Source organism: Paenibacillus sp. cl130, from assembly GCF_900116035.1.
In the GTDB taxonomy this organism is placed as follows: domain Bacteria; phylum Bacillota; class Bacilli; order Paenibacillales; family Paenibacillaceae; genus Paenibacillus; species Paenibacillus polymyxa_B.
Genome location: NZ_FOYG01000010.1, coordinates 115343 through 173013 on the forward strand (window position 1 = coordinate 115343; position 57671 = coordinate 173013).

Genomic DNA, 57671 nt, shown 5'->3' on the forward strand with positions numbered 1-57671 from the left:
TGGGAACCTGGCAATGACCTATGGTTATCAACGATTCGATACTTCGGTCATGATTGTCACGATTGTTTTGCTGATCCTTTTTGTACAGGTCGCCCAATATGCGGGGAATTACTTGTCTCGTAAATTTCTACGGCGCTAATGGGAACAGAGTATTATACATAACGATTAAAGGGGAAATGAAAATGAAAAAAATATTTCGCTTGGGTTTACTGGCTATTCTTAGTGTAGCGGTTCTATCTGCTTGCTCAGCTAACGGTTCGGGCTCAAATGCAAATGAAAAAGTACATGTTAAAATCGGGGTTTCAGGATCTGAGGACACGTATTGGGATGTGCTCAAGAAGAAAGCAGAGGCCAAAAATATTGAAATTGAGCTGATCAGTTTCTCGGATTATACATTACCCAATAAGGCGCTCGCCAATAAAGAGGTAGATTTGAACTCCTTTCAACATTTGGCCTTTCTCAGTCAGTTTAATGTAGAAAATGATGTGAATATCGTCCCTATTGGTGCAACGATTATCGCTCCGATGGCACTGTACTCTGAAAAATTCAAAAACGTATCGGATATTCCTGACGGCTCCAAAATTGCTATACCGGATGATCCCTCCAATCAGGGACGGGCTTTAAAACTTCTCCAGTCTGCAGGGCTGATTAAGTTGAAGCAGGATGCGGGCCTGTATCCGACCACGGATGAAATCGAAGGGAATCCTAAAAAGCTGGAGATTGTCCCAGTTGTCGCCCAGCAGACGCCGCGCGTCTTGTCTGATGTAGCCGCCTCAGCTGTGAACAGCGGTGTTGCTACAGATGCCGGGCTCAAGCTGGATGGAGCCATCTACAAGGATGATGCAAGCAGCGAAGAAGCGAAGCCATATGTGAACGTGTTTGCTGCCCGGGCGGAGGATAAGGATAATGCGACTTACAAAACGATCGTGGATTTGTACCATGATGCTGATGTAGCCGAGGCGGTAAAACAGGATTCTAAAGGAGCTAACGTCGTGGTAGACCAGTCTGCCGAAGAGCTACAGGCCACATTGGATAAGCTGGTAGCAGATGTTAAAGCGCAAAAGAAATAAGAATGTTGAACAGAAGTAGGGTTGGAAGCATACTAATCTATTTTCGAAACGAGGAGAGATTGCGATGAGTACAACGAATACGGTCGATACACATAGACAGCGGATTATTAAGGAAATTGAGGAGTCTCGTCAGCTTTACACGGAAACGAGCCGGTTTATTCATGCTAATCCCGAAATCGGCAATCAAGAATTTCAGGCTTCCCAGGCACTGACGGGCATTTTGGAGCAAGCGGGGTTTGAGGTAACTCGTAATGTAGCGGGACACGAAACCGGATTTGTTGCGCGTAAGGCTTCTGCTAGACCAGGTCCGAAAATCGGATACTTGGCTGAATATGATGCATTGCCCGGTCTGGGCCATGCTTGTGGCCACAATATTATCGGAACCGCAAGCACGGCAGCAGCCATCGCCTTGGCGCAGGTGATCGACGAAACGGGAGGTGAGGTGTATGTGTTCGGTACACCAGCGGAAGAAGGCGGTCCTAATGGCAGTGCAAAAGGCAGCTTCGTGAAGCACGGGCTGTTCGAAGGGATTGATGCTGCACTGATGGTTCATCCATCCGGTGTGACCCGGCTGACCTCACCAAGTCTGGCAGTTGATCCGCTAGATTTTCATTTTTACGGCAAAGCGGCTCACGCCGCAGGATCACCAGAGCAGGGAATCAATGCGCTCGATGCGGTGCTGCAGTTGTTCAGCGGTATCAATGCTTTGCGTCAGCAACTGCCGACCGATGTGCGTATTCATGGCATCATTACGCATGGAGGAGACGCGCCCAATATCATTCCGGACTATGCGTCGGCACGCTTTTTCATTCGGGCAAGTACTTGGCAGCGCACAGAGGAGGTTTCCACGAAAGTTCGCCATATCGCAGATGCTGCTGCTTTGGCAACAGGAGCCACTGTGAAAATCGAACGTTTTCAAAATGAAGTGCGTGATTTCATTCTGAACGATACCCTGGATGAGGTAGTAGGTCGTGAACTGGAAGCGCTGGGAGAACAGCTGGATCGTGGCCCTCGTGCCGGACTGGGTTCGACGGATGCGGGAAATGTAAGCCATGTTATCCCGACTGCACATGCTTACATTAAGATCGGTCCGGATGATCTCATCGCTCATACGGTGGAATTCAGGGAAGCGGCTGGCTCTGAGAAGGGTGAGGAAGCCTTAGTGATTGGAGCCAAGGCGTTAGCCTTGTCAGGCTTGGAGCTACTGGTGAATGAAACACTACTGGTTGCGGTGAAGGAAGATTTTAAGCGTACGCATTCAGCGGCACAGTAAGCCAAGTCCACACATGGCATAGCAGAGCCGTCTAATATGAGTGTTATAGTTGAAGAGGATATCCTACAGTCTGTTTGACTGCATGGATATCCTTTTTCATTTTCTTATAAGCTGCTATCATTGCTCCTCAATCGCTAGGTCACTCATAACCTCATTTTTACAAAGTACTATATTTCCAAAAACAACGTATTAACATTTGATTGTTATGATTATAGTTATAACTTTTACATATTAACTGCAAAGAGGAGTGTACACATGTTTAAGAAGTTTCAAAAGTGGTCAGCAACATCTATGTCTGTTGCTCTTGCACTAGGTTTGATTACTGGCATGTCAGCCTTACCTGTCCATGCTGAGTCACCAGGGAACACAGATCAAGGGATTAGTAAAGTTACAGCTACATTTTATGGAGACACAAAAGTCTCCAAAGGATTTACTTGGTATACTTCAAAACTTTTCACGAACAGCACTGTTCAAGTAATCAAGAAAACGGCTTCTGAAGCTGATTATACGAGTGCTCTTACATTTGAAGGCACTTCCTCTCCATCGACCAATTCTGCAGAAGAGCTTGTCCATAAAGCTGTAGCTACAGGTCTTCAAGCGGACACAGCTTATTATTATCGTGTGGGTGATGCAGCGCGCGGGATATGGAGCGAAACAGGTACGTTTCAAACGGCTCCTAAGAGCGGTGAATTTACCTTCATTGATCTAGCTGATACACAAGCAAAAAGCGAAGATGAAGCCATATTGTCTTCACAGACGCTCGAAAAAGCACTTCAAACTGTAGGTAATGCTCAGTTTGTAGTCCACAACGGAGATATCGTAGATACGGGTACCAAAGAAGAGCAGTGGAACTGGCTGCTGGGGCATTCACAAAAAAGCCTTTTGAATACAACCATTGTTCCTTCAGCAGGTAATCACGAGGATGAGAACTACGCTTTTTATGATCACTTTAATATTAACGAACCTTCTGGTTCCGCTACTAAAACAGGAGCGTACTACTCTTATGATTACAGCAATGCTCACTTTATCGTACTGAACTCCAATGAGGACTCAGAGAAATATGCCAATTTTTCTGAAGCTCAAGTCGAATGGTTAAAGAAAGATGCGGCGGCAGCCAAAAGGGCAGGTGCAAAGTGGATCATTGTTAACATTCATAAAGGTCCTTACACTACCTCTAATCATGCAACAGATTCTGACATCATGGATAAGAATGGAGTTCGTAACCAAATCGCTCCACTAATGGCCGAACTTGATATCGACTTTGTCGTGCAAGGGCACGATCATATTTACGCTCGTACGAAACCAATCAACCAAGAGGGTAAAGCAACAACGCCAACAAAATTAAAAGATACATTAAATGATAAGACGATTGAATATAGTGTGAATCCAGATGGAAGTATCTATGTCATCCCAGCAACCGCTGGCCCCAAAGTCTACTACAAAAACCCAAGTGAAAAACTTGGAGATAAGTACTATAATCTCTTTGAACTAGCTGAAGAGAATCATGCGGCAGTATATGGCCCAGATCCGAGTGACAATCGTAGACCTACACGAGGACAGGTACAGAATTTTGTTGGCATCACCATAGACGGAAACAAACTTACAGCCGTAACGTATGAAATTGATCAAAACAAAAATGATGCCAAGCCTTTTATTGTGGATCAATTCGGAATCATCAAAAAAGATTAGTATAATTGATTTAATAGTTTCTAAATGATCATAAAAGGATATCCTACAGTCTGGTTGGCTGCATGGGTATCCTTTTTCATTTTCTTAGGGGATATCTACTATTGTACTTGTAATACTTACGCCCTGTTCGGAAGCTGGTAAAACGTACATAATGCAATTAACGACTTTACAAGTTTAAACATGGAGTGACTTACAGGAGGATGAAACGACGATGGCTTATCAAGAAATCAATGGAGTACGAGTATGGGGATCACCTGATCCAGGGGCATTATCTCAAGCTCGTACATGTGCCGAAAACGGTAATGTAATTCAAGCGCTGCTGATGGCAGATCATCATAAAGGCTACAGTCAGCCGATTGGCGGTGTGATGGTGTATGACGGACAAATTTCGCCTTCAGGTGTCGGGTATGATATCGGTTGCGGAAATAAGGCGGTAAGAACCAAGCTGTTTGCAGCAGATATTATGCCGCGTATTTCAGCCGTGATGGATGAGGTTGCATGTCATATTTCGTTTGGCGTAGGTCGTGTGAATGCAATTCAGATAGACCATGAGCTGTTCGATGACCCGGATTGGGCAGTATATGCGGCGATTGGGAAACAAGAACATGACAAACTGAAGTCCTTGGCGAGAGAACAGCTGGGTACAGTAGGGAGTGGTAATCATTTTGTTGATGTATTCGTCGAGGAAGCGACAGGACAGGTCTGGATTGCCAATCATTTCGGCAGCCGGGGCTTTGGACACAAAACAGCAAGTGGGTTTCTAAATTTGGCCGCTGGACGAGAGTTTCTCGGAAAGGCGCCGGGAGAGCATATGGATCAGCCGCCTGTGCTGCTGGATATGAACAGTGAGTTGGGGGATATGTACTACCGTGCGATGCGCCTTGCCGGACGCTATGCGTATGCGGGACGTGACTATGTGATAGAACAAGTGCTTGGTATTATGGGGACCGAAGCGGACTTTACTGTGCATAACCACCATAATTACGCATGGAAAGAACAGCATGATGGGCGTGACACCATTGTGGTCCGTAAAGGCGCTACTCCCTCGGCACCTGGCCAGATGGGCTTTATTGGAGGAAGCATGGGCGATATTTCGGTGATTGTACGCGGAAAAGATTCGGTAGAAAATCGGGATTCCTACTATAGTACAGTTCATGGGGCAGGTCGTATTATGAGTCGTACCCAGGCAGCTGGTAAAATGAATTGGAAAACCCGCACACGGAGTGGTGGACAAATCACGGACGTACAGATGAAGGAGGCCGTTCTGAACTATAGTGTCGAGCTGCGCGGAGCCGGTACAGATGAAAGCCCGTTCGTCTACCGTAAACTGCGCGAGGTACTGGACGCTCATTCCGAGACCGTGGAAGTTATGCATGAACTGAAGCCCATTGGGGTATGCATGGCTGGGGCTAATGAATTTGACCCTTATAAGGATTAATAAAAAGACTATGCCAGGCAGAAGTGTTCATTCGCCGAGCATAGTCTTTTGAGTACATAAATGAGTATATAATAGAAGGAATTCATTGCTTGATGCGTTTGTTAGTAGCTCTATGTTTACAGCTTGTCAGCAAAAAGCTGTTCTTTAATATAAGCGACTGGCATTTCTTGGCCTGTCCACAGTTCGAAGGCCAATGCACCCTGCCACAGCATCATGCCCAGACCGTTAATGGCAGTTGCACCTACGGATTCGGCTTGTTCCATCAACTTGGATTTAGCTGGGCTGTACACTACATCGGTTACGATCAGGTCGGAACGAAGCATGGACACATCTTCAATCACACTTTTGCCTTCCAGTGGTTTCATACCAACCCCTGTACCGTTAGCGAGAATGTGACTTGTGCGGATCTCTTCACGTAGCTGTTCTTGATTTTCCAATGGATAGATATTCGCCTTAACTTGGGTGTGTTTCATATCTTCATTAATAATACGGACATTCTCTTCTGCACGAGCAAAGAACTGATCGTTACGGGCAAAGATTGAAATTTCAGCCAGACCTGCTTGAGCCGCTTCAATAGCAATCGGTGTAGCTGCGCCGCCAGAGCCCACAAGTGTCATTTTCTTGCCTTTCAGGTCAATGCCGTGTTCACGCAAGTTACGAACATAACCAGATCCATCTGTACTGTAGCCTTTCAGTTTACCATCTGTGTTCACGACGGTGTTGACGGCACCTGTAAATTTAGCGCTGTCGTCCAGCTCGTCAAGATACTGTAGAATAGCTGTTTTATTAGGCATAGACACGTTATAACCGCGTATGTTCAGAGCGCGCATCCCCCGTACCACTTCTTCAAGTTGTTCATTTCCTACTTCAAAGGCCATATACGCATTATTCAGGCCCAGCTTTTCAAACGCAAGATTATGCATAGCCGGGGACAAAGAGTGTCCGATTGGTGTAGCAAGCAGTCCGATTAGTTGTGTTCTTCCGTCAATACGTCCAGCATTTTTCATGATATAAGCCTCCAAGTAATCTGTGTAGTTTAATGAAATACTTTTTTATATCGATAAGCAACAAACACGGCCAGCAAAATACTGACTACAGCAATCGCAATATCCAGAATGAATACCGAGGTAATTCCCAAACTTTTGGACATGCCCCCGGTAGCCAAAGGCATCAGGATGAACGAAAGACTGGCTGCTATGTTCACGAGAGAAGTCGTAGTGCCTTTGTTCTTGCGGAAAAATTCCGTCATAACCGTGAGGGCAATTTGGAATATGCCTGCGGTAGACAATCCGATCAAGAATGAACTGATCAAAGTAGCGACAGGATTGTGCCATGTAATTAAAGCCAACAAAGAAAGCAGGGCAATAAGCGGATATACAATCATGACAGTAATCGGTTTAATGAATTTACCAAGTACCACAGCTAACAAAATAACGGAAACCAATGAACCTATACTATAGTAGCTCAGCAGTTTAATGGCACTGGCTTTGTCCATGCCTAGGGCCTCTTGTCCAAAGGTAGGAAGCCATAGCTGTACGATCATGAACAATACAGTAGAAGTAAAACCGATAATAATCAGAGATAAACCTTCTTGCCAAAACTTAGGCTCGCTGCGGAAAATATCTGTGGATTGGGCAGCCTCGGTTGGAGCCTTTTGTTCCTCAGCTTTGTGGTTGGGGAAAGCTGTCATCGATAAGAAGATACCGTTCAGCAGATAAATCCCTGCTGGAATAAAGAAGGAATATCCATAGAACATATCGTGATTAATAAAGAATGCAATCATGAACGGAATCACAATAGCACCGATAGAGATGGATGCTTTGACCAGTACAGTTGCAGATCCAGCTTTTTTTCCAAAGCCTTCAATTAATGCAGGATACGTTCCTGAATCCATCATAGAGTTGCAAAGCCCTGCGATAATGGCAAACACGAATGCCAGCGAATAGTTAGGTGCAAGCGGAATGCCAATCAGAAAGATTAAATAAGCAAATGATGCAATAACAATGAGTGGTTTTCTTCCGTATTTGTCTGACATTTTTCCGGCTACCCCGAGAGCGAGCAGCTTACCGATCCCAATCGCGGACACCAGATAGCCGATGGCTGCTTTATCCGTGTTCAATTGGACGGTCAGGAAGCTCATATTCGACGAGAGAATAACATTGATCATACCCAGAAGAAAATAGTTGATGTAAAGCCCTGCTGCCATTCTGATATAAGGATTTTTCATAAGTGTAACTCCCAACTTAAATTTTAGATCAATGGCCTAGGTAGGCATCGTCCAGCGGTATTGCATTACGCCTACAGATAAGTGAAATTATTCACATTCTTTCTATGTCATTATTATATAAGGAGTGTTATTATAAATCCAATGCATATTTCTATCGTTTTTCATAGTTTGGGTCTATAATTTAAAATATGAATTAAAGAAGGAGATTACATAATTATGAACCTGAAGCACTTACAATATTTTCGTGTACTTGCGGAGATGGAGCATTTTACCCAGGCAGCTATGCGACTATGTATTACTCAGCCCAGTTTAAGTCATGCGATTTCAGAATTAGAAAAAGATTTGGGAGTTCATCTGTTCGAGAAGCAGGGGAGAAATATTCGGTTAAACAAATACGGACGATTTTTCCTGAAGTATGTGGAGCACGCGATGGATGAATTAGAAAAGGGAGAACACAATTTACGGGAGCTAGTGAGTCCAAGCCATGGAAATATAGATTTGGCGTTCATTTACACGTTAGGCTCACACTTCATTCCAGCGATCATTCAGGCCTTTTCAGCTCTAGATGCCCGTAAAGATATCTCCTTTTCGTTTCACCAAGGGAATACGAACGATATTATCAAGGGGCTGAAGCAGGAACATTATGATGTGGCGTTCTGCTCTCACATGGAAAATGAACCGGATGTGGAGTTTATTCCGTTGGCTCAGCAGGAACTGGTTGTCATTGTTTCGCCTGATCATCCACTGGCGACTCTAGACCAAATTGATCTCAAGGATACAGCGGATTATCCGGTGATCTTCTTCAACAAAAAGAGTGGGGTTCGGCCCATTATTGAGAATTTGTTTGTCAAAGCGGGCGTCACGCCACAGATTATTTGCGAGATTGAAGAGGATACAGCAATGGCAGGGCTGGTGTCTGTCAATTACGGAATTGGGGTTATGCCTCGAATTTCATCGTTAGATTATTTTAACGTCAAAACATTGCCTATTGTAAATCCAGAATACGAGCGTTTTATCTACCTGGCCAGCATCAAAAATAGATATTTATCCCCGGCAGTAGTGGACTTTCGGAACTTTGCACTAAGCTACGGCAAGGAGTTTTATCTGAAAACGCATCAGCGCGTCTAGGTTGGGGTCCCGCAATATTTAAACTTGATAAATCTTAAAATGTGTTCTATACTTCATCATCGACACAGGTAATGTGAAATGATTCACATTTTTAATACTACAAGACTTACTTACAAAAGCAGGTGAATTCATGATGAAACGTTCTTCTTTTCCAGTGGCGACAGGCCTTTATGTAAACTATCTTTTGTTCGGCATGTTTAATATTATGCTGGCGTCCCACATGTCCTTTTTAACAGAGCATTTGCATACAGATCAGGCGGGCATCAGTCTCTTGGTTTCTGCGATGGGATTTGGCAGGCTGTTTACCCTGTACATATCCGGGGTGCTCTCCGACCGTTATGGTCGTAAGCCGTTTATTGTGGTAGCAGGGCTACTAATGGCTGTATTCTTGGTCGGTATACCGCTGAGTCCCAGCTTTGAGATGGCGATCGTACTGGCAGTGCTGGCAGGCGTAGCGAATTCTTTTCTTGATTCAGGTACTTATCCAGCGCTGATCGAAGCTTTTCCCCAATCCTCTGGTTCGGCTACAGTGTTGGTAAGAGGTTTTATATCCATCGGGGCGGCATTTTTACCGTTAATGATTATCTTTTTTATGAATCACGACATTTTCTACGGATTCTCTTTCTTTTTACCAGCCTTCATATTTGCTTTGAATGCAATTTACCTGTTCAAGATGAAGTTCCCAGACATGCGGGTTCAGTCACCCAAGGAGCCAGTTGGTGATACTTCTGTATCGAGCGTTGAGCAAGCGGGAAAATTGGAGGCAAATGATCGGAGTAAGCCGCGGTTTTGGCAGGAAGGGGTATGCCTTATCTTGCTCGGATTTACCGGACCGACTTTGCTTTATATTGTGCAGTTATGGCTGCCTACTTTTGGACAACAGTTTATCGGTATGACCCAATCAGAGTCTCTCAGATTATTAGTTTATTACAATGTCGGTTCACTGATTTCCGTGTTTGTATTGGTAATTGTGTTAAGAAAATGGGTTAAACCTGTTCACATTATTCTTATTTATCCATGTATTTCTCTGTTGGCTTTTGGAGCGCTTCTCTTATTCAAGTCAGGGGCTGCGGCCATTATTTGTGCGAGCGTCATTGGGTTTTCAATATCAGGTGTACTTCAGCTGACATTAACCGTAATGAGTGAATTTTTTAGTCAACGAAAAGGACAGATTACCGGGTTTGTGTATACAGCAACCTCGCTGTCATACACGGTCATTCCCGTGTTTACAGGCTTTCTTTTGAAACATTCTCAGATATCGAGTGTTTTTATGCTAGCTATTATTGTGAATGTGCTAGGGATCGTACTGGCGGTGTTTGTTAATTTTCGGTACAGTTTAGTTTTTCCAGCAAGTCGCAAATTGTCCCCTAAAATCGTACTTGATACCAAATAAATGACGACTGGACCTAATCATCTGCATGCTTATTCAGAATGCGTTATACTATGAATTATTGTACATGTTCGACTTGAAACTGTAATTTGGGAGTGAGATAGAGATGGCTAAAATCGTAAAGGTGAAAGATGTTCTGATCGGTGAAGGAGCGCCAAAAATTTGTGTGCCCATGGTGGGAGAAACGTTGGAGCAGTTGAAGGAAGAGGCCACTTATTTACGTACGCTCGACCTGGATATCGTGGAGTGGAGAGTCGATTTTTTCGAGCATGTGGAGGATCTGGAAAAGGTTAAAGCTGCCTTACATGAAATTCGGTCTATTTTAGCAAATGTTCCGCTCGTATTTACGTTCCGTAGCGCTCGGGAAGGCGGAGAAAAGGAAATCAGTGCAGCGAGTTATGTGGAATTGAACCGTACAGTAGCCGAAACGGGGCAAGTCGAACTTATTGATGTAGAGCTTTTTAATGAGGAAGCTGATGTGAAGACGCTGGTAGAAGCAGCACATAAGCATAACGTATATGTGATTATATCTAATCATGATTTTCATAAGACGCCGTCGAAGGAGGAGATTGTGTCCCGGTTACGTAAGGCGCAGGAATTGGGAGGCGATCTGCCTAAGATAGCAGTGATGCCAACCAATACAGCCGATGTGCTCACTTTGCTGGATGCCACGCGTACCATGGCAGAAGAGCATGCAGATCGGCCGATTATTACGATGTCGATGGCGGGGAAAGGTGTCGTGAGCCGCCTGACCGGAGAACTGTTTGGTTCGGCTCTGACCTTTGGTGCTGCTAAGAAAGCTTCCGCACCGGGGCAGATTCCTGTCACTGAACTGAGAGAGATATTGACGGTGCTGCATAGCCATTCTTAAAAGATGGATAGGCATTACTCGCTAGTCAGTAATATATCCGCAGTGAACCAAAAAGGAAGGCCCTCATGCGGTAAGCATGCGAGCCCTCCTCTTTGTGTAACTCTTAATTCAATCCCCGAGTAGGTTCATACAACTCCCAACCTAGATTCAGCGTTTGAATAATATAGTCTGCGACTTCTTCCGCATCCAACTGATCCGTATCGATCTTGGAGTGATTCACCGCGTAAATGTCCTGTCTGGAACGGAAGAGATCCTCAATTTCCCCTAAAGTCTTGTTTTGTAGATTGGGACGGGTGTCAATCAGCATCTTGAGCCGATCTTTCCAGGAATCCCAATTTAAATCCAAGAAGAAAACAATCGATGAAGCCAAACAAGCTTGCTTCACCTCTTCCTGTAAAAATGCACCACCGCCAACGGAAATGATTTTGAGGCGTGTGTTGCTGCATAGCTTCAAAATATGCTCTTTTTCAATCTCACGGAAACGCTTCTCTCCATAAGTTTTGAAAATCTCTGTTGTTGGCATGTTGTATTCTCGTTCAATCTCCTGGTCAATATCCACGAAATCGCGATACAGCTTGCGCGCTAGATGGGAACCGATCGTTGTTTTGCCTACACCCATAAAGCCGATGAGCACAATATTTTGTTCTTTTAATGGAATCTCACTATTGTTTTGCACGATAACCACTCTTTTCTCACCAGTAATGTTGAGATGTGACGCTTCAAAGCACTAAATACATTATACGTTCATCAAACGTGTCATTCAATAGTATAGACTACATCAAAAATGAGGTATAGAACGAAATAAGGTTCTGATTACCATTGTAGTGACATAGAGCACGCATTAGAGACTAGATACTCAGTAATTTGATGCGTAAATTGTCAAAAAATAAACTTGTACAAGTATAAAAGAGGCAATATTGTGTACTTAATTGAAAAAAAGGACATATTTTGGCGGAAAATATATTGAAATTACTGGAAGTATGATTATAATAGAGTTATGCAAATTGTAAATGTAATCGCTCTATTTACAATTTGTGCTTTATATTAATTAGGAGACAAAATTGCTTTGAACCAAAAACCAAGTATACATATGCAAATAGTTAAATAACGACTTTTAGACGTGTATCGGTCAATGGGTTCATTGTACGAAGGTGGTGATACGGTCTACGCGCTCTAGTCAACGAAGAATTGACAAGAATAAAAAAATATCTACGAGAGGGATGAATTGAAATGAAAACAAACACAGCTAAAGTATTGAAAAAGGGAATCAGTATCGCTTTATCAGGAATGTTGGTCGCTTTATTTGTCGGCAATTATTCTGCACATGCAGCTCCAGAAGTCGTTCATAAGACCATACTTGTTAAAGCTGGAGAAGTATACGATGGTAAAGGCAAGACTGTAGTGGCTGATCCTGATACCTTGGGAGACGGAAGCCAGAAAGAGGCTCAAAAGCCTATTTTCAAGCTTGAAAATAATGCAACACTGAAAAATGTGACCATCGCTGCACCTGCTGCGGATGGTGTGCATGTATATGGCAATGGAACTATCTCCAACGTAACGTGGGAGGATGTAGGTGAAGATGCCTTGACGCTTAAAGAGCCAGGCACGGTAAACATTACGGGCGGTGGAGCGTTCCATGCGTACGATAAAGTATTCCAAATTAATGCCGAAGGCACGATTAACATTAAGAACTTTAGAGCCGATGATATCGGAAAACTGGTTCGCCAGCTGGGGGGCTCTACCTTCAGAGTGAATATGACTTTGGATAACTCGGATATTTCCAACGTGAAGGATTCGATCCTGAGATCGGACGGTCCTAACAGCAAAGCTAAAATTACGAACACTCGTTATCACAATGTGAAACAATTGTTCAAAGGCTTTAAATCCAGTAATACGAGCGAGTCCGGCAATACTCAATATTAATCGGAGTAAGATAGGAGTAGAGATATGATAAGGGGCTGTCCAACAGGTCTTGTGATCTGATTGGACAAGCCCCTTTTTTGGTACGGCGAGTTTCCCCAAGATGATCTGGACTTCGTTCGGAACGAGGACTGTGATATGATCGTGCTATTACATTTTATACAAAAAAGTTGGGTAGCTATGAATCCTTTTCATCAATATGTGAATGTTGACGGCACTTTGAATGATACGCTGGCGCGGAATCGTGAAATTTTATATACAGGTACGAATGGTCGGCATGTGGAACGTTTTTACGTGTCTTCCTCTGAAAGTTATATATTCAAACCTCTAACCAACGATGATCAGGAGGGGCGGGAGAGATGGGTGTACGAGCATGTGCTTCCTGCGTTATCACCAATCTATCCCCGATTGCTAGCCTGGTCTGACGCAGACGCGGATGGCGGAGGAGAATGGATGGTTTTTGAGGACCTTGGTCCGTTACATCATCTACACGCAGACGAAACCCTGTTACGGGCTATTGGACTTGTTGCATGGTGGCATGCTTTGCCGACGGATCGTTTTGCTGGAATGCCGCTGCGGGGACCGAAGCCACTCATTCAGGAGATGGTTTCCGAGCTATACACGCGCAAGCCGGATGTGTTAAAGCTTTGCAGCTCACTGGGATTATCTAAGCAACAGATGCAGCGTATGTATGTACAGCTGGAGCATTTATCTTTTTCACAGCAGCTAGTACTGTCTCATGGTGATCTTCATCCGGGGAACTATGCGCTGAGCGGGGAACGGCTTATGGTACTGGATTGGGAGCATGCTCATCTGAACACACCGCTGTGGGATGTATATCACCTGATCGACATGTCCCATCCGTTGTTTCCCCGACGGATGACGTCCGAATTGCGTATTCGTATACTGGACACATACGTGGAGCAGCTGGAGCTGTTGGGGATAAGAGTGGATCGAACGGCATTTATGCTGGAATATGGCATGTTTGCGGTGGTATTTTCGCTCTGGATGCTGTTGTTAATCACAAGTGATTTGCAAAGGATTGGAACGAACCTGCATAGAAACGGCGATAAATGGTCAAAAGAGCAATTAGAGTCCCAGTTGGATGAAACGTTAGCCTGTTTGAACCAATGTGCAACGATGATGGATTGGGGACAAGCCCAACAATGTAGATAGTAGCTTAAGTCATAGACTGTATTTAGTTAGCAAAAGAAGGTGGGAAAATAAATTCATGAAAAAAGTCGGTTTGGTTATGAGAAAAATACAATTTGCTGAAGCACAGGGTCCTCGTATTTTTGCAGAACGTCTGAAGCAGATCGGGTTGGAATTGGGGGTGGACATCGTATTTGTATCACCAGAGCGCCATGTGAGCAGCCATGACTGGCTTCCGGGCTATGAGCACGAAAAGGGCGACTTGGTCAACTATGACGTCGTACTGGACCAACTCCATGAGCAGCAGATTGAGCACGTTATTTATACGGTATCTGGCTTTACCTATTTGAACATGTTCTTTAAAAACAGCGTGCTTTTTCCGCATAGTTTTCCTGATCCGGCACTTACAGGCTATGAGATGATGAAGCCTTTTTATCAGATCGTGGACAAGGCTATTGTACAGACTGCCTTTCTCAAGCAGGAGATGGCTTCGAAGTTTGGCGTAACCGACGTGACAGTCATCCCGATCGGATTTAATGAGCGGCTGGTTGAAAAGCATTTTGATCCCTCGCAAGTGGTAGAGAACCGGGTGATGTGGATTGGTAGAGATGAGGAGAACCGACGTCCGGATTTGGTGCTGGAGTATGCGAGGCATAATCCTGACAAGGATGTCTATATGGTATTTGGCGGTGAACGCTACAAGGAAAGTATGAAGAAGTACGATATCCCGGACAATGTTAAACTTCAATTTGCGTTGACGCAAGATGAGGTGTTTGCACTGATGAACACGGCAAAGGTGTATTGGAGCTGCTCCAAATTCGATACGTTCGCGATGCCACTGACCGAAGCGCTGGCTATGGGTAAAATCGTCGTGAAGCCAGAGCATCCTTGCTATGGACATATCAGCTCTACGCATTCTTTTTCAGGGAATGAGAAAAACTGGTTCGAGCTGGTCAATATGGCTGCCGCCTCACCGCGCCGGGTTTCTACAGAAAATCAGGCATACGCTATGGAAAAGTTTTCAAGTCAGGTGATGAAGCAGGGCTATCGGGACTTTTTTGATCATTGGTTAAGCTGAACGGCGAGGCAAAACACTGTGGTTGCAACAAGCGTCTGAATGTCCAGAGTGAAATAAAAATAACCCGCAAGGTGGTCACTTTTTTTCAAATATCCATCATGCGGGTTACGGTTCTTTGACTTATCGTTTGGACTTTACTGGAACCGGGGTTCCTTTTTTAAAGCGAGCCGGTCTTCTCGGAATTCTGCGAATGCCGGAGTCCTCCGATTTAGAAGGTAATGCTTTATGAGTTGTCTTTGTTGACAGTTGGCTGGTTCTGCCGAACTCGACAGTGTAACTGTCTACAGATGAGTCAATGGAAAGTCTACGCATCCCCACTCGTCTGGATGATCCGCTGCTATAGTTCCAACACCAATGAAAATCACTGCTAGTGCTTCTCGGAAGCCGTGTGCGGTACGTACCACGCCACGAATTGGAGTGATCTTCAGCATAATAATAGAATGTGGTTCCCCCGACAGAACCGCTCCATACTTCTCTCGTATCACCAGGTTCTATCCGATACCAGCCCATTTTAGAATAATTGGTGGGATGACAGTCGGAACTAGGATAAGCATAGGCGGCATAGATGGTATTACTCGTGTTGTTTGTAAAAAAAAGGCTCATCATACACACTTCTTTCCTCATAAATTTGTATTACAATGTCATACTATGAGGAATTTAGAAGAAGAGAGTGGACAATATCTCTCAATCTATGAAAAATGAACCATTCGTTTACTTCCAACCTGCTGTTTTTAGAGATTTGCCGCCATTCATTGCTCTCCGGTTAATAGCTGACACTGTCCAACAAACTGAACGATTCTATGACTGTATCTCAGCTATCGCTTCAGTATGAGCCGTCTTGCGATCCTCAATGTAGCTAACTATCATGAGTAGCAGACCGCCGACAGTGATTAGCGATGCAACCCATGGAATAGCGGCTAGCCCCATTTGATTAATAACAACTCCCCCGATAAAAGCACCGCCTGCGTTGCCCAGATTTAATGCGGAATGGCTGGAGGTAGAGGCAAGTAAAGGAGCCTCATAGGCCAGATTCATGATGCGAACCTGAATACCCGGCATGATGCCGAACGCAGCAATGCCCCAGATAAAGACTGTGATGACGGCCAATACCTTGCTTTGAAGCGTAAATGTCAGAATGGCCAAAATAATAGCCAGCACAGCATAGTTTGCGATCAGGGATGGAAGTAGTTTCCAATCTGCGAGCTTGCCGCCAACGATGTTGCCGATCGTTACCCCTAGGCCAAACAGGACGAGAATCCAGGTAATGCTATGCTCGGCAAAGCCACTAATATCCGTAAGCAAAGGCGTAATGTACGTAAAGACAGTGAACAGGCTACCACAACCGACTGCACCTGTGAGCAGCATCAGCAGCACTTTTGGATTAAACAGGCTTTTGACTTCTTGTTTGAGACTGGAAGGCTTGTCCTGATGAATCACCGGAATGTAGCGAATGATACCAAAGAGAGAAATCAAGCCGATGACCACAATGGCTCCAAAGGAAGCACGCCAGCCGAGCTGTTGTCCGATAAAGGTACCAAAGGGCACGCCAATAATGTTCGCCACGGTCAAACCGGTCAGCACCATAGAAATAGCACCCGCGCGCTTGTCAGGACGAACCAGTCTGGCAGCGATCAGGGAACCGGCTCCCAAAAAGGTTCCGTGCGATAATGCAGTAGCCATACGAGCGGCAATCAGAAGTTCGTAATTGGGAGCAATGACGGAAAAAAGATTGCCTAAAATGAATATAGTCATTAGTAGGCATAGCAGCTTTTTCTGCGGAACCTTATGGGTTAATACAGTAAGTACAGGTGCGCCAATGGCCACACCAAGCGCGTAACTGGTGATTAACTGCCCGGCTTGCGGAATCGTAACATGAAGATCATGGGCTACATTGGGCAGAAGTCCCATAATGACGAATTCGGTCATGCCGATGGCGAAGGCACCAAGGGTTAACCATAGCAAGGAGGGGGGGAAGCGATTTGCTGTCATATTTTCTTGATTACTCATAAGTGTCTTGTATCCTCCTGAAAAAATAGTAATGCGAGTATATCATTACAGGCGATATCTGGCGACCCATTTTGCAAGAATTTCACATACTAAGTTGATGAGTTTTATGTAATTTACAAAAGCGACAGGTAGGAAGGAGCCAAGTATGTTATTTTGGTAGTATGATATGAAGATCGTAAATAACGCTGTAAGAAACAATCTAAGGAGGATACAACGATGGCACCTAAAGTGGTACATAGTATTACAGATTTAATAGGAGATACACCTTGTGTAAGACTCCAACGGCTCACAGGGCCGCAGGATGCGGAAGTGTATGTGAAGCTGGAGTATTTTAATCCAAGCGGCAGTGTTAAAGATCGAGCGGCGGGCAACCTGATTGCCGAGGCGGAAAAGGCAGGACATCTAAAGCCGGGAGGCACCATTATTGAGCCGACGAGTGGCAACACGGGAATTGGTCTTGCGATGAATGCGGCAGCCCGAGGTTACCGTGCAATTTTGGTGATGCCTTCGAATATGACGAAGGAACGGATCAATATTTTGAAAGCCTACGGGGCTGAGGTCGTACTGACACCAGCGGAAGAACGGATGCCAGGAGCGATTCGCAAGGCACTCGAACTGGGGGCTGAAATTGAAGGGAGTTTTATCCCGCATCAATTTGAAAATGAGGCAAATCCGGATATCCACCGTACGACGACGGCACTTGAGATTTTGGAACAGACAGAAGGGAAGCTGGATGTGTTCGTCGCTTCTTCGGGAACGGGCGGTACCATTACGGGAACAGGTGAAGTGCTGCGTCAGCATTTGCCGGATCTGCGGATTGTTGTAGTTGAGCCGAAGGGCTCGCCAGTGCTATCTGGAGGAAAACCCGGTCCACATAAGCTGGTTGGCACCAGTCCAGGCTTTGTTCCCACCGTGCTGAATACGGAAGTGTATGACGAAATCGTGCAGGTTTCCGATGAGGATGCGATTGCAATGACACGGGCGATTGCTGCCCAGGAAGGGATTCTGGTTGGCCCCTCTAGCGGAGCTACGATATGGACGGCGATTCAGGAAGCTCGGCGTTTGGGAGCAGGCAAACGGGTACTTTGCATTGCCCCGGATACCGGAGAGCGTTATCTGAGCATGGGGATATTCGGATAAAAAGATGTGGATTGGGACCAAAGTGATACACGACCGTAAGTAAGTGGTAAAATAGGTGTGTGATAGCGGTTTCACGAACTATTCATATGTGGATAAAGCAGGGAATATTTTGAGGGTTGAAGGAGGAGGAGCATGAAGATTATGCCTTTACAGAAACGTGGAATCTCCGATAGTCGGCTGGCGCTCGGTTGTATGCCTTTTGGTGGAGAATGGAGCCATGCACCGTTTACGCAGGCGCATGTCGTTGAAGCGGAAAGAGCTGTAGAAGCTGCACAATCCATTGGGATTACGATGTTCGATCATGCGGATATCTATCGTATGGGGAAAGCGGAAGAAATTTTCGGTCGGGTTTTAAAGGGACAGCCGGGCTTGCGTGAACAAATCGTAATTCAGTCCAAATGCGGCATTTTTCTGCCGGATGGTACGCTCCCGGGCCGTTTTGATTTCTCATATGCACATATTATGGAGTCCGTGGATGGTATTCTGAAGCGTCTGGGTACGGAATATTTGGACATCCTGCTGCTGCATCGCCCCGATCCGCTGGTAGAGCCGGAAGAAGTAGCGAAGGCGTTCAGCGAGCTTAAGACGTCTGGCAAAGTACGGCATTTTGGCGTTTCCAATATGAATGTAAGCCAAATTCGGTTTCTGGAGCGGAGCCTAACGGAGCCGCTGATCGCTAATCAGCTGGAAATGAGCCTGGCGCATCTGCATTTTGTAGATCAGACAGTACATGTGAACCAGCAGGCGGGGACGAATGTACATTTTGGCGAAGGTTTGCTGGAATATTGCCAAACCGAGGATATTCAGCTCCAAGCCTGGGGACCGCTGGCGCAGGGACGTTTTAGCGGAGGTTCTTTGAAAGGGGAGCCTGAGCATGTCGTTAAGACGGCAGAACTGGTGCAGAAGCTGGCTTCTGAAAAGGAAACGACACGTGAAGCGATCGTCCTTGGCTGGCTTATGAAACATCCGGCACGGATTCAGCCTGTCATTGGCAGCGCCAATCCTGAACGAATCAAGGCATGTCAGGATGCGGAACGCCAGAGCGAGCTGATGACCCGTGAGGAATGGTACGAATTGTACGTCAGTGCGCGCGGACAAGCCTTGCCATAACTCGTATAGCGGACCAGCTTGTTACAACAGGCGTATGTGGATGTAAGTGTATGACTTCGTTTATACGAACCGTAGTTTAATAGCCCCTCCCTTCGTCTCATTAACAGACGGAGGGAGGGGCTATTTACATGGCTGCATCTCATATTGTCTCAGCAGCTATTCCTCTTCGTAGCGTGCAAGGGCCCTGGCCGTTGTTTCCTTCATTCGTGAAATCAGCCGGGAGCCTTGGACGACCTTGACACGTTTGCCAAGGAAACGGATTTTAGATAGTACATATTCACATTCGTCTGCCTGGAAAGTGAGCGTAATACGATAGGTATCTGCTTCCTGAACATATTCGACTTCTTTTTCAAAGCAGGAAAAAGCATATAAAATACGGGACATTTCTCCGTTGTATACAGGAATAATTTCGATGATGCCCTGTTCTTTGCGCGACTCCAGTATACCGAGAATACGTTGGATGAATTTTTCGGCCTCTTCGGGTAGAAGCTCATCTTCCGTGACGTTCACGATATTAGACAGCTTGGTAGACATGAGCGCGCGGTGTCTGCGGTTATACCACAGCAGGCTCCATTCTTTTTTGACCATGGAAAACTCCAGCTTATATGGAAAACCCGACATCCGTTCATGCATACGCCCGTTGCGCAACCTGTAGCTCAGGCAGATGCCTGAACGGGAGCGTAGGATCGGACGCAATGTGAGCAGAAGCGGATGATATACGGAGACAGCAGGGATACCTGCTTTTTCCCGCAAACTTCCATCGGCCTCCAGAGGCTCGTCGTCTGCGAGCATCTGCCGAAGCTTATCAAGCGTAGACGGGGTGAAAGCCTCTATTGCTGCCGAGTCTGTCAGCATAGATTGGAGCCAGACTCTTTCCTGCGATGTGGTGGCAAAAGCGCCCGATTCATCCAGCCGAGAGACGATCTGATAGTTAAATATTTTCTCGAACAGGCTCATAATAGGCTTGCAGCTCCTTCCATTCCTGTCTGAATTCCTTACGCAGCCGCTGAGGCTCCAATACCTCACAGCTTGATCCGAAGCTGCGAATCCACGGTTTAATCTCGGTGATTCCATTCACTGTGATTTCATAGATAAAGGATTCACTTTCTTCCTCCACGATCGTACCCCATTGTCCCTGTGACAGTACACGTTCCCGAATAAAGTTGCGCTTCGCGCCCTCAGGATTAAAAAAACGTACCCGTACCTTCACAGGACGACCGGTATCAACAAGCCAGCTGTACCGCATTTTTTCTTCCAACACCGCTAGCAGATCGGCATGAAACTGCTCTGGTACAGGCTTGCCCTCCACCAATTGAGTCATGCCCTCCATACGAAACTTCATGATTCCTTTACCGCCTACATGACCCAGAACATACCAACGTCCATATTGATGATCATAGATGACTTGCAGGGGCAGAATGGTATGTTCACGGCCCTCCGTCTCTTTTTCAAACAGCGGGTTTGTGTTCTGTGACCCGTACATGCTTCGTTTGGACATCGAAAAATATAAAAAAGTTACACAGCGACGTTGCCGAATGGCGTGTAGAAGCGGATGAATATGGGCTTCGTCCAGAATGCGTGAATAATAGTGGTATTTATATAAAAAAGGTTCGGCCAACTCCCGATCTCCGGCCTGACGGCGCATGGCTTTTTTTAGATGATCTCGCAACAGATATCCCTGAACAGAGGGAAGCTGGGTGTTGGCCATAATGTCTACAAAATCATATAAGTCCAGTAATTCCTCGTCCGTCAGTCCTGTCACCAGATCGTTGCGGACAGCATAGCGATAAGGTCTGCCGCCGGGTTCCTTGCGAACCACGCCGACTTCGACCAGATATTTCAGATCGGAACGAATCGTTTTCTCATCCGGCAGCGAACTGTCGGAAGGCAGCCCGTTGCAGCAAGCATCCAGCAATTCCATAGTGGTCAGAGGCTGTGACTGTAGCGCTGTCAGCAGAAGAGATAAGCGGACGCTTTCTGATTCCTTGAGCGATTTGGCCCGAAACAAGAATAGTAGTAATGGATCAGCGGATTCATAATAATTAAAGCGCAGCATCTCATTAAAATCATGTCCCTGGTCCTCAGGCAACTGCTGTTGTACGGATTGGACGATTTCCTTGAGACGCCGGATTGTTTTATCAAAGGTATGCACTGAAATGCCCAGTCTGTCTGCAAATTGCTGCCGATTATAAGCGCCGCTGGTCAGTGTGAGCATGCGCAGGAATTGAATTTCTTTATCAAAACTCTCTCTCGCCATGATGCATTCCCCGTTTCTGTTGCCGTTCTCCGAAAGCAAGTATCCCTTTATTCTAACAGGGAAGGGAAACAGGAAAAAGGGAAATTATTCTTCTTTGTAATACTTTCACCATGTTCACGACTTCCAATATAAAGCATCATAGAAATATAAGATAGCACGATGAAACTAAGAAGCAATACATAACAGAAGGGTGATGCAACATGTTTGGACGACGCAAAAATGAAGTGTTATATCCATGGGTAGGCAAGCTTTCGATTTATGAAACGATTATGCAGGGAATGGATACTCAGGGCAGGCTTACTGATGATCATTTACCGGATGATGAAGAATATTGGGCAGGTCACACGATACGTTGGGTGGCAGGAGGATTGGATGGAGCATTAGGGCATCATGGTGCTGGCGAACATGTAGCCGACAAAATCAAGGATCTGGTGCAGCTGTTGTCCAGACAATGTCGTAAGCCAGGAATGAAGACGAGACGTGAGACGTATGTACGCCTGATGGAGGAAAATGCGCTCAGTCTGATTGATCCGTTGCTGGATGCGGTGCGCCAGCATCCAGCAATTCAGCCGGATCGTTTGTATGAGGAAGCGCGTTGGCTGGCTGAACACGGAGCACACCGCAATGTGGTGAAGATTGGTATTGCGTTGCTTGGATTGCTGGAGACAGAGCAGCATCACGAGCTTATTTTAACGCTGGCAAAGCATGATGAATTCACGCTATATGCGGCTGTAGCTATCTGTAATATTTCGGAGCAAGCCAACGAACAGTTGTATACGTTAGCCCGCCAGGTACATGGCTGGGGACGTATTCACGTAGTGGAACGGCTGGAACCTACGCGTCAGGAAATACGTGATTGGCTACTGCGGGAAGGATTCCGCAATAATGTCATGTATGAATATCTTGCTTATGAGTGCGCTCATAAAGGCGAGCTGCATACAGCCATCGCCGTTCCGCAGATTGATCAGGAGTTGTTTGACGGAGCAGGCGAGATTCTGTCGGCTTTGCTGGCAGCAGGCGGACCTGCGGAAAGTATAGACGATTATGAGCATGCCGCTATGGTTATAGGTAACTACCTTCGTCATGCCAAGGCCATGTGCACGACGGTGCAGCATTTTACGATCATCATGGATATTGCAGACTTTCTGGATGAAGAGGACGATTCATGGGAGACTCGTTATGAGCATGAATGGACACCGGAATTGCGTAGACGTTACGCGTCGCTGTGCCAGCAGATGATGGACGATCCGCAGTGGGTGCAATTGGTGGAGCAGGAATTGCAGCATGCAGATTCATCTCATCTCCACTATGCCATTCGTGTAGCTCGAATGCTGACACTAGATGTATGGCCCGTGCTATTTGATCAATTAAGCAGATACCCAGTCAAGCCTATTTTGTACTTTGAACTCATCAAGACAGAGGATGAACAGCGGGTGCGCAAGTTGGTGGCTTTTGCAGAACAGCACTTGCCCTTGGGAGAGATTGCTTCCGGCCCTGCTGATGTGCCAGGCTTTGGACCGGAGTATGAAGCGCATCAATGTCTAGGTATGCTGCTGCAACTATTGTCTTCTTACGAAGGAATGGGACAAGAGCTAGTTGCTGCCGGACTTTGGAGTCCGGTGACCTCCAAACGCCGTGCAGCGCTTCATGTACTCAAGGTATGGTCTTCTGAGATGTGGGGAGAGAAAACGACAGAGCGCCTTCGCCGCTTATCGGTAGCTGAAACGGAGGAGTCGATTAGAGAACAGATTCGGGAAATACTTTAATGATAAGGGAGGGAACAACATGACAGATGTGAAGCATGGGCAGGGTTTCATTCAACCGGACATGTGCGAGACGATTTTGCGTGAGCTGCGCGCGTTGGAGCAGGCGGAGCAGGTGCGCATTGTATACGCTTGTGAATCAGGCAGTCGGGCATGGGGGTTTCCTTCAAAAGACAGTGACTATGATGTACGATTTATCTATGTAAGATCCGTAGAATGGTATTTGTCTATTTTTGATAAGCGGGATGTGATTGAGCGACCCATCAGCAATTTGCTGGATATGAACGGCTGGGATTTGAAAAAGGCACTCCATTTGTTTCGCAAGTCCAATCCGCCTTTGCTGGAATGGCTGCAATCTCCGATTCCCTATCTGGAGCAGTATTCAGTGGCTGACCAGATTCGTGCGATATCGCCGTTAACCTTCTCTCCGAAGTCCTGTGTGTACCATTACCTGAATATGGCGCGGGGGAACTATCGGGATTATTTGCAAGGAGAACAGGTGAAGATTAAAAAGTATTTTTATGTACTGCGCCCACTGCTGGCCTGTGGCTGGATTGAACGTTACAACATCATGCCTCCGATGGAATTCGTAGACTTGCTAGAGGAATTAATTCCGGCCGATACAGAACTTTATCAGGTGATCGGGCATTTGCTGCAACGTAAAAAAGCGGGCGAGGAACTGGATATGGAGCCACGGCTTTCGGTGGTGAATGATTTTATCCAGCAGCAAATTGCTTATTTTGAACAAAAGGCACCCTTGCTTCAGCATATGGAGAGTGGACTTGATCAGCAGTTGGATGATTTGTTCCGCGCTGCGGTGAATGAAGTATGGAAAGCATAAGCTGGGAAGGAAAAGTGGAGTATGCACATTACGCTAAAAGCAACCGGAACGAATGCAGGGATGATTTCGCATTTGCTTGCTAAGAATCCTTACAATACGTATGATCGCACAGAAAAAGGCGCACGTGTACGCATGGTGTACACTGTTTTTACCGAGGAAGAGGCTGAGATCGTCATTCAGGCTTCGCCAGATTCGATTGATTTGGTCAAAAACAGTCCAGACAGCTATGATATTACACAATATATAAATGATCGGGAGTTTGTAACCAGCAGCTTATTTTGCACCTATATTCGTGGCTCGCTTGGCACAGCCCTGAACGGTAAACCCAAAGAAGATTATGCAGGATGGGTGACGCACCCTTTTGCGCTGGAGTTATCGTTTGGGCCTGTTGCTTCGGATTTGCCGGATTCTGTGGTGGAGGGACTATTTGCTCCGCTGGGCTATCAAGTGGCCATAGAACGAGGGGAAGCAGATTATTCTTTTCAGCTGAAAAATCGAAGCACCGTCAGATATGTCACGTTAAGTGGCCACCAGACGGTGCAGTATGCGCTGCGTCAGTTATTGCTGTTGATTCCGGTGCTGGATAATTATAAGCATTACTATATTAGTGAAGAAGAGTTTGACAAGCTGAGACGTTACGGTGAAGGCTGGCTGCCAGAGCATCCGCTACGCGAGCTCATCATTCGACGCACGCTTCGTTTTACCAATCTGATTGAGCAATTTGAGCAATCAGATTCTGCTGAAACAGGTACTCAAAAACATATTGAAAAACATACTCAAAAACATACTGTCCAAGCTCAAAATGATAAGCACAAACAGATTCAACAGCCAGAACAGCCACAGGAGGAAGGGAAGCAACAGCCTACTGTACGGCTGAATGAACTGCGATATCAAGCTATTATGGACGTGATTCGCAAGCTGCCTCGAAGACAGAAAATCGTAGATTTTGGTTCAGGAGAAGGGAAGCTTTCGGCTCGGATGGCCCGAATGACGGGCATTGAAGAAATTTGGGCGGTGGAGCCGTCTGCGTATGCACAGGTGAGAGCCATGGAGCGTTTTGCCAAGCTGGAGAGGCATACCGACGCGATCATTCCTACACCCATGATGGGCTCTCTCTTTTATTATGATGAACAATTGCGGGGCAAAGATGTGATGATCCTATGTGAGGTCATTGAGCACGTGGACGAGCATCGTCTGAACCGGGTGATGAAGACGATTGTGACGGAGTATCAGCCAAATGTGCTGATCGTGACGACTCCCAATCGTGAATATAATGAGGTATATCGTATGAACCAGCAAGAGCTGCGGCATGGCGATCACCGTTTTGAATGGAATAGAAGCGAGTTTCAGGAACAATGTGAGCAGTGGATTGAGGAAGCTCCTTATTTGATAGCGCTGAAGGGGATCGGAGAAGAGATCGAAGGCTTTGGACAACCGACCCAAATGGCTATATTTACGCGCAGAAAGGAGCAGAAGGAAGCATGAGCAATTCATCCAAACGTACGATTCATTTACCGCATGCTGGACTGGTTGTGTTGGTGGGGGCCTCCAACAGTGGCAAAACCACATTATTGGACAGGCTGGTGTGCGAAGGGATTCTACTGGAGACAGAAGTGGTATCCTCGGATCATTTTCGCAAGCTGGTCGGAGATACGGAATTTATAGACTGGAGTGGACTTCCAAGGCTGGAATCGGACGTACTGTTCTATGAGTATCAGCAAATGTCAGCCAAGGCGTTTGAGGCGATGGATACGATTCTGGCTATGCGCTGTCGCTTGAATAAGCTAACGGTTGTGGATGCCACTCATTTGTACGCTGAGGATCGCCAGAAATATGTACAGCTGGCAGCCAAGGCGCACGTTCCTGTTATGGCCTTGGTACTGGATGTACCCGAATCTGTGCTGCTGGAACGTGATTTAGGCAGGGAGCATCCGCGTGGCCGCCAACGGGTCAAGCAGCAGGCACAGCTGTTAAAGCGGAACCTGCGTGGTATCCGTGAGGAAGGCTTTAACGCTTGCTATGTTCTTAAGGATGTAGAAGAAATGAACTTTGTTCGCCGTGTGCAGCCACTGTTTCATGAGATTGGCTCAGGTATTGACATCATTGGTGATATCCATGGGTGCTACCGTGAGATGCTGGAAGTGATAGAGCGGCTAGGATATACGGAAGATACGGAAGGACTATACCATCATCCAGATGGTAGAAGACTAGTATCTGTCGGGGATGTGATGAGCCGTGGCCCAGAATCGTTACAAGCGGTGCAGTTCTGGAAAAAGCACGTGGATGCCGGACTAGCGTATATGATTGACAGCAATCATGGCTGGAAAATCGGCCGTTACCTCGATGGGAGAAAGGTGACTCTCAGTCATGGCGATGAACGATTTGCAGAGGAACTGGCCCAATATGAACAAAAAGCGGGCAAGACAGCGGCGGAACAGCTTAGAAGCGAGTTGAGAGATTTTCTGCTACATGCACCCTCTCATCTTATTTTTGGCAGAAATGGATTGCGACACGTGGTCGTGGCTCATGCCGGGATTAAGGATCATTTTATTGGCAAACAGTCGGCACGTATTTCTGATTATTGCCGCTATGGAGATACGGAAGGACAGGATGCGAACGGAACACCGATCCGCAAGGATTGGTTCGTAGACCATGAATCGGGAGAAATAGTAGTATGGGGACATGATCCGAGACCGCAACCTACCCTTGTGAACCAGACGGTGAATATTGATCAGGGTGTGGTATTTGGCGGGATGCTGACCGCTTATCGTTATCCGGAAAAGGAATTTGTCAGCGTTCCGGCACATGAGAATTATGCGAATGATCCAGATAGCCCACTTGTCCGGTGGCAGAGAAAACGGTTTTCCCCGCCGAATTTACGCAAGCTAATCGCTGGTTACAGTGTGTTGACGGAATCGTATGGCGAAGTGCGCGTACAAGGAGAATGGATCAAATCCGCTATAGATACCGTGTCACATGTGACTGTACCCATGGAGGAGCTGGTGTATATTCCACCGACGATGAGCCCTGCTCCAGCGGTGTCTGCAGAGGAAGGATATCTGGAGCATCCACGTGAGGCGCTAGCTTATTATCGAGGACAAGGAGTACAAACGATGGTGGCCGAGAAAAAACATATGGGTAGCCGAGCTATTCTACTGTTATTCAAAAACGAACAGGCCGCTGTTCAATATGTAGGCTACCCGACATTGGGCGCGATCTACAGTCGGAGTGGGAGAGCTTTCTTTGAACAAAGCCTTGGGAAGCAAGTGGTGGAGAAGCTGAATGTGGATCTACGGACTGCTGGATATTTTGAACGGAACCAGACGGATTTTGTATTGCTGGATGCGGAAATTGTACCGTGGAATCTCAAGGCTAGGGAACTGATTGCTGCACAGTATGCGCATGTGGGGGAGGCAGCCCTGCTGGATCGCAGTAAGCTGGTAGACAAGCTGAAGCAGGCGAAGGTTGCAGGTCGAGAGGTTGGAGACTGGTTGGAGGAAATGGAACAGAAGTACGCGAATGCCGTAACGTTTCAAGAGGATTTTCAAAAATATTGCTGGGATGTGGACGGTCTGGATGAAATTCGTATTGCACCGTTCCATACACTGGCACACAGCGGAAAGACTTTTTTCGACCATTCTCATATTTGGCATATGGAGCAAAACCGGGAGCTGGCTGGGCTGTCTTCCCTGTTTATGGAGACAGAGTATCGCGTGATCACGGACGAAGCAAGCGAGGAAGAGGTCATTCGCTGGTGGAACGAGATGACAGAGGATGGTCATGAAGGGATTGTGATCAAGCCGGAACGCTTTTTGATGAAAAATCGGGACAAGATGATTCAGCCTGCAATCAAGGTGAGAGGCCGGAAGTATTTGCACATCATTTACGGTATGGATTATCTTGCCCCTGAGAATTTAAAGCGTCTGAAGCAGCGTCGAACGAACAAAAAGGAGCGTCATGCCCTGATGGAAGGAGCGCTTGGTATGGAAGGCGTGGAACGTTTTGTCCGCAAGGATACGGTAGATCGTATTCATGAATGCGTCCTTGCCGCGCTATCTCTGGAATCGGAGCCGATTGATCCGAGATTGTAGTTTGCGAAGGAGGGATTGAGATGGAAAGGGGTACACCGTTAATTGATATTGGCGTGAACTTGATGCACCGTTCGTTTCATGCGGATCGGGAACAGGTGGTAGAGAGAGCCGCAGCTGTAGGGATTTCACCCCTGATTATTACCGGGACCAGTGTCCGCAGCAGTCGGGAGGCTTCTCAGTATGCAGCACGTTATCCGGGCAAGCTGTATGCGACAGCTGGCGTGCATCCCCATGATGCCAAAGACTGCAGCGCAGAGACGGTTCAGCAGCTCCGTCAGCTGGCGAGTCAGCCGCAGGTCGTATCCATAGGGGAATGCGGATTGGACTATAACCGTGATTTTTCGCCGCGTGATGTGCAGCGCCGATGGTTTGGCGAGCAAATCCAACTGGCGGGTGAGCTAAATATGCCGTTATTTTTGCATGAACGAGATGCACATGAGGATTTTGCCGCTATGCTGCGGGAGTATCAAGGGCTTGTCGATAAAGCAGTGGTGCATTGTTTTACAGGCACGGAACAAGAATTGCATACGTATGTAGAGATGGGACTGTATATCGGGATCACCGGCTGGATTTGCGACGAACGGCGTGGCAAACATCTGCGTGAACTGGTCAGAGATATTCCCTTGGACCGTCTGATGATTGAAACGGATGCTCCATTTTTGACCCCGCGTAATTTGCCCGTGAAGCCCAAAGAAGGGCGTAATGAGTCGATGTATCTCGCTCACATTGCTGCTACGATAGCCGAATGTACAGGCCGAAGCATGATGGAGATCGAAATCGCCACGACGGAGACAGCCAAACGTTTCTTCGGATTATAGGATTGTCAAAGCCATAGATGTGGTATATATTATAGTGAATTAAAAAAGCATTGTCGGGAGCTTGAGAAAGTCAGGCTGAGAGGGTGGCCCTTGCCACTGACCGTGAAATCTGATCTGGGTAATGCCAGCGTAGAGAAACCAAGAACACTATACAGGAATGCCGCTTGTTTTGCGGTTGTCGATAGATACAATGTATGTCCTAGCATTTTACCTTGACCCTGACTTTGGCTTGGTATCAGTGTAGTAGCTTAGACTACTGGTTATATAAGGCATATCGACGAATGATGTTTTGTATGGTGCTTCACCTTTTACTGCGCATAAAGCTTGCCTGGAGATTCAGCTCCAGACAAGCTTTTTTTTATGGCCAAGAGGCCAATTATAAGGATAAGGGGAGCACGCAATAATGAATACTGCTGTAAGAGCGTCCAAAGGGTTGAAGCTGACTGATATTTTGGTCACGATTGTGATCGCTGTTGTGTTCGGGTTAGTCTACAAAATATGGGGACCTGCCTATGATTTGATGAAACCATTCGGTCTACACGCCGAGCAACTGATGTATGGCATGTGGTTTATGGCAGGCACGTTTGCTTATCTCATCATTCGCAAGCCGGGTGTTGCAATTTTGGCAGAGGTGGCAGCGGCAACGGTCAGTGCTTTTTTGGGAAGCGAATGGGGGATGTCCACTTTGTACTATGGCCTGCTGCAAGGCTTGGGAGCGGAGCTATTTTTTGCGGCTTTTCTGTATCGGAACGCAAACCTGTGGGTTGCTTCGCTAGCTGCGGCCGGGGCGGCTGTCGCTTCTCTGATTTTAGACTTCAGCTACGGGTATATTGATCAGCTTTCGACCTGGAACTATGTTTTGTATATCGGTTTTCGCATGATTGGCAGCATTGTGATTGCCGGGGTATTCGCGTTCTATCTGGCTAGGGCATTGGAGGTAACCGGAGTCACGCGAAGTTTGAGACCCGCAACGGAACAAGATTATAAGGGGCTGGATTGATGAGCCAGGCAACCGAAGATGTGGTGGCTTCGATCACCCGTCTTCGGTTGAAATTCCCCGGTGAGCAGGAGCTGCTTTTTCACAATATGTCTTTGTCTGTCCGCAAGGGGGAAAAGCTGCTGTTGCTGGGACCGAGTGGATGCGGTAAATCAACGCTGCTCCAAGTGTTAAGCGGTCTGATTCCACGCACGATAGAAGTGCCTATGAAATGCGATGCTGCTGTAATCCCAAGTGTCTCAGGTATTGTATTTCAAGATCCTGATACGCAGTTTTGTATGTCATATGCAGACGAGGAACTGGCTTTTGTGTTGGAAAATAATCAGGTTCCTCGTGAGCAGATGCGATCCCGTATTCGCGAGCTGCTGATACAGGTTGGTCTATCAACGGATGATATACACATGCCCATTGGCAGCATGTCACAGGGAATGAAACAGCGGCTGGCGATTGCGTCTGTGCTGGCTATGGAGCCAGAAGTGCTTTTTCTGGATGAGCCCACGGCTTTGTTGGACGAGGAAGGCACTACACAGGTGTGGGATACCATTCGAAACATTTCGGTAGACCAGACACTGGTGATCGTGGAGCATAAAATTAATGAAATTGTCCATGATGTGGACCGGATTGTGGTGCTTTCTGCTCAAGGGGAGATCATTGCGGATGGAAGGGCGGAAGAAGTATTTCATGGGCAGCGGCAGGCATTGTCCGAGTATGGCGTGTGGTACCCGGGAGTATGGAGTGAATCGTCTTCGCCGCGTTGGAGTGAATCAGTGACACAGCAGAATGGTACGGGGAATGGTACAGGGATTGATTTGCTGGAGCTGGAACATTTTAGTGGCCTCCGCGGTTTAAGTTCAGTGATTTATGTGGAGCATGCGCAGGTGAAGCCTGGCGACTGGATTGGCGTGGTCGGTGAAAACGGGGCTGGCAAAAGCTCACTGCTGCTCTCCATGATGCGCTTACTTCGCACACAGGGACGTTATAGCGTGCGCGGAATTGAGGCAGGCAGTACGGAACAACTGGCAGAGCGTATCGGGTTCGCGTTTCAAAATCCCGAGCTGCAATTCGTAGCACACACCGTACGAAAGGAACTAGAGTATTCGTTACCCAAGAGCTTGTTCACCGTTGAACAGTGCCGGGAACGGGTCGATCGGATGCTCGTACAGTTCGGACTGGAGCGGCTGGACGAGCGTCATCCGTATCAGCTTTCATTGGGCCAAAAAAGGCGGTTGAGTATTGCTACGGCTATGATCCGTGAGCCGGAAGTGCTGCTGCTGGATGAACCGACTTTTGGGCAGGATGCGCGTAATACCTTTGTCATGCTGGATATGTTGGAGCAGCTGAGAGCGGCAGGCACGGCCATTGTGATGGTCACGCATGACCCGGAAATTGTCCATCGATATTGTACCGATATATGGCGGATTCAGAAAGGGGAACTCCAGTATGAACCTGTCCTTTCCCCATCATAAAACATGGCTGCATCGTGTGAATCCGGGCCTAAAGCTCGTTATGTTTTCCATACTGTTTGTGGTCGTTATAGTCATTCATGATCCGAATGTCATGTTTAATGTTGCGTGTGCTATGCTGCTGCTGCTTGTCTGGTCAGGCCATCCATGGAAGCGGCTGCTGCTGTATGGATCTCCCTTTATATTGGTGTTTATTTCAACCTCAACGGGCATGATGATGTTCGGCAAAGGGGTGACGACCTGGTGGACATGGGGCCTGATCCATATTACGCAGGAAAGCTTTTATCGGGGTATACATCTGGGCTTTCGTGCGCTGAGTATGGCGGCGGTAGGGTTGCTGTTTGGTTTAACGACTCGTCCAGTGGACCTTTTTTATTCACTGATGCAGCAATGGAGGCTCTCTCCGAAGTATGCGTATAGCTTTTTGGCAGCCATGCGGTTGATGCCCATGATGGTGGAGGAATTCCAGGCATTGAGACAAGCCCATCGTATTCGAGGTTTACATCAGCATGTGTCCAAATGGAATATGTATGCCACGCTTCGCAGGTATGCAATTCCGCTGCTCGCTCAAAGTATCCGGCGTGCACAGCGAATTGCTATTGCCATGGAAGCCAAGGGTTTTACTAATGAAACCAAACGCACGTATTATTATGCGATTGGCTATTCGGCTGTAGATATTGTGTTCATATTCTATTTTGTCATCATGCTTACGCTGGCTTGGGGACTCGGTATCTGCTTTCCTTACGTGGGGGTGTGGGATGTACGTTAATTGTTGTCAAAAGGCTTTGCCCGTTTTCTGCTCTGTGGTATATTAATGCAATGGGAATTGACGGCTCGTACAGACCCGCCTGGGCTGGCGGGCTTATTACATTTTCCCTGAGAAATGGATCATCAGGAGGCCAGGTTTCATGATTACGCTGCATCAGGTAAGCAAGCATTATACCACCTCAAGCGGCCAATTTCATGCGGTTCAATCCGTGTCCCTTCAAGTGGAGGAGGGGGAAATTCACGGTATCATAGGTGCCAGCGGTGCCGGTAAGTCTACGTTGCTCCGGTTGATGAATGTATTGGAAAGGCCGGATGAGGGAAACGTGGTTGTAAACGGGGAAGATTTGACTCGCATGCCGGAAAAACGTCTCCGTGAAGCGCGGCGATCGATAGGGATGATTTTTCAGCATTATCATCTTGTTCACAATCGGACGGTCAGTGGAAATGTGGCAATGTCGTTGGAGCTGGCAGGTGTCGCGAAAAAAGAGAGAGTGGAACGTGTGCGCGAATGCCTGCAATTCGTCGGTTTAGCTGATAAAGCAGAACAGTATCCGGCACAACTGAGCGGAGGCCAAAAGCAACGTGTGGCGATAGCCAGAGCGCTGGCGAATCGACCTGCGGTGCTGCTGTGTGATGAGCCGACCTCGGCGCTTGATCCGCAGACGACCGCGGATATTCTGGGCGTGTTACGGGAGATCAACCGGGAACTGGGAGTTACCATTGTAATCGTAACGCACGATATGGACGTGGTACGCAATATTTGTACCCGTGTATCAGAAATGCGGGATGGGCAGCTGCTTTCAACGCAACGTGTAGTTGACGCTGCGGTAGGTTCAACAGCGGAAGCAGGTGAAGCTGATGAATGAAATGCTGAGCATCATTGTGCAATACCAGTCAGAGATATGGAAAGCCATCGGGGAGACGTTTATCATGGTGGGGATTTCTATCGCAGCAGCTGTACTGTTAGGGCTTCCGGCAGGAACGATTTTGTATTTGTGCGGCAAAGGGCAAAAATATGAAAATCGACTGCTGTTCACCTTATTGAACAGTGTGGTCAATGTCATCCGCTCGTTCCCGTTTTTGCTGCTCGTCGTGTTTATGATTCCATTTACACGTCTGGTCGTAGGGACGGCGCTGGGCACGATGGCTGCAACGGTTCCCTTGTCAGTGGTGGCCATCGCCTATTATTCGAGGCTGGTGGAGCAATCATTGCTTGAGGTGCCCAAGGGTGTAATTGAAGCCGCTACTTCTATGGGGGCATCCACCCTCCAGCTTATTTTTAAATTTCTGTACGTGGAAGCTCGTTCCGGGCTTGTACTGGGTTTGACCACGTCCACCATTAGCTTCATCTCCTACTCCACGGTGATGGGCATTGTGGGCGGCGGCGGGGTAGGCGATTTTGCCATCCGCTACGGTTACCAGCGTTTTGAAACAGGCTTGATGGCGTTCACCATCGTCGTCATGATTATTTTCGTACAAACGATCCAGTTCACCGGAAGCACCATATCCCGCCGGATCGACAAGCGATAGGGCAAAAATGTAACTTTTCGCTACACTTGCACCACTCACTATGGGAAATAAAAATGACTTTACAGTACCTCAAAAGCGGAGCGGACAGAATTGTTCTGGAGAAGCGTCAGCGTTCGCCTTTGAAATGGGATTCTAACCTATAAATTGTGTTATAAATCAGAGAGAATCCCATTTCAACAGCGATCGGAAGAACAATCTGCACGCGAAGCGGCTGCGGCTGTACTGTAACTCATTTTTATCTTCCCAATCACAATTTACTTGGAGGTTCCTCATCAAATGAGTCGGAAAAACAACATGAAAACGAACTTGAAACTACTCACACTATTTGCTGTCGTTATGCTACTGGTTGCCGGATGCGGTGGTCAAAAGCAGGCTGCTCCAGAAACACAGTCTAAAGAAGCAACTTCCCAAAAAGAAGTGACCTTGAAAGTAGCAACGCTAATCCCACCGATGACAGATGTGCTGGATATCGTGAAGCCGCTGCTTAAACAGGACGGAGTCAATCTGGAAATCGTCGTGCTTTCAGACAATATCCAACCGAATAACGCATTGGCAAGCCATGAAGTGGATGCTAACTTCTTTCAGCATGCTCCTTTTATGCAACAATATAATGAAAGCAACAAGTCCGATTTGGTAGCGGTAAAACCAATTTACAATGCCATTTATGGCGCGTACTCCAAAAAATACAAGAACATTAAAGACCTGCCCGAAGGTGCGACCATTGCTATTGCCAATGACCCGGCCAATACCGGACGCTCTTTAGTAATGATGGAGCAAAACGGTTTGATCAAGCTTAAAGAAGGCGTAGGCTATAATGCTACACAGGCTGATATTATTGAGAATAAGAAAAAATTCGTGTTTAAAGAAGTGGATTTGTTGATGCTGGCGCGGTCACTGGATGATGTGGACATGGCTGCCATGTATCCCGCATATGCCAAGCCGCTCGGTCTGACACCGAAGAAGGACGCGCTGATTACCGAAAAAGACGATACGCACTTTGCCATTAATCTGGTAGCGCGTAAGGATAATGCAGATTCCGATGCTATTCAAAAGCTGGCAAAGCGAATGACTGGACCAGAAGTACGTAAATTTTTTGAGGATAATTACAAGGACAGCGTTGTTCCAGCATTTTAAATAAATGAGGATTTTGCAAAAATCCAATAAGCGACTTCCAATGAATAAGATATAGATCGAAATGGTTTAGTTCGTCTATATCTTGCACGTTGGAGCGACTGGAATCGAATTTTGCAAAATCCTGAAATAAGTATGTTGAAACATCGTTTTATGATGAAATACGACCTGTATAATGGAAGGAAGTCTGTGAAGAGCAGATGGTCTCCCTTGTGCAGGTCTTTTTTCATCCTTAATATGGAAAGGAATGATCGAAAACAGGGTATAAAGTCTTATTTTTTAAGATTTTAGGGTGTTACACCGCTGCGAATTTTGGTCATAAAGGGCGATGGAGTAATGATAAGGAACATATTAAAATAAATATACGAACAAACATTCGTTTTCGATTTCGTTAACGGTGTTTTTATATGGGTCAAAAAATTCAGCTGACAACGGGCCAAAAGCGTGAATAAAAAGGAAGGGGAACGACATGAAGCTGTTTGTAACTGTAAAAAGTTTGGGAAAGCGCAAGCCCGCACTCGCACGACAGGAATTAGAACTGAGTCCTGCTCCAGAAACATTGCGAGATTTGATTACTGCAACCGTTGCTCTGAATGTTCAAAAGCTACGGGAAAAGCAGGAGAGTGTCGCGCTGATTCCGTTCCTCACGGGAGAGGAAGTTCAGGCACAAGGCGAGATAGGCAAAGTAGGATTCGGTTCCATATATAATGAGGGTGTCCCGGATATTAAGGATGCTGTGAACACGGCGATGCAGGCTTTTGAAGATGGTTTATACAGAGTTTTTGTATGTGACGAGGAAACTATTGAACTGGATGCTCCTTTGTCACTTAAGGATGGGAATGAGATTGTATTTATACGCTTCACAATGCTGGCTGGAGGCCTATGGTAGAGGGGGAAACGAAATATGCATCAAGAGAACAATGAGCAAGAATATTTCACCACACTGAAGGAGCGCGCGGCGCAACTGGATGGACAACAACAGGAGTTGGCTCAGTATGTTGTGGAACTGGGGAAGCTTCATTACATACAGGAGAACGAGGAGCCATTTAACGAATGTCAGCGAATATTAAAAGAACGGGCGACAGAAAGCGGAGAACCGCTGTTTAAGCCACTGACAGAGGTATTACGTGCTCTAATTGGACAAACAGCGGGCGATGTATTCGCCCATCTAACAGAGCATGTGACTGAATATCCATACAGCACAGGGTATGCGCGAAAACCGTTTCGCACTTCGGATATTACGGCCCATACTTCCCGGATTTATAAAAGAATGGTGCAGTTGATTCGAATGGACTGTATCGGGTTCTCTGTAATGGATTATTTAACAAAAAAGGATTATGAACCAGGCAGGGATTACCGGATGCAGGAAACGATTGGTGACTGGATTGCTTATGAGCTGGATAACGATAATTTACAGGTGCTTGAGGCGTTAAAAGCTATTATTTATGGAGATAATCAGGCTGCGTTACTTACGCGCAATATGATTAAAGGCATGCTCCTGAGTCATCAGGAGGAGAATTATCGCATGATCGGCGAGCTCTTGGCAGCCGCCAAGCTCCAGGAGGGATTGCGCCAAAGTATCGTGGAACAAATGGATGAAGGAACCCCGGAGGCTCTAATATATCTGTTAAAGGTGATCATCGACCAAGGCTTCATTCGTTACAGCTCGGTAGTGCGGGCGCTTGCAGTATGGACGGGCATGGGGCTGGAGTCCGCCAACCAGCGGGTCGTTCGCCAACTGATAGAGCAGGCATATGAAGCATTGACTCGTAGTGAACTGCGCAAAGAATGGCTGACCAGCTCAAATGCTAATGAAGTATATATGAGTTTGTGGGCTACCGCAGTACATGAGGAACGTGATTTGTATGGACAGGTTCAGAAACTCATGGAGCAGGGAGCACCTTACCAGAAGATCGTAGCGCTTTATGTACTGTCTAACAGTGAAAACAAGGATGTGCGCCTCGGAATCGCGAGAGAATATCTGGATGAAACGGACCCGGAGCTTCAATATTGGATATTGACGAACTATACAAGCAATTATTTTTATGAATGGATAGAAGGCGGGACGGTCGCGGATCGGATTGTTAAAGTGGTGCGCACTCCTTTGTTGGAGAGCAGAGAGGAGCGGCGTAAAGATTTTGAACGACTTCATAACCTGTTTGTACATATGAAAAAGGGTGAGTCCACCGAGCCCTCCAAGGTGCTGGATTTTGTAAATCTGTATCACCGCTCAGATGCACCTATTCAAAAAATGCTGTATCTCGCTGGTTATGATATGGACGCTTCCTGGATTGGGGAAATCATAGCCTTAAAGGAACAGATTAGCCCTAATCTGCGTGGCGAACTGTTGAACCATTTTGTGCAAAACCCTGAGGATACGGTACAGCGTGATTTTATTTTTTCCAGTTTGTCTGACAAAAGTATGAGTATCCGTGAGTTCGCTGTGGCCAAGGCGCGTAAGCTGACGCTGTCGGAACCAGAAATGCAACAAATGGAAACCTTATTAAAGCTCAAGACGGGATCGTTGCGACAAAGTGTCATTGGTGTGTTGCTCTCACAATCGGAAGGGCCGCTGGCTGGCTCATTGGAACGCTTGCTTCGTGCTAAGGCGGAGCTGCAACGATTGGGTGGACTGGAAGTATTGACGAAGATATATGCAGACCCGGATCGTGCCGAACAGTATGAAAGCCTGCGGGCTTTGGCGGATATCATTCAGCAACCCACAGCCAAAGAGGAGCAACTGCTGTCCAAGCTGGGACAGGAGGATGCTTATACAGGGGCTAACGGTTTTGGCCTGTACGATCCGAATGTCAAGGAAGCTTGGTTGGAAGAGAAAGTTGATCTGGGTGATTTTCGATTGTCCGATGTTTTTGTTAGTCCATTGGAGAAGCTCAAGCAGTTCTTGAGCGGACTGGATGAGCTTGTTCATCATCATCGTGATGTGGAATATACTGCGGAGTATTATTCGGGCTACAAAGATACATTGCTTATTGGGACGAACCTTCGTCCTCTACGGCTGGTTCAGGTCGATGAAGAAGTAGATTCTAGACTGTCTTTATATCCTCTCTATGAGGAGTGGGACCGTTATTTGCAGGAAAGCGGCATGGAAGCGCGTGAACTGCTGGAGCTTGTTTTTTATGACCGATTGGAGCCTATGGACCGAACGCTGGATCGCTACTATCGATACTTTTCTTTTAACATGAACTATTCAGAACAAAGCAAGCACAAGCTGCTGGAAGGATGGCGTAAAGACTTCGCTGAGCAAATGTATCCTTTGGATCGGATTAACGAGGTTCAGAAGTGGATGGCAGAGCTGACCTATTCCGATCAGGTAAGCACATTAGTTAATGCTTATTTTATGGACACATCCGGTGACCAAACATTTGACGTAATTGACCTTGCTTTAAATTCACTAATGCAGGGCGTGCCTAAGGACAGACCTGTAGAGGATATGGGAATGCTCCATCTATTGTCCGGCCCGTGGGTGGCGCTGGAGAAGGGGCAGGTTCATGATGGTGAGTCCTTTAAGCGCTTTTTCCATACCTTTGTGAACTACGCAGAACTGCCAGGAGCGGAAAATCGTTTTTATTCTCCGCTGGATCTGGAGGATTATTTCAAAGCATATGAAAAAGGGTTGATCGGTGTAGGGGAAGTCTATCGGGAACTGCTGGCCGGTAGTGAAAGCAGAAGACATATGAGTTCCTTAACCAATGCCCGCAATACATGGATTTCTAGCAAACATGAATTTTTGGAAATACGTCGCACGGTTATTGATCGACTGTTAGAGGTTGAATTGGTTCGAGGAGATTTGCCTACCGAGGCTACGCCAAAGGTTATGGGATTGAGCCAATTTGAAGGTATGGATTATTTCATCCGTATTCTGGAGGGTCTCGACAAGGAAACGTTTGTGCGTGGTTATGTGTACGGCTACGGTGATCGTATTACCAAAAAAGAATCGTTCAGCCACTTGCTCAAAGCATGTTATCCGAGTGATGGCGAGGATGCCACATTGCTCAAGGAAAAGCTGAAAAACACTAAAATTACGGATAAACGTCTGCTGGAGGCTGCTATGTATGCTCCACAGTGGATTGAGATTGTAGCAGACTATCTCGGTTGGGAAGGGCTTCGCAGTGCCGCATGGTATTTCCATGCACATATCAATGAAGGTTTTTCGGCCGAGAAGGAAACGATTGTAGCCCATTATTCGCCGATTGCTCCGCAAGATTTTAATGATGGTGCCTTCGATATTCACTGGTTCCATGAGGCCTATGAGACGTTGGGCGAGGAACGATTTGATCTGCTGTACGATTGTGCCAAGTATATTTCAGCTGGAGCCAATCATCGTCGATCCCAGTTGTTTGCAGATGCGACGCTAGGCAAGCTGAAACGAAGTGACATGGAAAAATCAGTGGAAGACAAGCGAAACAAAGACCATTTGCTGACCTACAGTCTGATTCCACTTGCTCAGCCGCCTGAACCAGATGTACGCGAACGTTATGATTTTATCCAGAGGTTTCTGGAACAAAGCAAAAAATTCGGAGCACAGCGTAAGGCCAGTGAGGCACTCGTTTCACGGATTGCACTCGGGAATTTGGCACGTAACGCAGGTTATGATGATGTAACCCGTCTCGTATGGGACATGGAAGCTCGTAAGCTGGATGATCTCCGGTCTTATTTTGAGCCACATGCTTTGGACGAGGCTACAACGGTGCAGCTCGTCATTGATGCTGAAGGAGCGGCAGATATTGAAATTGTCAGCAAAGGCAAGACGCTGAAATCCATTCCGGCTCGTTTCAAGAAGGATGAGTATGTTACGTCGCTGAAGGAGCTTAAAGGAGATCTAGTGGATCAGTACCGCAGAGCTCGCAAAGAATTGGAACGCTCTATGGAGTCTGGTACGACCTTTATGGTGAAGGAATTAAGAGGACTGCTGGGTAATCCTGTGCTTGCTCCGTTGGTGCGAACACTGGTTTTCAAGGCCGATGATCACCTCGGATATTTTAATGAGGAAACGTTGGTATTGACGGCTCCTTTTGCTGAACAGCATACTATAGGAGAAGAAGACAAGCTGATTATCGTTCATCCCCTTCATTTGTTCGAAAGTGGTCGTTGGAGCGACTTCCAGAAGGACTTATTCGACCGCCAGATACGCCAGCCATTTAAGCAGGTGTTCCGTGAGCTGTACTTGCTGAATGCTGATGAACGTGCAAACGCGACAGTTTCCCGTCGATATGCGGGACACCAGGTACAGCCGAATAAAACGGTATCCCTATTGAAAGGTCGCCAATGGACAGTCAGCTATGAGGACGGACTCCAGAAGGTGTACTATGCCGAGAATCTGATTGCGAACCTGTATGCCATGGCAGACTGGTTCTCACCAGCGGATACTGAGGCTCCTACGCTGGAGACAGTACAGTTCTTTGATCGGACAACGTATAAGAGCGTACCGTTGGACGAAGTTCCTCCTGTTCTGTTCTCCGAAGTTATGCGGGACGTGGATCTGGTCGTCAGTGTTGCCCATGTAGGCGGCGTTGATCCAGAGGCCAGTCTGACGACCATTGAAATGCGTAGGGTGATTGTGCAGGAATCACTTCGCCTGCTGAAAATTAGCAATGTACGCTTGGATGGGAATTATGCACGTGTAGATGGGACTCTTGGCGAATATGCTGTGCATCTGGGAAGCGGGGGTGTCTATAAGCAAGCGAAGGGAGCACTGCATATTATTCCGGTGCATTCGCAGCATCGTGGACGCATCTTCCTGCCGTTTCTGGACGAAGACCCAAGAACAGCGGAGATTCTATCTAAAATTGTCTTGTTGGCTGAGGATCAGAAGATCAAGGACCCGCAAATTCTTACACAGCTTCAAGCGTAGAATAGAATTCTGATATATAGAGATTCATAATTAACTCAACGTTCGCACCTAGACAATGGTTTCAAATCCTCTACTGTGTAGGTGGAAACTTAGTTTAGTTGCGGAGGTTGAGTTATTTAATACTGAGCGTGTATCAAGCGCCAATAAGGAGATATGGGTAATATTTTAGGTTCTGTGGTTTAATGAGAATCTAATAGTATAACAATTGACGATAATAGGAGAACACAACGATGATTAATAGTATCTTTCTAAAAGAGTACTCAACCGAGTATCAAACACAAGTTGTCGATTTAATTTTACATATTCAAAAAGATGAATATAATATCGCCATAACCAAAGAAGATCAGCCAGATTTGCTTGATATTGAAAATTTTTATCAGCGTGGTAACGGCAACTTCTGGGTGGCTCTTAGTGAAGGAACCGTAGTAGGGACTATAGCTTTGTTAGATATTGGGAACCGTAAGACAGCACTCAGAAAGATGTTTGTAAAACAAAACTATAGAGGTAAAACATTCAATGTTTCGAATCAATTATTGCATCATGCCATAGGATGGGCCAGGGAAAGGTCTATTGAAGAAATCTATCTTGGAACAACACCACAATTCGTAGCAGCTCATCGTTTCTATGAGAAGAATGACTTTGTTAGTATAGCTCCAGAAGAATTGCCGATTGGTTTTCCAGTCATGAAAGTGGATAAAAAGTTTTACAGATACGTCATTCAATAATGGGTATAAATGAAGATGCTGCTGGGTCACAAAAGAAACTGTCGTCTAGCAAATGTTTCTTTTGTTTAGGACAGGCGTTTGCTAGAATAAAAGGGTATGTTGTAAGTCAACGTTAACCAAATTGCTGGGAGGGACACAAGTATGAGCAAAAAGATTAAATGGGGAATTGTCGGCACAGGCTGGATCTCAGATCAATTTGTGGCGGATTTGGCGCATGTTACGAATGGAGAAGGGTATGCTGTTGGATCACGCACTATTGAAAGCGCTACCGAATTTGCAGCTAAGCATCAAATATCAAGGGCTTACGGGAGCTATGAGGAATTAGCACAAGATCCCGAGGTAGATGCTATTTACGTAGGGACTCCCCATCCTTTTCATAAAGAAAATGTTCTGACGGCTCTTCGGGCGGGCAAAGCAGTCTTGTGTGAGAAACCCTTCACCGTCAACAGCAAAGAATTGGAGGAAATGATCGGCTTTGCACGTGAGCGTAAGCTATTCCTGATGGAAGCAATGTGGACACGTTTTTTGCCTCCGATTCGCCAAGTGCGGGAGTGGATACATGCGGGACACATTGGCGAGATAAAGCTGGTTAAGGCGGAATTTGGTTTTCGAATAGATTGGAACCCGGAGGGGCGGCTTTTGAACCCTGAGCTGGGCGGAGGTGCTCTATTAGATGCAGGAATTTATCCGGTTTCTTTTGCTTCAATGGTCTTCGGTCCTGAACCTGAGCATGTATGGAGCACAGGTCATATCGGGGAGACAGGCGTTGACGAGACATTTTCGATCTTGCTGGATTATGGAAAAGGACGCACGGCTATGCTTAACGGGGCAGTCCGCCTCGGATTGACGAATGAGGCATACATCCATGGAACAAAGGGCTATATCCACATTCCGTCATTCCTGAACAGCACATCGGCTACTTTAGTTGTGGACGGTGAAGAGGCACAAAACTTTCAGGATGACCGATCCTCTACAGGCTATGCCTTTGAAGCAGAAGAAGTCGGGCGTTGCTTGAACGAAGGTTTGCTCGAAAGTTCTACTATTTCTTTAGATGAATCGTTAGGAATTATGAAACTGATGGATCAGATTCGTTCACAATGGGGGCTTCGGTATCCGTTTGAATAATCACATTAATTCCAGGGACCTTTCAGGTTCTCTGGAATTTTTTTGTTTATGAGCGTTGTTTTTTATACCAGGATTTTGCAAAATCCTTATACATAAGTATTTCCAATTCTCAAATAGCGACTTTGGTCGCACGCTAGGTAACGCCATATGAGTAAGTCAAGAGTGGGACATATGAATCATTTTTATGGATTGAAATTAGTTAAAAAACCGTCATTAAATAGTTACAAAAGTGTAATTTTATTATCGGTTAACTGAATTGTTAACGCTCTCTTTTCATGAAAAAGAATGAAGGTCCTAGTGTTGTACTTCCAAAAACTTTCAATGAAATTTTCGAAAATGTACGGTAGGGTGGTAAACGTGTCACTTGAGCCATTGCGGCTTTTGCTGACTTGCTTGCTTATCCCGTGGCTCTGGATTCTTGTCGGAGCTCGCAGGATCGAGAGCCTTTGCAAGCCTGTGAGAGTTGAATAGGCATTCACCTCATGACCTAACATCAAGGAGGAATTACAAACGTGAAAGTGAAATCAACATGGTTGTTCCGTATGGTGATGATGACAGTTATCGCGGCTGTTGTGATCGGACCTATGAATATTGCAGGAGCGGCAGGAAGCCAGACAGATCGGCCTTGGATGAACACGGCCCTGTCGGCTGAGAAACGGACAGCGTTGCTGCTGCAGGAAATGACGCTGGAAGAAAAAATAGATTTGGTGACTGGCAAGGTCAACAATTACTATGGATTCTATAATAATTCGATGGAGCGGTTGGGCATTCCGGCGCTGACGATGGCAGATGGACCAGCGGGTGTGCGTATCGCTAATCCAGATGTGCAGGACAAGCAATCTACTGCGTTGCCTGCTCCAATTGCGTTGGCTGCAACGTGGGATACCCAAGCTGCCAAACAGTATGGTGATTTGATTGGAGACGAGGCTTTTAATACAACTCATAATGTTGCGCTTGGACCGGGGATGGATATTGCCCGTATTCCATGGGGATCGCGAAACTTTGAATCTATGGGTGAGGACCCGCTACTGCAATCGCAAATGGCGACCGCTTATGTCAAAGGTATACAAAGCCACCCTGTTTTGGCGACTGCGAAACATTATCTTATGAATAATCAGGAAACAGAGCGCTTCACGACGAATGTCAAAGTCAGTGACCGTGCGTTGCATGAGATTTACATACGCCCGTTCCAAGAAGTCATCGCCAAGGCAGATTTGGGAGGGGCAATGTGCTCCTTTAACAAGGTCAACGGCGAGTCTGCTTGTGAGAACAAAACTCTTTTGACCGACCTCTTGAAGAAGGAACTGCAATTCAAGGGCTTCGTGATGAGTGATTACGGTGCGAACCTGAGTACAGTCGAATCGGCAAATAGCGGATTGGACCTGGAAACACCGGGGACCCCTTATGGTAAATGGGGAGATCAGCTGCTGGCGGCTGTTAAGAATGGCAAGGTAAGTGAAAAAACGATTGATGATAAGGCTGGGCGCATTTTGGTGCAAATGTTCAGCAAAGGTTTATTCGATCACCCGGCTCAAAATAATCAAATTGATGCCCGTGACCATGGCAAGACAGCCCGTCAATTGGCTGAGGAAAGTATGGTACTGCTTCAAAATAAAAATAATGCATTACCGTTGTCTAAAGATAAACTCAAGTCCATTGCTGTGATTGGCCCCGATGCAGATAACGGCACTGTGGCAGGCGGAGGCAGTTCGTTGGTGAACCCGACGTATACCGTGAGTCCGTTAGAGGGCATCCGCAATCGTGTCGGCAAAGGTGTTACCGTCCAATATGCACCGGGTACAGACCCGATCTCTGCAGGAGACATTATGCCTGGCCCATCGGCTGTTCCGTCTTCACTGTTGACTACATCTGATCAGAAAGAGGATATCAGTGTTGGATATGCGACTTATGGAGATGGCGAACAGGGGCTTCGAGGCGAATACTGGAAGAATAACAAGATGGAAGGCAATCCGATTCTTGTACGCAATGATGACCAAGTCAATATGAACCTTGGATTTTATAATTATCAGGGCTTCAATGCGAAGTCCCCTAAAGTTCCAAATACACCAACGACACTGAACGGCTTGATATCTGCACGCTGGACAGGGGCAATTGCAGCTCCCAAGGATGGTGACTATGCATTGTCATTAACCAGTTTGGGATCAAGCAAGCTGTATCTCGACGATAAGCTTTTCGTGGACAATCAAGGTGAAAAGCTGGGCACTACGAAGAAGAACATCTCCCTTAAAGCGGGTGAAAAGCACAAGATACGTATTGAATACCGCGCTGATTATCCGACCAATGGTCGTGATTCCGGTGGTATGGTTCGTCTGGGCTGGGAACCTCCGGCGGATACGTCAGATAAGTTGATTGACAACGCTGTGAAATTGGCGAAAAAATCGGATGTTGCGATTGTTGTTACGCGTACGTATGAGAGCGAAGGATATGTTGAGCGTTCCGATATGGAGCTGCCAAACAATCAGGATCGGCTGATCCGTGCGGTTGCGGCTGCAAATCCGAAAACCATTGTCGTACAAATGAGCGGCAGAGCCGTGCAAATGGATACCTGGCAGGACAAAGTCCCTTCCATCGTACAAGCATGGTTTGCTGGACAAGAGCAAGGGAATGCTATAGCACGCGTCTTATTCGGGGATGTGAATCCTTCGGGTAAGTTGCCGGTAACCTTCCCGGTTAACGAGCAGTCTACACCCGTGTCCTCACCAGAGAAGTTTCCGGGTGTGAACGGTATAGGTGACTATTCAGATGGTATTTTTGTAGGCTATCGTGGGTATGAGAAATCGGGTATTCAACCGGCGTTCTCCTTTGGACACGGTTTATCCTATACGACATTCGGATATAGCGATCTGAAAATAAAACAGCATGCGAGTGGAAAAAAATCCGATCGTACGAGTTCCGTCGAAGTTTCGCTAAAATTGAAGAACACGGGTAAAACAGCCGGAGCTGAGGTTGTACAGGTGTACAACGGTAAGCTTCCGACAAACGTAGAGACTCCATCCCGTCAACTGGCAGGCTGGTCCAAGGTAGAGTTAAAGCCGGGTCAAGAGAAGAAGGTTCGCATTGAGCTCGACCCGAAAGCTTTCTCATATTGGGATGAAAAGTCCAAAGCATGGGTTATGCCAGCGGGTGAAGTGCCCATTTATGTGGGCAGTTCCTCTCAGGATTTACGACTGACAGGAAGTGTTACGATTCCGGCAACCTCTACAGAAAAGGCAAAAAAGTAATCCCGTTACATTTGTTTTAAAATGGTTATATTCAAGAGAGCGCGGGCACAAGCACCGGCTCTCTTTTTGCTATCGGTATGTAAACGTCCAACAGGTATGCAAAGGGAAACCCAAGTGAAAGCTGAAATAGTAGGGAGGATGGGGACAGGATAATGATGGGGAGAGGAGGATATAGATGAAAAAAATCCAAAAGCAACGACGTACTGACATCTGGCTGCTTATAGCTGCAGTAGCCATTTTGATCTGTGCGGTCCTGGTCAGTATGGCTATACGGAATGTTCCGGGGCCGAAAGCAGAAAATAACGTCAACATGTGGCTAACAACACCCGATCCGGCGAATCGCCTAACCCAAAAAACCCCGATCCGTTGGGAAAAGGATAACAGTAAAGAAAATGCAGCGAATGCGGATACACTGACGATTGAGATTAAGCCAGATATTCATTATCAGACGATGGAGGGATTTGGCGCAGCGGTGTCCGGTTCGTCCGCATACCTGATGAATTATGGCATGTCTGCCAATCAGCGTGATCAGCTGCTAAATGATTTGTTTACAGCCAGTGGCATTCAACTGAGTTATATTCGCCATACCATTGGAGCCTCAGATTATTCCGTAGATGAGCAGGGACAGCCTGGCAGCTATACCTATGACGATGTGGCAACAGGCAAGGACTATGAGCTGAATCATTTCTCCATCGCCAAGGATCGGGATGTGATCGATGTGTTGAAGCAAATCCTGAGAAGAAACCAGGATTTAAAGATTATGGGAACCCCATGGACAGCTCCGCCCTGGATGAAATATGGGGAGCAGATTTATAACGGCTGGTATTTGGACTATACCGATTCGCGCGTCTACCAGGCGTATGCTGACTATTTTGTTCGTTATCTACAGGCGTATGCGAACGAGGGAATTCCGATTCAGGCGATTTCCATTCAAAATGAGCCAGAATTCACTACGCCCAAGTATCCCAGCATGAGTATGGGAGCAGCAGAACAGGCGAATTTTATTAAACAATATCTGGGCCCGACCCTAAATCGAAACCATTTATCTACTCACATTATTGCCTTTGACCATAACTGGGATACAGGAAGCGATTATGCCAAGACCGTGTTAGGAGATGAACAGGCTCGAAGCTATACGCACGGAACGGCCTTTCATTGCTACAAAGGAGAGCCCACGGCGATGACAGATGTGCATAATGCTTTTCCTGATAAGCCTGTATATATGACAGAATGTAGTGGGGGGGCGTGGAGTCCGGGCTTTGGAGATGATTTGAGCTGGGATATGTCCAAGCTGATCATTGGTGCACCCCGAAACTGGTCGCAAAATGTCCTCTTTTGGAACATCGCACTTGACCCGTCCGGGGGTCCGACCAATGGGGGTTGCGCCAACTGTAGAGGTGTAGTGACCATCGACCCGTTAAGCGGTGCAGTTACGAAAAATGTGGAGTACTATGCGATTGGGCACGCCAGCAAATTTGTCCGTCCAGGTGCGGTACGTATTGATTCTACACATTATAGTGGAAGTATCGAAACGGTCGCCTACCGCAACCCCGACGGTACGCTTGTCCTGATTGCCGCCAATACGGGAGAGAACACAAAGACATTTAAGGTTCGGCAGGGAAATAAGGTTTTCAAATCTACCCTTCCCTCCAAGTCCGCAGCTACCTTTCAATGGAATCCTACGGTTTCCTGATATGGCATGTACATCAACGTTTTATAGAAGTTTTAGAGCGCTTAGCCCATCTGGCTGAGCGCTCTTTTTTCATTTGCTACAAAGTCCAGACTGTGAAAAAGATAAAATTTTAATATTGTTCAGAATTGGTTCAGAGGCGGATGATAAGATCTTTTCACTAATAACAAGAATGAACCGTTCACGGGGGAGAGTCTGATGAATCAAGAAACGAATAAAGAATGGCAAAAAGTGCTGATGGTGACGTTGCTGGCAGGTATGGCATGGGGGCCCCAGCTTGTTCATGCAGAAACGAAAGGGGAGACGTCAGCGATTGTGACTAAAGCCAGTACAGTATCTTTTACAGATCAGTCCACTATGTCATCCCAGGCATTACAGGCGGTACAGGAGGCTGTGAAGCAAGGACTGATCACGGGTTATCCAGATGGTTCTTTCCGTCCAGATCAACCGTTAACGCGTAAGGAAATGGCAGCTTTGCTGGCTAATGCACTTAAGCTTGACGCAACGGAGAAAGCAGTAACTTTTAAGGATACGCAGGGGAGTTGGGCAGCTTCTTATATAGAAGCTGTACGTGCGGCAGGTCTAATGACCGGAGATGAATCAGGTGCTTTCCGCCCGGATGCTGCAGTGAGTCGTGAGGAATTGGCAGCCATTCTGGTGAGAGCGATTGGAGGAACCCATGTTCAAGGCGGAGATGTTCAGGACATTTCTGATGGGGATCAGGTGAGCGCATGGGCCAAAAGCAACGTAGAAGCAGCTCTCAAGCTGGGATTAATGGATACGCCGGATAATCGGTTTGACTCTAAAGTACAGGTAAAACGTCAGGATATCGCAGCCTTTTTGGTGAATGTATTCCAATCGGGTGAACAGACGGGAATCCTATCTCGTATCGACGGGGATATCGCCTATATGGATGGAAAGCCCTATTTGATCGGCCAGCAATTGAAGCAACTGTTCGGAGCAGACAATGTGCCGGCGCTTCAAGGGGCTACCCTGACCTATCAGGCATCGAACCGAAACGTAGCTGATCTGTCAGCACTTCAAATTGTGCAAAGTGGTACAGCCCAACAACCGTTGACTTTGTATAGCAAAGGGACAGAATTTAAAGGCAAGTTAGCTATTGCAGCGGATTATGTGCGTATTCAAGGTGATACGTTACCTCAGGTAACCTTGATGCAGGGTGCCAAAAATGTAGAGATTCATGCAGACGTAAACGAAATGATCGTGGATACGCATGAGCCTATTCAGATTCAGGGAAGTGGTGTATGGCAGCAGCTTAAACTGAATTTTGCCGATACACAGGTACGTCTCGCCAATGGGATACAGACTGTACAGACCCGTCTTGCGGAGCGGGGAACAGAGACTCAAATTATACGTGATACCACGTTGGGTGCATCTTCGGATACATCCTCAACAAGCACTAAAAAAAGTTCATCTGGTGGTGGCGGTGGCAGTTCTACAACGAATCCAACGCCAACATCTAATCATGTACCTGTCTCAGCTATCGTTCCTGCCGATCAGTATGCCATTTTGGGTTCTGGAGATACGCTAGTGGATTTGAAAAATGTGTTTTACGATGCCGATCAGGATGAACTGTCGTACCATGCGGTCACTTCGGATGTATACGTAGCAGAAGCAGAAGTGGCAAATCAACAGCTTACACTAAAACCTAAATCAGTAGGAAGCACGCAGGTATTTGTTACGGCAGAGGATGGAAAAGGCGGTAAAGCGAGCGTGTTTTTCAGCTATACAGTGACCAGCTCTACTTATGAGGAGGACATTAATCACAGTCCTGTCGCGAGCAACAGCCTAAATGACATTCCTTTGCTCTTAAATGAAGGTGGCAAGCAGATTAGCCTGTCTGACTTGTTTAACGATGAGGATGGCGATGCACTGACCTACACGGTGGAATCGGCTTCGCCAGAAGTGGCCACAGGAGAAGTAACAGGCGATCAGCTTATGCTTACGCCGCTTCAAGCCGGCATTAGTCTAATGACGATAACAGCCCATGACGGCAAGGGAGGTACAGCCTCACTTCAGTTTGCTGCTATGGTGAATGCGCCTTTGCCTGATCCGCAGCCTGAGAATCACATACCTGTGGCTTTACCTCATTTACCTATCGTAGTTGCTAATGTGTTGCAGGACAAGCTGATGCTGTATCCGGGCTCGTTATTTATGGATCAGGATGGCGACACCTTGACGTATACCATAACTTCCTCCAACCCCCTAGTAGGCAGTGTGGCGGAGAATGGAGAAGATTCATTTGTAACACTGCATAATGCTGGTATTACGATGATTGGAATTACGGCGAATGATGGACGTGGGGGCGTTTCTTTCACTTCATTTATGCTGCAAGTTGAAGCTCCTCAACCAGTAAATCATCGTCCGGTAGTGACCCGTGTGCCTGAACCTCAATATTTGGACCCGGGAGATGGTCAGCAAATATTGCAGCTGAATGATATGTTCTCTGATGAGGATGGAGACACGCTGACCTATACTGTGGTGTCTTCTGATCCATTGGTGGCAGGGGGGCTGGTAGGAGGGAATGCACTTTTCATACAACCTTTGCGTAATGGTCTGACGTTCCTTACGATTACAGCAAATGATAATCGGGGTGAAACGACATCTTTTACGATTCCAGTGATTGTTGAGAAAAGAGACTTGTTCATTTCCGAAGTCGTGTGGCAAGGCGAACCGGATTATCTGGACCAGGCGATTGAATTGTATAACCCTACAAACAGACCGTTGGAGAAAAATAGAATATGGATTGAGCGATCCGACCAACCAGACCCGATTATTATAAATGCCAATGACGGAGATGTAATTATGCCTGGGCAAACATTTGTTATTGCGGATGATCTGAGTTCATTCGTATCGGAGGAGTGGTATTTTACCTTCCTGCAGTTACAAAATAACAATTCGGAACCTGTTACGCTTAAGCTGTATTATAACAACACGCTTATAGATATCGCAGTTATTGGTCAAGGGCAGGCATTGGGACGGAATAGCGGTACGGTCATTGGTAATCCAGACCATTATCAATCTGGTGAATGGAATGTTGAGGGGACGAACTACCCTGTTAATTTAGGAGTCTTTATCGGTCGTCCTCGGCCGTAAAACATACGTATCCTATGATTTTAAATACATGATTACATTTATCGGTGGGGAGAGAATTGCACCATGAAAAATAAGAAGTTAACCGCTCAGCTGGCAGCTGCTTTGCTGCTGCTGACCCCCTCGTTTCCTGCCGGAGCAGAGCAAGCTACCGTGATAGATACGGCTTCCGTATCCAAGGGGTCCACACGGAACAATACTGCCACCTGGACGGATGTACAGAAGCTTACAGCACAGCAATTGGAACAACTACAAAAAGCCCGTGAACTCGGGATTATCCAAGGCGATCCCGCCGGAACGCTCAGACCTGAGCAGAAGCTCACACGTCAGGAGCTAGCCGTGCTGCTAGTCAAAGCGTTGCAGCTTCCGACGGGCAACTTGGACGGCGCTGCCTCCTTCACGGACGTGCCCGCCGATAGCTGGGGGCGCCCGGCTATAGAGGCAGCCCGTAAGGCCGGGCTGATGCAAGGCGACGCCAACGGACACTTCCGTCCGAATGACCTGATCAGCGCCCAAGAACTGGTCGCGCTGTTGGTCAGGTCCGCTGGGACGGGTACGTCTGCGGGCACGCCCGCCAGCACAACCGACTCGCCGTCGGCGCAGACGCTGCCGACGGCGTGGAAGGACGCCAGCCCGTGGGCGACCCCGATGATTCGGGCGGCGCTGAATGACGGGCTGATGAGTGAATTTGGCGGAAATCTGCACGCCAAAGACTCGGTAAGCCGCGTAGATGCGGCCAGCCTGCTCGTATCTGCTTTGTTTCCACAGGAGCGTGCTTCGCAGCTCCAGGAAATGGACGGCAAGCAGATACGGATCAATGGCATAGCTTATGACGTGGCAGAGCCGCTGCGCGGCATTTTTCACGCGGATAATCAGGCCGCGCTGCGCAACGCAGGCATCCGTTTCCATGCCATAGGCCGGACGGTGGATAAGGTCACTTGGCTGGAGCTTCGCAGCAGCGGGAGTTCGGCTCGTGACGGCGAAGCGGAGTTCAGCGGCAACGTTGTGCTGGACGGACACGGCTCTACGTTAAACGGAGATTTGGTGATTGCCGGGGATTTTACATCGGTGCTGCATTTGAAAGTGGAACAGCAGTTAACGGTGGATGCCCGGGTGCAGCAGGATTTTTATGCACAGGATGTACAGGTACAGGGACAGACCCATATTAACGGCGGAGATAACAATACAGTTGTATTTGATAGCTCAACGTTGACACAAATGGATGTCACAAAACCGGACGTTCACGTTGTACTCAGTGGTACCGCAAGCGCGACAGTCATGAACGTGCAATCCAACGCAAGCATTGAGGTTAGCGTCGATGCATCCTTGCCGCAGCTGAATGTTAATGAAGGGGCGAACAAAGTCAATCTTCAGGGAACGGTTCAGACCGTTCAGGTAACTGGCAGCCAATCCGTCGAGATGACAGGTAATAGCACAATCCAGCAGCTGACCGTCACCGGGACGGGTGCTTTGGAATTGAAAACTACAGGTAGTATTGAAAATATTCAAGTCAGCAACCCGGCAGCTAGAGTAAATGTGAGTGGAAATGTACAGGTATCTGCGGTCACACTGGGTACCGGAGTAGCTTCCAACGCTGTTACGGGCCTAGCTGTGGCAAGTGTAACAGGCACGTCCTCATCTTCTGGAAGCTCATCTGGTTCATCCAGCAGTGCTAACCGTTCACCGGAAGTCGTGAATGCTTCTGTAGAGCGTGTAATTACAGAAGGCGCTGGTGAACAATTGTACGATTTACGCCAATTCTTTACCGATCCTGATGGGGATATCTTGACCTTCTCGGCAGCTTCTCTTCAATCCGGCATCGTACGGGCGTCTGTATCGGGCAATACATTAAAGCTTACGCCAGTCAGTGTCGGAAAAGCATCCATCAGTGTATCGGCTAATGATGGACGGGGAAAAAGGGTGTCGTCTACCTTCAAAATTATCGTGAACGGCCAGCCAGTATCTGCGGGTATACCAGATCAGGCGCTTACTGTGGGACAGTCCGACTTGGTACTGCATTTGAACGACTATGTTCAGGACCCGGAAAATGCTAGCTTAACGTATCAGGTTACTGTTGATAATCCTGCTGTAGCGTCGGTGGTGCTTACAGGAGATGAATTGCGTTTGAGTCCGCTTCGCGCGGGCAGTACGATCGTTCATGTCACTGCCAATGACGGACAGCAAGGAGAAGATGGCAGCACAGGCCAAAAGCAGATTGAATTCAAGCTAACGGTTCAGGGCACTCCTAACCATGCTCCGCATGGACAAGACCCTCAACCGCTAACCGTCACATTGGGTCAGCCGAATACGACGCTGGATCTTTCCACGATATTTACGGATGTAGATGGTGACCCGCTGGTGTTCACAGCGACCAGTTCGGATGCTTCTATCGTGCAGACTGCCATAACGAGAGATCAGCTTTCTTTGCAGTCGCTGCAAGCGGGGAGCGCAAGTATTACCCTGACGGCAGACGACAGCAAGGGTGGAACAGATACAGTTACCTTGATTGTAACAATTTTGCCTATACCGAACAGTAGCCCGGTAGTAACCCGTGCACCAGACGCGGTACATCTGATTTTAGGCAAGGCTGACGGAACCGTGGATCTGTCCACCATCTTTGCTGACCCGGATCATGACCCGATTCGTTATGAGATCAGTTCGTCTGATCCAGCCGTGGCAGATGCTACAGTTCAAAATGAACAGCTTGTCATTCATGGACTGACTAGCGGCAATACCGTGATTACCATCACGGCTAAAGACGATAGAGGCGGAGAGATTAGCACAGACCTACAGGTTCATCTATTAGAAAATGCGGTTATTACAGCGATCCCTGAGCAGTTGCTTCAATTGGGAGATGCCGCCTCAGAACTGGATCTCTCACCGTTCCTATTGAACTGGGATCTAGCATCCCTGTCAGTGACAGCAGACACGTATGATCCAGGAATTGCTACGGCCCATATGAATGGTCAGAAACTACAGCTAAACCCAGTGAGTGTAGGAACCACAAGTGTAACACTCAGTGTGTATGACCAGTACGGACGTGCAGAGGGAGCGACGTTCCCGGTTACCGTCAGCATGCCTCAGCTTAATCAAGCTCCTCAAGTCATAGCGGCTATAAACGAGCAGGTATTGACTCCCGGAGTTACACAGCAAAGGGATTATGATCTGCAACAACTGTTCTACGACGAGGATGGGGATGAGCTGCGATTTACAGTCAGCTCCAGTGATCCGACGTTGGTGAGTGCATCGCTTAATGGCAGCATTTTAACACTGGCTTCGGGTACAGGCAGCGGCCTTGCTGAAATTACTATTACGGCTGCGGATGATCGGGGTGGCTCAGTTCAATACACGTTGAATACACGCAACGCGGAGCTGGTTTCCGGCGGTATCACTCCGATTGGGGTTAAATATGGCTTGCCGCACAGAACCGTGGATCTGTCCAGTTATTTCCCAGGACAATCTAAATTCCTGGTATATAGAGGAACGCCATCATCGACATTCCTCGGTCCTGTAGAACTCATGGGCACCTCTATCCCCCTTTCCCCCGAACCTTTACTGGTATGGGTAGTAGGAGCAGATGGAAGGGCTGCTGTATTTCAGGTCCAACAGGAACCACAGCAAGCGCCTGCTGTATATTTCTCGCAATATGTGGATGGCGGGGATGGAAGAATTGTTTTGCAATTGCATTATAACGGGAATGGAGACCCTTCCCATCGGGCAGACGGTTACTCACTTGAGTTTCATCAATGGATGAAGAAAACAAACCAAATGAAAGTTACCACTTTACCGATTAATCCGCTTTATCCTGCCATGCCATATATAATCATCGACAGTATCTTTTATGATTTCATGGATATTACGAATGCTTGGTATTTCAATGATGAGGGCGATTTCTACAACCCGAGCGAATTTAATACCGTTGCATATGTTTTAAAATACCAAGGACAAGTGGTAGATGTATTAGGAAATCCAAATTCGCATGAGCAGTTTGCACCGCAAGGAGGAACGTTCGTCCGCAAGCCAGGAATATCCTACGGATCGTCTGCCTATAATCAGCCAGATGAGTGGAATGCGTTTCCGAAAGGGACCTATCAATATGTCGGCGCTCATACACCATAAACGGTATGCTTTGTAGCACCAAGGAGACTCCTGTCCCCTCGAGAATGATTATTTGACTTTTTTAAGAGTCCAGCTTAAGTAGGTCGTAGGAGTTGCTGGCAGAGCGACTATATTTCAGGTTCATCAGGAACCACAGGAGGCATTTCTTTTGTTTTTTTCACAATATGTCGATGGTGGAGACGGTCGCATCGTGCTGCAATTGTTTTACAACCGAGAATGTGACTTCTCTCATAAAATAGAAGGATATGAGCTGGAGGTTCACCAATTCATGAAAAACACGAACCGCATGAACGTATCCAGCATAGCGCTATATCCGGTTAATCCAGTAATTCCGTATCTGATCATAAACAGCATCTTTTACGATTTCATGGATGTCACGAATGTTGCCTATTTTAATCAAGAGGGTCATTTCTATAACCCAAGTGAATTTAATACGGTCGCATATGTACTGAAGTATCATGAAACTGTGGTAGATGTGATTGGAGAGCCTCATTCGCAGAATCAATTGTTTCCTCAAGGGGGGACATTTGTTCGTAGACAAGGTATATCATGTGGCTCACCCGTTTTTAATCAGCAGGATGAGTGGATTGTATACCCGAAAGGTACTTATCAATATGTAGGCAGGCATACACCTTAATCGGTATGTTTGTCCGCGATCGCTGTCTGTTGAAGACAGGTCATAAATTCTTATAAAGGTGTAACCCAACAACTATGGAGGGTTACACCTTTTTGTATACTGAGCATTTTGTATTCATCCAAGCCTTTACTGTACAAGGAGATTTTCAACATGAAACTAGAGGCACGGGGAGTTCTTCCACAGCAGTATCAATATGCTTGAACAATGTACTCAACTGAATTACAATACAATTGATAATGATTTTTAATATCAATTAGGATGAGAAGGGGGAGTTGAACTACATGTTTGGATTGACAAAAAAGCTACATATTTATATAGCACTTATTCTGATGATATCGGTGCTGGCTGGTTGTGCCTCGGGTGGAACTACAGGGACAACTGACCCTTCAAGCAAGTCTGCAAGTGGTAATAAGAGCAATACAGTAGGCAGTGGTGCGGACGAGCAGACCAGAGTTATCAAACATGCCATGGGTGAAACGACAATTAAGGGAACTCCAAAGAGGATTGTAACCTTGTTTCAGGGTGCCAATGATGTTGTTGTTGCACTTGGTGTGAAGCCAACGGGTGTTGTGGAATCCTGGGTTCAGCAACCCGTATATAAATATTTGAAAGCGGATCTGGATGGCGTGACGCAGGTAGGTCAGGAATCACAGCCGAATCTGGAAGAGATCAACAAGTTGAAGCCGGATCTAATCATTGCCACCAAAACAAGACATGAGGATATCTATGATCAACTGTCCCAGATTGCTCCAACGGTAGTTACCGAGACGTTGTTTGACTGGAAAGAGACGGTAAAGACGGCTGGTGAAGCGATGAATATGAAGGAACAGTCGGACAAGTTGCTTGCCGATTGGGATGCAAGGGTAGCGGATTTCAAAGGCAAAATGGGTGACCGTCTTCCTATTGAAGCGACTATTACGAATTTCAGAGCCGATCAGGTTCGCATTTTCTATATGGGATACGCCGGGAAAATTTTGAAAGAGCTTGGATTTACCAGACCGCCTGGACATGATGAAGACACCTGGGGTGTGGAGTTGACTTCGAAAGAGAACATCCCGGATATGAACGCAGATATGATCTTCAACTTCAATTCAGGTACGGAAACAGAAGCTATTGAGAAGAATTATAAGGATTGGACCAGCAGTCCGCTCTGGAAAAATCTCGATGCGGTAAAGAATAACCAGCTGGTACAGGTTGATGAAGTGGCCTGGAACATGGGAGGCGGATACACATCGGCCAACATGATGCTGGACGACCTATACAAGCAGTTCAATCTGAATTAATGGGAGCAAGACCTGCCATGCACCAGGACATCGTATACGAAGTGTATGGGCAGGCAGGTCTTTTTGCATTTCACGAATGAAAGAGTGAGAATATGTTTCCCCTTTTTACGAAGGCAAGTACGAAGATGTATGGACTATCCGGCTTATTCATTTTACTATTACTCGCCTGTGTAGCCAGCATGATACTGGGACGCACACACATAACATTTCAAATAGCAGTGGATGCACTACAACACTATGACGAAAGCTCAGTGGAGCATGTCGTACTTCTGACAGAACGTTTACCACGCACAATTATTGCCGCTGTTGTTGGTGCAAGTTTGGCGGTGGCGGGAGGACTCATGCAAGCGCTAACTCGTAATCCGCTCGCTTCACCAAGTGTGTTTGGGATCAATGCGGGCGCCATCTTTTTTATCGTTATTGCCATCGTGGTGCTGTCGGTGTCCTCGCTCAGTACGATGATGTGGTTTGGTTTTGCCGGGGCAACCATTGCAACAGTGATTGTGTACGCGCTTGGGTCCATCGGTCGTGATGGTCTGACTCCCATCAAGATTGTGCTGGCGGGTACCGCCATCTCTGCACTTTTTGCTTCGTTCACGCAGGCAATCCTGGTGCTGGATGGAACGGGATTACAGGACGTGTTGTTCTGGCTTGCAGGTTCAGTGAGCGGTCGGACACTCGACATGCTGTATCCTGTACTGCCATATATGAC

The 57671-nt window shown here is 46.9% G+C and carries 42 protein-coding genes and 1 riboswitch (2 of these 43 running past the window's edge); of the genes, 35 read left to right on the top strand and 7 right to left on the bottom strand.

Annotated elements, in window-relative coordinates; all coding sequences use genetic code 11:
* The 5 genes from BM358_RS22905 to BM358_RS22925 all read left to right on the top strand — a co-directional run.
* Window positions 1–139 carry the 3' end of a methionine ABC transporter permease gene (locus BM358_RS22905; protein WP_023987133.1) on the top strand. It extends 524 nt beyond the left edge of the window, so only the last 139 of its 663 coding nucleotides appear in the window; the start codon falls outside the window, past its left edge; it ends in the stop codon at window positions 137–139.
* A 43-nt stretch (window positions 140–182) separates the two neighbouring features.
* Entirely contained in the window at window positions 183–1070 is an 888-nt protein-coding gene (locus BM358_RS22910) for a MetQ/NlpA family ABC transporter substrate-binding protein (protein WP_023987134.1), read from the top strand.
* Window positions 1071–1134: 64 nt separating this feature from the next.
* Complete coding sequence (locus BM358_RS22915; RefSeq protein WP_023987135.1) at window positions 1135–2343, top strand: M20 family metallopeptidase; 1209 nt, start codon at window positions 1135–1137, stop codon at window positions 2341–2343.
* A 255-nt stretch (window positions 2344–2598) separates the two neighbouring features.
* Window positions 2599–4032, top strand: coding sequence for a purple acid phosphatase family protein (locus BM358_RS22920; protein ID WP_023987136.1), 1434 nt, complete (start codon window positions 2599–2601; stop codon window positions 4030–4032).
* 211 nt (window positions 4033–4243) lie between these two features.
* Complete coding sequence (locus BM358_RS22925) at window positions 4244–5470, top strand: RtcB family protein (protein ID WP_023987137.1); 1227 nt, start codon at window positions 4244–4246, stop codon at window positions 5468–5470.
* A gap of 116 nt (window positions 5471–5586) precedes the next feature.
* On the opposite strand, the gene BM358_RS22930 is transcribed toward BM358_RS22925, so the two are convergent.
* Together BM358_RS22930 and BM358_RS22935 are read right to left on the bottom strand one after the other, a co-directional pair.
* The gene (locus BM358_RS22930; protein ID WP_023987138.1) at window positions 5587–6477 is read right to left on the bottom strand and encodes a shikimate dehydrogenase; all 891 of its coding nucleotides are present in this window, start codon (window positions 6475–6477) and stop codon (window positions 5587–5589) included.
* Between the two features lie 29 nt (window positions 6478–6506).
* Window positions 6507–7697: an MFS transporter gene (locus BM358_RS22935; RefSeq protein ID WP_028542037.1), complete on the bottom strand. Its 1191-nt coding sequence runs from the start codon at window positions 7695–7697 to the stop codon at window positions 6507–6509.
* Between the two features lie 216 nt (window positions 7698–7913).
* Here BM358_RS22935 and BM358_RS22940 point away from each other — a divergent pair, with 216 nt between their 5' ends.
* From BM358_RS22940 to aroD, 3 genes are all read left to right on the top strand, one after another.
* Entirely contained in the window at window positions 7914–8825 is a 912-nt protein-coding gene (locus BM358_RS22940; RefSeq protein WP_023987140.1) for a LysR family transcriptional regulator, read from the top strand.
* Window positions 8826–8955: 130 nt separating this feature from the next.
* Window positions 8956–10218 carry an MFS transporter gene (locus tag BM358_RS22945; RefSeq protein WP_080751598.1) on the top strand — a complete coding sequence of 421 codons (1263 nt, stop codon included), beginning with the start codon at window positions 8956–8958 and terminating at the stop codon, window positions 10216–10218.
* Window positions 10219–10321: 103 nt separating this feature from the next.
* Complete coding sequence (aroD, locus tag BM358_RS22950; protein ID WP_028542038.1) at window positions 10322–11086, top strand: type I 3-dehydroquinate dehydratase; 765 nt, start codon at window positions 10322–10324, stop codon at window positions 11084–11086.
* A 103-nt stretch (window positions 11087–11189) separates the two neighbouring features.
* On the opposite strand, the gene BM358_RS22955 is transcribed toward aroD, so the two are convergent.
* Window positions 11190–11762: a shikimate kinase gene (locus tag BM358_RS22955; RefSeq protein ID WP_023987143.1), complete on the bottom strand. Its 573-nt coding sequence runs from the start codon at window positions 11760–11762 to the stop codon at window positions 11190–11192.
* Window positions 11763–12316: 554 nt separating this feature from the next.
* Between BM358_RS22955 and BM358_RS22960 the strand changes: the two genes are divergently transcribed.
* The 3 genes from BM358_RS22960 to BM358_RS22970 all read left to right on the top strand — a co-directional run bounded on the left by BM358_RS22960 (window position 12317) and on the right by BM358_RS22970 (window position 15236).
* Window positions 12317–13009 carry a pectate lyase gene (locus BM358_RS22960; protein ID WP_028542039.1) on the top strand — a complete coding sequence of 231 codons (693 nt, stop codon included), beginning with the start codon at window positions 12317–12319 and terminating at the stop codon, window positions 13007–13009.
* Window positions 13010–13144: 135 nt separating this feature from the next.
* On the top strand, window positions 13145–14182 hold the full coding sequence (locus BM358_RS22965; RefSeq protein WP_028542040.1) for an aminoglycoside phosphotransferase family protein: 1038 nt from the start codon (window positions 13145–13147) through the stop codon (window positions 14180–14182).
* A gap of 55 nt (window positions 14183–14237) precedes the next feature.
* On the top strand, window positions 14238–15236 hold the full coding sequence (locus tag BM358_RS22970; RefSeq protein ID WP_023987146.1) for a glycosyltransferase: 999 nt from the start codon (window positions 14238–14240) through the stop codon (window positions 15234–15236).
* Window positions 15237–15356: 120 nt separating this feature from the next.
* Here BM358_RS22970 and BM358_RS22975 read toward each other — a convergent pair whose 3' ends face one another.
* Entirely contained in the window at window positions 15357–15842 is a 486-nt protein-coding gene (locus BM358_RS22975) for a DUF1036 domain-containing protein (RefSeq protein ID WP_158451748.1), read from the bottom strand.
* Between the two features lie 192 nt (window positions 15843–16034).
* A complete protein-coding gene (locus tag BM358_RS22980; RefSeq protein ID WP_023987147.1) occupies window positions 16035–17243 on the bottom strand; it encodes an MFS transporter in 1209 nt (402 codons plus the stop codon).
* Window positions 17244–17459: 216 nt separating this feature from the next.
* Between BM358_RS22980 and cysK the strand changes: the two genes are divergently transcribed.
* Together cysK and BM358_RS22990 are read left to right on the top strand one after the other, a co-directional pair.
* On the top strand, window positions 17460–18383 hold the full coding sequence (cysK, locus tag BM358_RS22985) for a cysteine synthase A (protein WP_028542041.1): 924 nt from the start codon (window positions 17460–17462) through the stop codon (window positions 18381–18383).
* 132 nt (window positions 18384–18515) lie between these two features.
* On the top strand, window positions 18516–19493 hold the full coding sequence (locus BM358_RS22990) for an aldo/keto reductase (RefSeq protein WP_023987149.1): 978 nt from the start codon (window positions 18516–18518) through the stop codon (window positions 19491–19493).
* A gap of 156 nt (window positions 19494–19649) precedes the next feature.
* Here the strand turns inward: BM358_RS22990 and BM358_RS22995 are convergent, their stop codons facing one another.
* Both BM358_RS22995 and BM358_RS23000 read right to left on the bottom strand, forming a co-directional pair.
* Window positions 19650–20450: a WYL domain-containing protein gene (locus tag BM358_RS22995; RefSeq protein ID WP_028542042.1), complete on the bottom strand. Its 801-nt coding sequence runs from the start codon at window positions 20448–20450 to the stop codon at window positions 19650–19652.
* Window positions 20425–21750: a helix-turn-helix transcriptional regulator gene (locus BM358_RS23000; protein WP_028542043.1), complete on the bottom strand. Its 1326-nt coding sequence runs from the start codon at window positions 21748–21750 to the stop codon at window positions 20425–20427. Before BM358_RS23000 ends, BM358_RS22995 begins: the two co-directional genes overlap by 26 nt.
* A gap of 200 nt (window positions 21751–21950) precedes the next feature.
* On the opposite strand from BM358_RS23000, the gene BM358_RS23005 reads away from it, so the two are divergent.
* The 22 genes from BM358_RS23005 to BM358_RS23110 form a co-directional block, all read left to right on the top strand.
* Entirely contained in the window at window positions 21951–23516 is a 1566-nt protein-coding gene (locus tag BM358_RS23005) for a hypothetical protein (RefSeq protein WP_028542044.1), read from the top strand.
* Between the two features lie 19 nt (window positions 23517–23535).
* Window positions 23536–24354, top strand: coding sequence for a nucleotidyltransferase domain-containing protein (locus BM358_RS23010; protein WP_028542045.1), 819 nt, complete (start codon window positions 23536–23538; stop codon window positions 24352–24354).
* 21 nt (window positions 24355–24375) lie between these two features.
* Window positions 24376–25839 carry a 3' terminal RNA ribose 2'-O-methyltransferase Hen1 gene (locus BM358_RS23015; protein WP_028542046.1) on the top strand — a complete coding sequence of 488 codons (1464 nt, stop codon included), beginning with the start codon at window positions 24376–24378 and terminating at the stop codon, window positions 25837–25839.
* Window positions 25836–28445: a polynucleotide kinase-phosphatase gene (locus tag BM358_RS23020; protein ID WP_028542047.1), complete on the top strand. Its 2610-nt coding sequence runs from the start codon at window positions 25836–25838 to the stop codon at window positions 28443–28445. The genes BM358_RS23015 and BM358_RS23020 overlap by 4 nt, the downstream gene beginning before the upstream one ends.
* A 20-nt stretch (window positions 28446–28465) precedes the next feature.
* Window positions 28466–29263 carry a TatD family hydrolase gene (locus tag BM358_RS23025; RefSeq protein ID WP_028542048.1) on the top strand — a complete coding sequence of 266 codons (798 nt, stop codon included), beginning with the start codon at window positions 28466–28468 and terminating at the stop codon, window positions 29261–29263.
* A 43-nt stretch (window positions 29264–29306) separates the two neighbouring features.
* Window positions 29307–29418: riboswitch (TPP riboswitch) on the top strand.
* Window positions 29419–29666: 248 nt separating this feature from the next.
* Window positions 29667–30263, top strand: a complete 597-nt coding sequence (locus tag BM358_RS23030) for an ECF transporter S component (protein ID WP_023987157.1) — start codon at window positions 29667–29669, stop codon at window positions 30261–30263.
* A complete protein-coding gene (locus BM358_RS23035; protein ID WP_028542049.1) occupies window positions 30263–31726 on the top strand; it encodes an ABC transporter ATP-binding protein in 1464 nt (487 codons plus the stop codon). Before BM358_RS23030 ends, BM358_RS23035 begins: the two co-directional genes overlap by 1 nt.
* A complete protein-coding gene (locus tag BM358_RS23040; protein ID WP_028542050.1) occupies window positions 31701–32492 on the top strand; it encodes an energy-coupling factor transporter transmembrane component T family protein in 792 nt (263 codons plus the stop codon). Before BM358_RS23035 ends, BM358_RS23040 begins: the two co-directional genes overlap by 26 nt.
* 139 nt (window positions 32493–32631) lie before the next feature.
* On the top strand, window positions 32632–33357 hold the full coding sequence (locus BM358_RS23045) for a methionine ABC transporter ATP-binding protein (RefSeq protein WP_049828456.1): 726 nt from the start codon (window positions 32632–32634) through the stop codon (window positions 33355–33357).
* Window positions 33350–34021, top strand: a complete 672-nt coding sequence (locus tag BM358_RS23050) for a methionine ABC transporter permease (RefSeq protein ID WP_028542051.1) — start codon at window positions 33350–33352, stop codon at window positions 34019–34021. Before BM358_RS23045 ends, BM358_RS23050 begins: the two co-directional genes overlap by 8 nt.
* Window positions 34022–34297: 276 nt before the next feature.
* Entirely contained in the window at window positions 34298–35155 is an 858-nt protein-coding gene (locus BM358_RS23055) for a MetQ/NlpA family ABC transporter substrate-binding protein (RefSeq protein ID WP_028542052.1), read from the top strand.
* A gap of 466 nt (window positions 35156–35621) precedes the next feature.
* Window positions 35622–36041, top strand: coding sequence for a hypothetical protein (locus BM358_RS23060; RefSeq protein ID WP_028542053.1), 420 nt, complete (start codon window positions 35622–35624; stop codon window positions 36039–36041).
* A 15-nt stretch (window positions 36042–36056) separates the two neighbouring features.
* Window positions 36057–41024, top strand: coding sequence for a DUF4132 domain-containing protein (locus tag BM358_RS23065; protein WP_028542054.1), 4968 nt, complete (start codon window positions 36057–36059; stop codon window positions 41022–41024).
* 230 nt (window positions 41025–41254) lie between these two features.
* Entirely contained in the window at window positions 41255–41749 is a 495-nt protein-coding gene (locus BM358_RS23070; protein WP_028542055.1) for a GNAT family N-acetyltransferase, read from the top strand.
* A 141-nt stretch (window positions 41750–41890) separates the two neighbouring features.
* Entirely contained in the window at window positions 41891–42874 is a 984-nt protein-coding gene (locus BM358_RS23075; protein WP_028542056.1) for a Gfo/Idh/MocA family protein, read from the top strand.
* Between the two features lie 512 nt (window positions 42875–43386).
* The gene (locus tag BM358_RS23080; protein WP_028542057.1) at window positions 43387–46116 is read left to right on the top strand and encodes a beta-glucosidase; all 2730 of its coding nucleotides are present in this window, start codon (window positions 43387–43389) and stop codon (window positions 46114–46116) included.
* 175 nt (window positions 46117–46291) lie between these two features.
* Window positions 46292–47809, top strand: a complete 1518-nt coding sequence (locus BM358_RS23085; RefSeq protein ID WP_028542058.1) for a glycoside hydrolase family 30 protein — start codon at window positions 46292–46294, stop codon at window positions 47807–47809.
* 195 nt (window positions 47810–48004) lie between these two features.
* Window positions 48005–50923: an S-layer homology domain-containing protein gene (locus BM358_RS23090; RefSeq protein ID WP_028542059.1), complete on the top strand. Its 2919-nt coding sequence runs from the start codon at window positions 48005–48007 to the stop codon at window positions 50921–50923.
* A 63-nt stretch (window positions 50924–50986) separates the two neighbouring features.
* Window positions 50987–55039 (top strand): S-layer homology domain-containing protein, encoded by a 4053-nt coding sequence (locus BM358_RS23095; protein WP_028542060.1) that lies wholly within the window; start codon window positions 50987–50989, stop codon window positions 55037–55039.
* A gap of 148 nt (window positions 55040–55187) precedes the next feature.
* Window positions 55188–55676: a hypothetical protein gene (locus BM358_RS23100; protein WP_023987171.1), complete on the top strand. Its 489-nt coding sequence runs from the start codon at window positions 55188–55190 to the stop codon at window positions 55674–55676.
* A 281-nt stretch (window positions 55677–55957) separates the two neighbouring features.
* Window positions 55958–56959, top strand: a complete 1002-nt coding sequence (locus tag BM358_RS23105) for an ABC transporter substrate-binding protein (protein ID WP_028542061.1) — start codon at window positions 55958–55960, stop codon at window positions 56957–56959.
* A 92-nt stretch (window positions 56960–57051) separates the two neighbouring features.
* On the top strand, window positions 57052–57671 hold the 5' portion of the coding sequence (locus BM358_RS23110; protein WP_023987173.1) for a FecCD family ABC transporter permease. Its footprint extends 394 nt past the window's final position; only the first 620 of its 1014 coding nucleotides appear in the window; its start codon is at window positions 57052–57054; the stop codon falls past the right edge of the window.

Coding starts and splice junctions, on each gene's coding strand:
- BM358_RS22910 (WP_023987134.1), top strand. CDS start 183: ATGAAAAAAATATTTCGCTTGGGTTTACTGGCTATTCTTAGTGTAGCG.
- BM358_RS22915 (WP_023987135.1), top strand. CDS start 1,135: ATGAGTACAACGAATACGGTCGATACACATAGACAGCGGATTATTAAG.
- BM358_RS22920 (WP_023987136.1), top strand. CDS start 2,599: ATGTTTAAGAAGTTTCAAAAGTGGTCAGCAACATCTATGTCTGTTGCT.
- BM358_RS22925 (WP_023987137.1), top strand. CDS start 4,244: ATGGCTTATCAAGAAATCAATGGAGTACGAGTATGGGGATCACCTGAT.
- BM358_RS22930 (WP_023987138.1), bottom strand. CDS start 6,477: ATGAAAAATGCTGGACGTATTGACGGAAGAACACAACTAATCGGACTG.
- BM358_RS22935 (WP_028542037.1), bottom strand. CDS start 7,697: ATGAAAAATCCTTATATCAGAATGGCAGCAGGGCTTTACATCAACTAT.
- BM358_RS22940 (WP_023987140.1), top strand. CDS start 7,914: ATGAACCTGAAGCACTTACAATATTTTCGTGTACTTGCGGAGATGGAG.
- BM358_RS22945 (WP_080751598.1), top strand. CDS start 8,956: ATGATGAAACGTTCTTCTTTTCCAGTGGCGACAGGCCTTTATGTAAAC.
- aroD (WP_028542038.1), top strand. CDS start 10,322: ATGGCTAAAATCGTAAAGGTGAAAGATGTTCTGATCGGTGAAGGAGCG.
- BM358_RS22960 (WP_028542039.1), top strand. CDS start 12,317: ATGAAAACAAACACAGCTAAAGTATTGAAAAAGGGAATCAGTATCGCT.
- BM358_RS22965 (WP_028542040.1), top strand. CDS start 13,145: ATGATCGTGCTATTACATTTTATACAAAAAAGTTGGGTAGCTATGAAT.
- BM358_RS22970 (WP_023987146.1), top strand. CDS start 14,238: ATGAAAAAAGTCGGTTTGGTTATGAGAAAAATACAATTTGCTGAAGCA.
- BM358_RS22975 (WP_158451748.1), bottom strand. CDS start 15,842: ATGATGAGCCTTTTTTTTACAAACAACACGAGTAATACCATCTATGCC.
- BM358_RS22980 (WP_023987147.1), bottom strand. CDS start 17,243: ATGAGTAATCAAGAAAATATGACAGCAAATCGCTTCCCCCCCTCCTTG.
- cysK (WP_028542041.1), top strand. CDS start 17,460: ATGGCACCTAAAGTGGTACATAGTATTACAGATTTAATAGGAGATACA.
- BM358_RS22990 (WP_023987149.1), top strand. CDS start 18,516: ATGAAGATTATGCCTTTACAGAAACGTGGAATCTCCGATAGTCGGCTG.
- BM358_RS22995 (WP_028542042.1), bottom strand. CDS start 20,450: ATGAGCCTGTTCGAGAAAATATTTAACTATCAGATCGTCTCTCGGCTG.
- BM358_RS23000 (WP_028542043.1), bottom strand. CDS start 21,750: ATGGCGAGAGAGAGTTTTGATAAAGAAATTCAATTCCTGCGCATGCTC.
- BM358_RS23005 (WP_028542044.1), top strand. CDS start 21,951: ATGTTTGGACGACGCAAAAATGAAGTGTTATATCCATGGGTAGGCAAG.
- BM358_RS23010 (WP_028542045.1), top strand. CDS start 23,536: ATGACAGATGTGAAGCATGGGCAGGGTTTCATTCAACCGGACATGTGC.
- BM358_RS23015 (WP_028542046.1), top strand. CDS start 24,376: ATGCACATTACGCTAAAAGCAACCGGAACGAATGCAGGGATGATTTCG.
- BM358_RS23020 (WP_028542047.1), top strand. CDS start 25,836: ATGAGCAATTCATCCAAACGTACGATTCATTTACCGCATGCTGGACTG.
- BM358_RS23025 (WP_028542048.1), top strand. CDS start 28,466: ATGGAAAGGGGTACACCGTTAATTGATATTGGCGTGAACTTGATGCAC.
- BM358_RS23030 (WP_023987157.1), top strand. CDS start 29,667: ATGAATACTGCTGTAAGAGCGTCCAAAGGGTTGAAGCTGACTGATATT.
- BM358_RS23035 (WP_028542049.1), top strand. CDS start 30,263: ATGAGCCAGGCAACCGAAGATGTGGTGGCTTCGATCACCCGTCTTCGG.
- BM358_RS23040 (WP_028542050.1), top strand. CDS start 31,701: ATGAACCTGTCCTTTCCCCATCATAAAACATGGCTGCATCGTGTGAAT.
- BM358_RS23045 (WP_049828456.1), top strand. CDS start 32,632: ATGATTACGCTGCATCAGGTAAGCAAGCATTATACCACCTCAAGCGGC.
- BM358_RS23050 (WP_028542051.1), top strand. CDS start 33,350: ATGAATGAAATGCTGAGCATCATTGTGCAATACCAGTCAGAGATATGG.
- BM358_RS23055 (WP_028542052.1), top strand. CDS start 34,298: ATGAGTCGGAAAAACAACATGAAAACGAACTTGAAACTACTCACACTA.
- BM358_RS23060 (WP_028542053.1), top strand. CDS start 35,622: ATGAAGCTGTTTGTAACTGTAAAAAGTTTGGGAAAGCGCAAGCCCGCA.
- BM358_RS23065 (WP_028542054.1), top strand. CDS start 36,057: ATGCATCAAGAGAACAATGAGCAAGAATATTTCACCACACTGAAGGAG.
- BM358_RS23070 (WP_028542055.1), top strand. CDS start 41,255: ATGATTAATAGTATCTTTCTAAAAGAGTACTCAACCGAGTATCAAACA.
- BM358_RS23075 (WP_028542056.1), top strand. CDS start 41,891: ATGAGCAAAAAGATTAAATGGGGAATTGTCGGCACAGGCTGGATCTCA.
- BM358_RS23085 (WP_028542058.1), top strand. CDS start 46,292: ATGAAAAAAATCCAAAAGCAACGACGTACTGACATCTGGCTGCTTATA.
- BM358_RS23090 (WP_028542059.1), top strand. CDS start 48,005: ATGAATCAAGAAACGAATAAAGAATGGCAAAAAGTGCTGATGGTGACG.
- BM358_RS23095 (WP_028542060.1), top strand. CDS start 50,987: ATGAAAAATAAGAAGTTAACCGCTCAGCTGGCAGCTGCTTTGCTGCTG.
- BM358_RS23105 (WP_028542061.1), top strand. CDS start 55,958: ATGTTTGGATTGACAAAAAAGCTACATATTTATATAGCACTTATTCTG.